The 55730-nt window shown below is 72.6% G+C and carries 55 protein-coding genes and 1 riboswitch (1 of these 56 running past the window's edge); of the genes, 25 read left to right on the forward strand and 30 right to left on the reverse strand.

Annotated features, from left to right (window positions below):
• Window positions 1-115: 115 nt before the first annotated feature.
• The gene (locus tag ABT360_RS17890; protein WP_351816717.1) at window positions 116-523 is read right to left on the reverse strand and encodes an FtsB family cell division protein; all 408 of its coding nucleotides are present in this window, start codon (window positions 521-523) and stop codon (window positions 116-118) included.
• Between the two features lie 80 nt (window positions 524-603).
• Window positions 604-1560: a 16S rRNA (cytosine(1402)-N(4))-methyltransferase RsmH gene (gene rsmH / locus ABT360_RS17895; RefSeq protein ID WP_351816720.1), complete on the reverse strand. Its 957-nt coding sequence runs from the start codon at window positions 1558-1560 to the stop codon at window positions 604-606.
• Window positions 1561-1956: 396 nt separating this feature from the next.
• Here rsmH and ABT360_RS17900 point away from each other — a divergent pair, with 396 nt between their 5' ends.
• The 4 genes from ABT360_RS17900 (at window position 1957) to ABT360_RS17915 (ending at window position 7674) form a co-directional block, all read left to right on the forward strand.
• The gene (locus tag ABT360_RS17900; RefSeq protein ID WP_351816723.1) at window positions 1957-2505 is read left to right on the forward strand and encodes a beta-class carbonic anhydrase; all 549 of its coding nucleotides are present in this window, start codon (window positions 1957-1959) and stop codon (window positions 2503-2505) included.
• 209 nt (window positions 2506-2714) lie between these two features.
• A complete protein-coding gene (locus ABT360_RS17905) occupies window positions 2715-3887 on the forward strand; it encodes an AAA family ATPase (RefSeq protein ID WP_351816726.1) in 1173 nt (390 codons plus the stop codon).
• A complete protein-coding gene (locus ABT360_RS17910; RefSeq protein WP_351816729.1) occupies window positions 3887-5254 on the forward strand; it encodes a DUF58 domain-containing protein in 1368 nt (455 codons plus the stop codon). The genes ABT360_RS17905 and ABT360_RS17910 overlap by 1 nt, the downstream gene beginning before the upstream one ends.
• Window positions 5251-7674: a transglutaminase TgpA family protein gene (locus ABT360_RS17915; RefSeq protein ID WP_351816732.1), complete on the forward strand. Its 2424-nt coding sequence runs from the start codon at window positions 5251-5253 to the stop codon at window positions 7672-7674. Before ABT360_RS17910 ends, ABT360_RS17915 begins: the two co-directional genes overlap by 4 nt.
• Before the next feature lie 614 nt (window positions 7675-8288).
• On the opposite strand, the gene ABT360_RS17920 is transcribed toward ABT360_RS17915, so the two are convergent.
• The 3 genes from ABT360_RS17920 to ABT360_RS17930 all read right to left on the reverse strand — a co-directional run bounded on the left by ABT360_RS17920 (window position 8289) and on the right by ABT360_RS17930 (window position 10261).
• Window positions 8289-8681, reverse strand: a complete 393-nt coding sequence (locus ABT360_RS17920; RefSeq protein ID WP_351816735.1) for a DUF3040 domain-containing protein — start codon at window positions 8679-8681, stop codon at window positions 8289-8291.
• A 265-nt stretch (window positions 8682-8946) separates the two neighbouring features.
• The gene (locus tag ABT360_RS17925) at window positions 8947-9705 is read right to left on the reverse strand and encodes a methyltransferase (RefSeq protein ID WP_351816738.1); all 759 of its coding nucleotides are present in this window, start codon (window positions 9703-9705) and stop codon (window positions 8947-8949) included.
• 70 nt (window positions 9706-9775) lie between these two features.
• The gene (locus tag ABT360_RS17930) at window positions 9776-10261 is read right to left on the reverse strand and encodes an SAV_6107 family HEPN domain-containing protein (RefSeq protein ID WP_351816741.1); all 486 of its coding nucleotides are present in this window, start codon (window positions 10259-10261) and stop codon (window positions 9776-9778) included.
• 290 nt (window positions 10262-10551) lie between these two features.
• Here ABT360_RS17930 and ABT360_RS17935 point away from each other — a divergent pair, with 290 nt between their 5' ends.
• The 4 genes from ABT360_RS17935 to ABT360_RS17950 all read left to right on the forward strand — a co-directional run bounded on the left by ABT360_RS17935 (window position 10552) and on the right by ABT360_RS17950 (window position 16089).
• Window positions 10552-11424 (forward strand): ATP-binding cassette domain-containing protein, encoded by an 873-nt coding sequence (locus ABT360_RS17935; protein ID WP_351816888.1) that lies wholly within the window; start codon window positions 10552-10554, stop codon window positions 11422-11424.
• Complete coding sequence (locus tag ABT360_RS17940) at window positions 11396-13489, forward strand: YhgE/Pip domain-containing protein (RefSeq protein WP_351816744.1); 2094 nt, start codon at window positions 11396-11398, stop codon at window positions 13487-13489. Before ABT360_RS17935 ends, ABT360_RS17940 begins: the two co-directional genes overlap by 29 nt.
• Window positions 13490-13500: 11 nt before the next feature.
• Complete coding sequence (locus ABT360_RS17945) at window positions 13501-14109, forward strand: TetR/AcrR family transcriptional regulator (protein ID WP_351816747.1); 609 nt, start codon at window positions 13501-13503, stop codon at window positions 14107-14109.
• A gap of 465 nt (window positions 14110-14574) precedes the next feature.
• Window positions 14575-16089 (forward strand): phytoene desaturase family protein, encoded by a 1515-nt coding sequence (locus tag ABT360_RS17950; RefSeq protein ID WP_351816750.1) that lies wholly within the window; start codon window positions 14575-14577, stop codon window positions 16087-16089.
• 33 nt (window positions 16090-16122) lie between these two features.
• Here the strand turns inward: ABT360_RS17950 and ABT360_RS17955 are convergent, their stop codons facing one another.
• The 6 genes from ABT360_RS17955 to ABT360_RS17980 all read right to left on the reverse strand — a co-directional run bounded on the left by ABT360_RS17955 (window position 16123) and on the right by ABT360_RS17980 (window position 20780).
• Window positions 16123-16914 carry a hypothetical protein gene (locus ABT360_RS17955; RefSeq protein ID WP_351816753.1) on the reverse strand — a complete coding sequence of 264 codons (792 nt, stop codon included), beginning with the start codon at window positions 16912-16914 and terminating at the stop codon, window positions 16123-16125.
• Window positions 16915-16965: 51 nt separating this feature from the next.
• Window positions 16966-17883: a methylenetetrahydrofolate reductase [NAD(P)H] gene (gene metF / locus ABT360_RS17960; RefSeq protein ID WP_351816755.1), complete on the reverse strand. Its 918-nt coding sequence runs from the start codon at window positions 17881-17883 to the stop codon at window positions 16966-16968.
• A 116-nt stretch (window positions 17884-17999) separates the two neighbouring features.
• The gene (gene thiE / locus ABT360_RS17965) at window positions 18000-18650 is read right to left on the reverse strand and encodes a thiamine phosphate synthase (RefSeq protein WP_351816758.1); all 651 of its coding nucleotides are present in this window, start codon (window positions 18648-18650) and stop codon (window positions 18000-18002) included.
• 115 nt (window positions 18651-18765) lie between these two features.
• Window positions 18766-19131 carry an Rv2175c family DNA-binding protein gene (locus ABT360_RS17970; RefSeq protein WP_351816761.1) on the reverse strand — a complete coding sequence of 122 codons (366 nt, stop codon included), beginning with the start codon at window positions 19129-19131 and terminating at the stop codon, window positions 18766-18768.
• A gap of 61 nt (window positions 19132-19192) precedes the next feature.
• Complete coding sequence (locus tag ABT360_RS17975; protein ID WP_351816891.1) at window positions 19193-20398, reverse strand: NAD(P)/FAD-dependent oxidoreductase; 1206 nt, start codon at window positions 20396-20398, stop codon at window positions 19193-19195.
• Window positions 20399-20438: 40 nt separating this feature from the next.
• Entirely contained in the window at window positions 20439-20780 is a 342-nt protein-coding gene (locus tag ABT360_RS17980) for a hypothetical protein (RefSeq protein WP_351816764.1), read from the reverse strand.
• A 50-nt stretch (window positions 20781-20830) separates the two neighbouring features.
• Window positions 20831-20944: riboswitch (TPP riboswitch) on the forward strand.
• Here ABT360_RS17980 and thiO point away from each other — a divergent pair.
• From thiO to ABT360_RS18010, 6 genes are all read left to right on the forward strand, one after another.
• On the forward strand, window positions 20942-22141 hold the full coding sequence (gene thiO / locus ABT360_RS17985; RefSeq protein WP_351816770.1) for a glycine oxidase ThiO: 1200 nt from the start codon (window positions 20942-20944) through the stop codon (window positions 22139-22141). It overlaps the preceding riboswitch by 3 nt.
• Window positions 22138-22338: a sulfur carrier protein ThiS gene (gene thiS / locus ABT360_RS17990; protein ID WP_084897055.1), complete on the forward strand. Its 201-nt coding sequence runs from the start codon at window positions 22138-22140 to the stop codon at window positions 22336-22338. Before thiO ends, thiS begins: the two co-directional genes overlap by 4 nt.
• Window positions 22339-22341: 3 nt before the next feature.
• The gene (locus ABT360_RS17995) at window positions 22342-23136 is read left to right on the forward strand and encodes a thiazole synthase (RefSeq protein ID WP_351816775.1); all 795 of its coding nucleotides are present in this window, start codon (window positions 22342-22344) and stop codon (window positions 23134-23136) included.
• Between the two features lie 99 nt (window positions 23137-23235).
• Window positions 23236-25179, forward strand: a complete 1944-nt coding sequence (gene pknB / locus ABT360_RS18000; protein ID WP_351816777.1) for a Stk1 family PASTA domain-containing Ser/Thr kinase — start codon at window positions 23236-23238, stop codon at window positions 25177-25179.
• 6 nt (window positions 25180-25185) lie between these two features.
• A complete protein-coding gene (locus tag ABT360_RS18005; RefSeq protein ID WP_351816780.1) occupies window positions 25186-26040 on the forward strand; it encodes a deoxyribonuclease IV in 855 nt (284 codons plus the stop codon).
• A 74-nt stretch (window positions 26041-26114) separates the two neighbouring features.
• A complete protein-coding gene (locus tag ABT360_RS18010; protein WP_351816783.1) occupies window positions 26115-26699 on the forward strand; it encodes a DUF4396 domain-containing protein in 585 nt (194 codons plus the stop codon).
• A 6-nt stretch (window positions 26700-26705) separates the two neighbouring features.
• Here the strand turns inward: ABT360_RS18010 and ABT360_RS18015 are convergent, their stop codons facing one another.
• Window positions 26706-27338: a sulfite oxidase-like oxidoreductase gene (locus tag ABT360_RS18015; protein WP_351816786.1), complete on the reverse strand. Its 633-nt coding sequence runs from the start codon at window positions 27336-27338 to the stop codon at window positions 26706-26708.
• Between the two features lie 156 nt (window positions 27339-27494).
• On the opposite strand from ABT360_RS18015, the gene bfr reads away from it, so the two are divergent.
• Window positions 27495-27974, forward strand: a complete 480-nt coding sequence (gene bfr, locus ABT360_RS18020; RefSeq protein ID WP_351816789.1) for a bacterioferritin — start codon at window positions 27495-27497, stop codon at window positions 27972-27974.
• 83 nt (window positions 27975-28057) lie between these two features.
• Here bfr and ABT360_RS18025 read toward each other — a convergent pair whose 3' ends face one another.
• Entirely contained in the window at window positions 28058-28324 is a 267-nt protein-coding gene (locus tag ABT360_RS18025; protein WP_351816792.1) for a (2Fe-2S)-binding protein, read from the reverse strand.
• 186 nt (window positions 28325-28510) lie between these two features.
• Window positions 28511-29863: a class II 3-deoxy-7-phosphoheptulonate synthase gene (locus ABT360_RS18030; protein ID WP_351816795.1), complete on the reverse strand. Its 1353-nt coding sequence runs from the start codon at window positions 29861-29863 to the stop codon at window positions 28511-28513.
• 103 nt (window positions 29864-29966) lie between these two features.
• Between ABT360_RS18030 and ABT360_RS18035 the strand changes: the two genes are divergently transcribed.
• The gene (locus ABT360_RS18035; RefSeq protein WP_071528813.1) at window positions 29967-30023 is read left to right on the forward strand and encodes a trp operon leader peptide; all 57 of its coding nucleotides are present in this window, start codon (window positions 29967-29969) and stop codon (window positions 30021-30023) included.
• A gap of 107 nt (window positions 30024-30130) precedes the next feature.
• The gene (locus ABT360_RS18040; protein ID WP_351816798.1) at window positions 30131-32002 is read left to right on the forward strand and encodes an anthranilate synthase family protein; all 1872 of its coding nucleotides are present in this window, start codon (window positions 30131-30133) and stop codon (window positions 32000-32002) included.
• Window positions 32003-32073: 71 nt separating this feature from the next.
• Here the strand turns inward: ABT360_RS18040 and ABT360_RS18045 are convergent, their stop codons facing one another.
• The 4 genes from ABT360_RS18045 to ABT360_RS18060 form a co-directional block, all read right to left on the reverse strand.
• Window positions 32074-33102: a 6-phosphofructokinase gene (locus ABT360_RS18045; RefSeq protein ID WP_351816801.1), complete on the reverse strand. Its 1029-nt coding sequence runs from the start codon at window positions 33100-33102 to the stop codon at window positions 32074-32076.
• A gap of 121 nt (window positions 33103-33223) precedes the next feature.
• Window positions 33224-33895: a response regulator transcription factor gene (locus ABT360_RS18050; RefSeq protein ID WP_351816803.1), complete on the reverse strand. Its 672-nt coding sequence runs from the start codon at window positions 33893-33895 to the stop codon at window positions 33224-33226.
• Window positions 33892-35106, reverse strand: coding sequence for a MacS family sensor histidine kinase (gene macS, locus ABT360_RS18055; protein ID WP_351816806.1), 1215 nt, complete (start codon window positions 35104-35106; stop codon window positions 33892-33894). Before macS ends, ABT360_RS18050 begins: the two co-directional genes overlap by 4 nt.
• 28 nt (window positions 35107-35134) lie before the next feature.
• Window positions 35135-35881: a lysophospholipid acyltransferase family protein gene (locus tag ABT360_RS18060; RefSeq protein ID WP_351816894.1), complete on the reverse strand. Its 747-nt coding sequence runs from the start codon at window positions 35879-35881 to the stop codon at window positions 35135-35137.
• 204 nt (window positions 35882-36085) lie between these two features.
• Between ABT360_RS18060 and ABT360_RS18065 the strand changes: the two genes are divergently transcribed.
• Both ABT360_RS18065 and ABT360_RS18070 read left to right on the forward strand, forming a co-directional pair.
• Entirely contained in the window at window positions 36086-36889 is an 804-nt protein-coding gene (locus ABT360_RS18065; RefSeq protein ID WP_351816809.1) for an alpha/beta hydrolase, read from the forward strand.
• Window positions 36882-37466, forward strand: a complete 585-nt coding sequence (locus tag ABT360_RS18070) for a hypothetical protein (protein WP_351816812.1) — start codon at window positions 36882-36884, stop codon at window positions 37464-37466. Before ABT360_RS18065 ends, ABT360_RS18070 begins: the two co-directional genes overlap by 8 nt.
• Window positions 37467-37483: 17 nt before the next feature.
• Here ABT360_RS18070 and ABT360_RS18075 read toward each other — a convergent pair whose 3' ends face one another.
• From ABT360_RS18075 to ABT360_RS18100, 6 genes are all read right to left on the reverse strand, one after another.
• Window positions 37484-38242, reverse strand: coding sequence for an endonuclease/exonuclease/phosphatase family protein (locus tag ABT360_RS18075; protein WP_351816815.1), 759 nt, complete (start codon window positions 38240-38242; stop codon window positions 37484-37486).
• Window positions 38243-38315: 73 nt separating this feature from the next.
• Window positions 38316-39257, reverse strand: a complete 942-nt coding sequence (locus ABT360_RS18080) for an ROK family glucokinase (RefSeq protein ID WP_351816818.1) — start codon at window positions 39255-39257, stop codon at window positions 38316-38318.
• 50 nt (window positions 39258-39307) lie between these two features.
• The gene (locus ABT360_RS18085; protein WP_351816821.1) at window positions 39308-39769 is read right to left on the reverse strand and encodes a DUF5304 domain-containing protein; all 462 of its coding nucleotides are present in this window, start codon (window positions 39767-39769) and stop codon (window positions 39308-39310) included.
• Between the two features lie 38 nt (window positions 39770-39807).
• On the reverse strand, window positions 39808-40932 hold the full coding sequence (locus ABT360_RS18090; protein WP_351816824.1) for an ArsA family ATPase: 1125 nt from the start codon (window positions 40930-40932) through the stop codon (window positions 39808-39810).
• A gap of 40 nt (window positions 40933-40972) precedes the next feature.
• The gene (locus tag ABT360_RS18095; RefSeq protein WP_351816826.1) at window positions 40973-41422 is read right to left on the reverse strand and encodes an SRPBCC family protein; all 450 of its coding nucleotides are present in this window, start codon (window positions 41420-41422) and stop codon (window positions 40973-40975) included.
• Between the two features lie 64 nt (window positions 41423-41486).
• A complete protein-coding gene (locus tag ABT360_RS18100) occupies window positions 41487-42254 on the reverse strand; it encodes a metallophosphoesterase family protein (protein ID WP_351816829.1) in 768 nt (255 codons plus the stop codon).
• Between the two features lie 257 nt (window positions 42255-42511).
• Here ABT360_RS18100 and ABT360_RS18105 point away from each other — a divergent pair, with 257 nt between their 5' ends.
• Entirely contained in the window at window positions 42512-44308 is a 1797-nt protein-coding gene (locus ABT360_RS18105; protein ID WP_351816832.1) for an AMP-dependent synthetase/ligase, read from the forward strand.
• A 366-nt stretch (window positions 44309-44674) separates the two neighbouring features.
• Here ABT360_RS18105 and ABT360_RS18110 read toward each other — a convergent pair whose 3' ends face one another.
• Window positions 44675-45817, reverse strand: a complete 1143-nt coding sequence (locus ABT360_RS18110) for a glycosyltransferase family 4 protein (RefSeq protein ID WP_351816834.1) — start codon at window positions 45815-45817, stop codon at window positions 44675-44677.
• Window positions 45818-45932: 115 nt separating this feature from the next.
• Between ABT360_RS18110 and ABT360_RS18115 the strand changes: the two genes are divergently transcribed.
• On the forward strand, window positions 45933-47225 hold the full coding sequence (locus tag ABT360_RS18115; RefSeq protein ID WP_351816837.1) for a glycosyltransferase family 87 protein: 1293 nt from the start codon (window positions 45933-45935) through the stop codon (window positions 47223-47225).
• Here the strand turns inward: ABT360_RS18115 and ABT360_RS18120 are convergent.
• The 5 genes from ABT360_RS18120 to ABT360_RS18140 form a co-directional block, all read right to left on the reverse strand.
• A complete protein-coding gene (locus tag ABT360_RS18120; RefSeq protein ID WP_351816839.1) occupies window positions 47182-48306 on the reverse strand; it encodes a hypothetical protein in 1125 nt (374 codons plus the stop codon). The two genes, ABT360_RS18115 and ABT360_RS18120, sit on opposite strands and share 44 nt — an antisense overlap.
• A 28-nt stretch (window positions 48307-48334) precedes the next feature.
• Window positions 48335-49366: a C40 family peptidase gene (locus ABT360_RS18125; RefSeq protein WP_351816842.1), complete on the reverse strand. Its 1032-nt coding sequence runs from the start codon at window positions 49364-49366 to the stop codon at window positions 48335-48337.
• Window positions 49367-49630: 264 nt separating this feature from the next.
• Window positions 49631-50656: a C40 family peptidase gene (locus ABT360_RS18130; RefSeq protein WP_351816897.1), complete on the reverse strand. Its 1026-nt coding sequence runs from the start codon at window positions 50654-50656 to the stop codon at window positions 49631-49633.
• A gap of 313 nt (window positions 50657-50969) precedes the next feature.
• Window positions 50970-52334, reverse strand: a complete 1365-nt coding sequence (locus ABT360_RS18135) for an NYN domain-containing protein (protein ID WP_351816845.1) — start codon at window positions 52332-52334, stop codon at window positions 50970-50972.
• A gap of 54 nt (window positions 52335-52388) precedes the next feature.
• Window positions 52389-52631, reverse strand: coding sequence for a hypothetical protein (locus ABT360_RS18140; RefSeq protein WP_351816848.1), 243 nt, complete (start codon window positions 52629-52631; stop codon window positions 52389-52391).
• A 151-nt stretch (window positions 52632-52782) separates the two neighbouring features.
• Between ABT360_RS18140 and ABT360_RS18145 the strand changes: the two genes are divergently transcribed.
• The 4 genes from ABT360_RS18145 to ABT360_RS18160 all read left to right on the forward strand — a co-directional run.
• A complete protein-coding gene (locus ABT360_RS18145) occupies window positions 52783-53481 on the forward strand; it encodes a rhomboid family intramembrane serine protease (RefSeq protein ID WP_351816851.1) in 699 nt (232 codons plus the stop codon).
• Window positions 53478-53759, forward strand: coding sequence for an Lrp/AsnC family transcriptional regulator (locus ABT360_RS18150; RefSeq protein WP_031069742.1), 282 nt, complete (start codon window positions 53478-53480; stop codon window positions 53757-53759). The genes ABT360_RS18145 and ABT360_RS18150 overlap by 4 nt, the downstream gene beginning before the upstream one ends.
• 224 nt (window positions 53760-53983) lie before the next feature.
• On the forward strand, window positions 53984-54388 hold the full coding sequence (locus tag ABT360_RS18155) for a small hydrophilic protein (protein WP_351816855.1): 405 nt from the start codon (window positions 53984-53986) through the stop codon (window positions 54386-54388).
• Window positions 54339-55730 carry the 5' portion of a sensor histidine kinase gene (locus ABT360_RS18160; protein WP_351816858.1) on the forward strand. It continues 69 nt past the right edge of the window, so the window shows 1392 of its 1461 coding nt (coding positions 1-1392); it begins with the start codon at window positions 54339-54341; the stop codon falls past the right edge of the window. Before ABT360_RS18155 ends, ABT360_RS18160 begins: the two co-directional genes overlap by 50 nt.

Consider the following 55730-nt stretch of genomic DNA (forward strand, 5'->3'; position numbering starts at 1 on the left):
CGGGCGGGGCGCCTGACGGGGGCGCCGGGCGGACGGGCGGCCGGGCCGCGCGGGGCGTTCCGAGCGGGCGGGGGCCGGTACGCGGCGGCGTGGGGGCTGGGCGGGGGGCACTGCGTCACCTGCCGGGCGTCGTCGGGAAGGTGGGCGGGGAGGGCTCGGCCGTCGCCTTGCCGGGTACGCCCTTGACCGTGCCGTCGGGGCTCAGGAAGGCGGGGCTGCCGCCGGGCACCATGCCCAGCTCACGGGCCCGGCGCTCCAGCGCGTCGGGGGCGGAGCGGTCGTCCACGTCCCGCTGGAGTTCCTGCTCCTCGTCGGTGAGTTCGGTGGTCCTCTTCTTGAGCTCGCTGAGCCGGAAGGAACCTTCGTTGAGGGACGAGTTGAGCAGCAGGAGGGTGATCAGACCGCCGCCCAGGAGCAGGACGACCAGCAGGACGAAGGGGGTGCGGGCCGCGGTGCTCGGCCCGGACGGCATGAGCCGTGCGAGCCGCGCCGCCCGCCCCTTCAACGGTCCCGCCTTGGTCACCCGTCCTCCCGGTTCGCCCCGCTGCCGTCCTGGTGCTCCCACGTCGCCGCACTACCCGTGCGCGCTGCCGGCCCCGCCGCTCACAGGCCGTCCTCCCTGATCCGCTCGGCGCCCCGGAGCCTGGCCGGGGCGGCGCGGCGGTTCTCGGCGACCTCTTCCTCCGTGGGCAGCTCGGCGCCGCGCGTCAGCAGCTTGAGCTTCGGCTGGTAGCGCTCGGGCACGACGGGCAGCCCCGGCGGCGCGGTACTGGTGGCGCCGGCCGCGAAGACCTGCTTGACCAGCCGGTCCTCCAGCGAGTGGTACGACAGGACGGCGATCCGGCCACCGACCGCGAGGGCCTTCACCGCAGCCGGAATGGCCCGCTCCAGGACGGTCAACTCGCCGTTGACCTCGATACGGAGGGCCTGGAAGGTCCGCTTGGCGGGGTTGCCGCCGGTCCGCTTGGCGGCCTGCGGAAGGGCGTCACGGATCAGTTCCACGAGCCGGGCGCTGTTGGTGAACGGTTCCTTCTCCCGTTCCCGGACGATCGCCCCCACGATCCGCTTGGCCTGCTTCTCCTCGCCGTACTGGCGCAGGATGCGGACCAGCTCACCGGGCGGATAGGTGTTGAGGACCTCCGCGGCGCTGATGCCGGTCGTCTGGTCCATGCGCATGTCGAGCGGGGCGTCCTGGGCGTACGCGAAGCCCCGGTCGGCCTCGTCGAGCTGCATGGAGGAGACGCCGAGGTCGAACAGGACGCCCTGGACGCGCGGCACGCCGAGCCGGTCCAGTACGCCGGGCAGCTCGTCGTACACGGCGTGGACGAGGGTCGCGCGGTCGCCGAACCCGGCGAGCCGCTCGCCGGAGAGCCGCAGCGCCTCCTTGTCCCGGTCGAGCGCGATCAGCCGGGCCTCGGGGAATCGGGTCAGCAGCGCCTCGCTGTGGCCGCCGAGACCCAGGGTGCAGTCGACGACCACCGCACCCGGCTGCCCCAGCGCGGGGGCCAGCATGTCCAGGCACCGCTGGAGCATCACCGGGACGTGTCGGGTCTCGCTCATGCGCCCTCTCAGATTCGGCGCGGCGTACGTACCGCCGGGTCCCCGCCCGCCCAGGAAGCCGCCGGCGCCGGAAAGGGGCGTCGGCCGACCGGCGAGCGGGAGGAGGCCGAGCCGTACGTAACCGCCGCACACGCGGGGGAGAAACTGCGGATTCGCTGGGATTCGCTCAATGTCTCCGTGAACTTCGCGTCACTTTAGTCCACTCCCCCGCCCGGTCAATCAACCGGGCAGCGCGTCGCGCGGGGCGGCCGGGTGAGGGGAGCGACCAGGGACGACTCACCCGGACAGTGGCCACACCGCTCCCCCCTGTGGGTTACCTCACAACCAGGCACGTTGACGTTCTTTGTCCCCCCTCACAGCGCGCCGGGGCGCCCCGTGACCATTAACGTCTTAGCCATGTCGACTTCCGCTTCCGCGCATCCCTCGCCGAGTCCGATACACGACGGCGGCACGGTCACGGACCGTCTCGTCGAGGCCAACCGGCGCTACGCCGCCGAATTCACCGACCCCGGAATGGACGCCCGCCCCGTCCAGCGGGTCGCCGTCGTCGCCTGTATGGACGCCCGGCTCGACCTGTACGCCGCCCTGGGCCTCCAGCTCGGCGACTGCCACACCATCCGCAACGCGGGCGGTGCCGTCACCGACGACGTGATCCGTTCGCTCACCATCAGCCAGCGGGCGCTCGGCACCCGAAGCGTGGTGCTGGTGCACCACACGGGCTGCGGTCTGGAGTCCCTCACCGAGGAGTTCCGGCACGAGCTGGAGCAGGAGGTCGGGCAGCGGCCGGCCTGGGCGGTGGAGGCCTTCCGCGATGTCGATCAGGACGTCCGGCAGTCCATGCAGCGGGTGCGTACGTCACCGTTCCTGCCGCACACCGACGACGTCCGGGGCTTCGTCTTCGACGTGAAGACGGGACTTCTGCGCGAGATCGACCCGGCCGTCTGACGTTTCCCGGCACCGGCCACCCACCCGGACCATGCCATCCCCGACATATCGCACGCGGTTGTCCACAGCCAAGTGACACATACGGGTAACGGCAACAAGAATGCGGGGGTGGCACCGCTCCTGAATGGTTCGGAGACGGTGTCCGTGTTTCAAGGGTGGACCGTGCCGTCAGTCGCGCACGGCCCATGGAACGGGCCGAGGAGGGCCGTGTGACGACCTATGACGATCGAGCGAGCCTCACAGATCTGACCACCACAGCGGAACGGGTCCGCCGGTCGGTGGAAGGTGTGATCGAGGGCAAGCCTGAGGTCGTACGGCTTTCGCTGACCGTGCTGCTCGCCGAGGGACACCTCCTGATCGAGGATGTCCCCGGCGTCGGCAAGACCATGCTCGCCAAGGCACTGGCGCGGTCGATCGACTGCTCCGTGCGGCGTATCCAGTTCACGCCCGACCTGCTGCCGTCGGACATCACCGGTGTCTCCATCTACGACCAGCAGCGCCGTGAGTTCGAGTTCAAGCCGGGTGCGATCTTCGCGCAGATCGTGATCGGCGACGAGATCAACCGCGCCTCGCCCAAGACCCAGTCGGCGCTGCTGGAGTCGATGGAGGAGCGCCAGGTCACCATGGACGGGCAGACGTACGAACTGCCCAGCCCCTTCATGGTGGTGGCCACGCAGAACCCGGTCGAGATGGAGGGCACCTACCCGCTGCCGGAGGCCCAGCGCGACCGTTTCATGGCCCGTGTCTCGATCGGCTACCCGAGCGCCGAGGCCGAGCTCCAGATGCTCGACGTGCACGGCGGGGTGTCGCCGCTGGACGACCTCCAGCCGGTGGCACACGCCCACGACATCGTGAAGCTGATCGACGCGGTGCGTACGGTCCATGTCTCCGAGGCGGTCCGGCGGTACGCGGTGGAGCTCGTCGCTGCCACCCGTACGCACCCGGACCTCCGGCTCGGCGCCTCGCCGCGCGCCACGCTGCACCTGCTGCGCGCCGCGAAGGCGTCCGCCGCGCTGAGCGGCCGGGACTACGCGCTGCCGGACGACGTCCAGGCGCTGGCCGTCGCCGTGCTGGCGCACCGGCTGCTGCCCACGGCCCAGGCCCAGCTGAACCGGCGCACGTCCGAGCAGGTCGTACGGGACATCCTCCAGCGCACGCCCGTGCCGACGGCGGCACCGCCCGCGGCCACGCCGCCCGGCGGCCGGATGTCCGGCTCCCCCCTGTCCGGCGGCTCTCCGCTGTCCGGCGGTCGGATGACCGGTGGCCAGGTGCCGGGCGGTCAGATGCCCGGTGGCCAGATGGGCGGCGGTCAGATGCCGGGCGGCCCCGGGGCCGGTGCCCCGCTGTACGGCCAGCAGCAGCCCGGCGTACGGCGGCTGTGATGGCGGCCGGGGGGCCCGCCGGCCAGGAGGAGAACGCGGGCGGGGTGCGGGCCGCCCTCGGCGGACTGACCACGCGCGGCCGGTCGTTCCTGGCGGCCGGCGTCGCCGCGGCGATCTGCGCTTACGTACTGGGGCAGGGAGACCTGCTGCGCGTCGGGCTGCTGCTCGCCGTCCTGCCGCTGGTCTGCGTGCTCGTGCTGTACCGCACCCGCTACCAGGTGGCCGGCAGCCGGCGGCTGTCGCCGCAGCGGGTACCGGCCGGGGCCGAGGCACGCGTGCACCTGCGGATGGAGAACGTCTCACGGCTGCCCACGGGGCTGCTGATGCTCCAGGACCACGTGCCGTACGTGCTGGGGCCGCGGCCCCGGTTCGTGCTGGACCGGGTGGAGGCGGGCGGGCGTCGGGAGGTGTCCTACCGGGTCCGCTCGGACCTGCGCGGGCGCTATCCGCTCGGGCCGCTCCAGCTGCGCCTGAGCGACCCGTTCGGGATGTGCGAGCTGGCCCGTTCGTTCAGTGCCTACGACATGCTCACGGTCATACCGCGCACCGAGCCGCTGCCGCCGGGGCGGCTGCCGGGCGAGGCATCGGGGTACGGCGAGGGGCGGCAGCGTTCGCTGGCCCTGGCCGGCGAGGACGACGTGATCCCCCGCGAGTACCGCTACGGCGACGACCTGCGGCGCGTCCACTGGCGGTCCACCGCGCGGTACGGCGAGCTGATGGTGCGCCGTGAGGAGCAGCCGCAGCGGGCCAGGTGCACGGTGCTCCTGGACACCCGTGAGGTGGCCTATCAGGGCTCCGGACCGGACTCCGCCTTCGAGTGGGCGGTGTCGGGCGCGGCCTCGGTGGTGGTGCACATGCTGGAACAGGGCTTCGCGGTGCGGCTGCTGACCGACGAGGGAAGCCCGCTGCCCGGCGACGGCTCCGACGGGTTCACCGGATCGACGCAGGACTCCGCCGACGCGGCGGGCCTGATGATGGACACCCTCGCGGTCGTCGACCACTCCGACGGGGCAGGCCTCTCGCGCGCGTACGACCTGCTGCGCGGCGGGAACGAGGGACTGCTGGTCGCCTTCATCGGCGACCTGGACGAGGAGCAGGCCGCGGTGGCCGCCCGGATGCGGCAGCGCAGCGGCGCGGCCGTCGCCTTCGTCCTGGACAGCGGTACGTGGCTGACCGGCGGCGCGGTGGCCGGGGCCGTGGAGGACAGCCTGCGGCGGCTGCGTGACGCGGGATGGACCGCGGTGGCCGTGCCGCCCGGGGCGTCGCTCGCCGAGCTGTGGCGGCACGCGGGCCGGGCCGGCGGCGCATCGGGGGCCGTCGGCAGCGGTACGAGCGGTATGACCGGGGTATCGGGGGGTTGGTCATGAGCGGTCGCGCGAGGCTGGCGCTGTGCGCCTTTGCCGCCACGCTGATGGCGGCGGGTGCGCTGCTGCCGCTGGTCGATCCGGCCACGTGGATCGTCCAGGCCGCGCTGCTGCTGGCGGTCCAGAGCGGGGCGGGCGCGCTGGTGCGGCGGTGGTCGTCGGCACGGGCGCTGACGGTGGTGGTCCAGGCCCTGGCGACTCTGGTGGCACTGACGGTCGTCTTCGCACGGGACCAGGCGTTCGCCGGGTTCCTTCCCGGGCCGGACGCCGTCCAGCGGTTCGGTGTCCTGCTGACCGCGGGCGCGGAGGACGTCGGGCAGTACGCGATCCCGGCGCCCGCGACGGACGGCATCCGGTTGATGCTGGTCGGCGGCGTGCTGCTGATCGGGCTGGCGGTCGACGCCCTCGCGGTGACGTTCCGCAGCGCCGCTCCGGCGGGGCTGCCGCTGCTCGCGCTGTACTCGGTGGCCGCCGGGCTGTCGGGCGGCGGCGCGAGCTGGCTGTGGTTCCTGCTGGCCGCCTCCGGCTACCTGGTGCTTCTGCTGGCGGAGGGCCGCGACCGGCTCTCCCAGTGGGGGCGGGTCTTCGGCGGCGCGGCGCCGTCCCGGGGCGGCCGGGGCGCGGCGGGGCCGAAGGCGTCGGGCGGGGGGCCGCTGGCCCCGGTGCGTACGGGGCGGCGGATCGGCGTGGTGGCCCTGGGCATCGCGCTGGTCGTGCCCGCCGCGCTGCCGTCGCTCAGCGGCGGGCTGCTGGGCGGCACGGGCTCCGAGGGTGGTCGCGGCGGGGGCACGATCGACGCGGTCAACCCGCTGGTGTCCCTCCAGAACAACCTGAACCAGCCCGAGGACCGCGAGGTGCTGCGCTACAGCACCAACGCGGAGGAGACCTCCGGACTGTATCTGCGCCTGACCTCGCTCGACGATTTCGACGGCGCGTCCTGGAAGCTCGCCGAGCGTCCGCTCAGCGACGTGCCCGAGCGGCTTCCGCAACCGGCCGGGCTGAGCGGGAACGTCAGTACGTCGGAGATCACGACCACTATCTCGGCGTCCGGCACCTACGAGCAGACGTGGCTGCCGCTGCCCTATCCGGCGTCCCGGGTGGAGACCGACGGCCGCTGGCGGTACGAACCGCTCGGACGCACGCTCGTCGGCGACAAGGGCCAGACCACCAAGGGCGTGCAGTACTCGGTGAGCAGCCTGGTCGTGAACCCGACCCGGCAGCAGCTGGCCGGCGCGCCTGCCGCCCCGGAGTCCGTGGCGCGCGAGTACACCAAGGTGCCCGCGACTCTGCCGCCGGACGTGAGGTCGACGGCTCTGCGGGTGACCAAGGACGCGACGAACAACTACGAGCGGGCCGTCAAGCTCCAGGACTGGTTCGCGGTGGAAGGCGGGTTCCGCTACGACACCGAGGTGTCGTCCGGTACGGGTGCCACGGCGATCTCGCAGTTCCTGAGGGACAAGGAAGGGTTCTGCATCCACTTCTCCTTCGCGATGGCGGCGATGGCCCGCACGCTGGAGATTCCTGCACGGGTCGCGGTCGGTTTCACCCCCGGCGCCCCCCAGTCGGCCCGCACCATGTCGGTCGGCATACGTGACGCTCACGCCTGGCCGGAGCTGTACTTCGAGGGCGTGGGGTGGACCCGCTTCGAGCCCACGCCGACGCGCGGCTCGGTGCCCGAGTACACCCGGCCGGAGGCGCCGACGGGCCTGCCGAGCACTCCGGCGCAGCCCGAGGAGAGCGCCGCCGCGGTGCCGTCCGCGCGGCCTTCCGCCCAGGACAGCTGCCCGCCGCAGGCGCGGCGGCTGGGTGAGTGCGGCGACACCGAGGAGCCGGGCGCCGTCACGCCGGCCGATTCGGGCCCGCCGCTGACCACGGTCCTGCTCGTCGCCGCGGGGGTGGCTGCCGTGGTGCTGATACCGCTGCTGCCGCTGCTGTGGCGGGTACGGGTACGGGCCCGTCGCCTGGGCGCCGCAGGGCGCGGTGCCGAGGAAGTGGCCGCCCGGACACTGGCGGCCTGGGAGGAGGTCATCGACACGGCCTGGGACTACGGCATCCCGCCGGACGAGTCGCAGACGCCGCGCAAGACGGCCGTGCGGCTCATCCTGCTGGGCAAGCTGGAGGGCGCGCCCGCCGAGGCGGTGCACCGGGTGGCCGGTGCGGTGGAGCAGGTGCTCTACGCCCCGTGGCCGCGCCCGGTGGCCGGGCTGGCCGAGGACGCCGCACGGATCCGTGAGGGCCTGGCCGCCGGGGCCGGCCGCGCCGCCCGGCTGCGCGCGCTGCTGGCTCCGCGCTCGACCGTCCGGGTGGTGTGGGCGTGCTCGGACCGGTGGGCAGCGGTCACCACCCGGTGGGCCGACCGGCGCCGGCGCCTGGTGACCCACTGGTCCTCCGTGCTCCGCCGCCCCTCCCGCCAGCGCGGCTGAGCCGCCCGGAGCGCCCTCGGGCGCCCCCCCCCCGCGCAGCGGACAAGGCCCCGGCCCACCAGCCGGGGCCTTGTCCGTTCCGCGACCCGGCACCGCATCGCACCGCACCGCACCGGCAACCACCTGAGCGGCCACCGCCTCGCGCAGCCGCCGCTTCGGCTGCTACCGGTGCGGCGGCCGGGCGACGGCCCGCGGCAGGGATGACACATGACGCGGTGGACCTCACGGGCGGCCGGACGAGGACCGCGGCGGGATACGGGTGCCGGACCGGGAGCGCGGCGCGAGTGGCCGGGCATAGGGCTCCCCCGGATACGGGCGCCGAACCCGGAGGGCGTCGCGAGCCGCCGGGCATCGGCCTCGGCCGGATACGGGCGCCGGAACCGGAGCGCGGCGCGAGTGGCCGGGCATCGGCCTCGGCGGGCGGGCGGTGGCTGCGGGAACCACGGGTGGGGTGACCACGGGCGCGGGCCGGACTCGCACGGTCGGGCGGGCGCGGTCAGGGTGCTGGTGGGGCCTGTGTGGGCCGCTTACGGGTGCGGGTGAGGGGCGACCGCCCGGAAGCGGTCGCCCCTCACCCGTACCTCACGCTGTGGCGTGGCCTCGCGGCCGTGCGTTCAGTGTCCCTGCTCGTCGCGGCGGCGCTGCCACCGCTGCTCGATCCGATCCATCATCGATCGGCGCTGCCGGGGGTGTCGGCCGTGGGCCGTGCCTCCCTCGGCCTGCTGCTCGCCCGGTTTGGGCGCCTTACGCCATCCGGTGACCGCGAGGACCGCACAGCCGAGCATGACGAGGAATCCCACCACGCTGATCCAGATCTGCTGGGCGACCATTCCGGCCATGAGGAGCGCGATACCCACCAGGAAGCCTGCGACCGCCTGGTAGACCCGTCGCCGGGTGTGTGTACGCAGCCCGCTTCCCTCGAGCGCTGTCGCGAACTTGGGATCTTCGGCGTACAGCGCTCGCTCCATCTGCTCGAGCATTCGCTGCTCGTGCTCCGAGAGCGGCACGGAGTCCTCCTCGTCGTCGGTCGCTGGGGGCGACCGGTATGCGGCCCTTTCAGGATAGGCAGGGATTCGCCCCCGTGAAACCCGCCCTCTGTGCCTTTCACCGATCGGACCGCCATGCCGGTTCGGGTGGTGAGGCGTTGATTCCCCGTCCTCCGATCCGTCATGCCGGATGGTGTCCCTCGATCATACGGGGATCCGGACGCGAGCGGGGGGCCTGTGGCGTACTCCATCTGCGGCTGCGCCGCTGATCAGCCCGCTGGTCGGATCAGCCGCGCTTTTCGCCCAGGACGTGCAGTTGGGTGGCGACCGACCGGAACGCGGGAAGCTCGGCTGCGGCCGCCTCCAACTTGAGGAGCGCGTCCAGGGCACCGGGCTCGGTGTCGACCAGGACTCCGGGGACGAGGTCGGCGAAGACCCGCACGCCGTGCACGGCGCCGACCTCGACACCGGCCGACTCGACGGCCTCGGTCAGCTGCTCGGCCGTGAAGCGCCGCGGCACCGGGTCGCCTTCTCCCCAGCGGCCGGCCGGGTCGGTCAGCGCGCGGCGGGCCTCGGTGAAGTGCCCGGCGAGCGCCCGCGCGAGTACGGCGCCGCCGAGCCCGGCCGCGAGCAGGCTGAGCGTACCGGAGGGCCGCAGGGCCTCCACGGCGCGGCGCACGCCTTCCGCGGGGTCGTCCACGTACTCCAGGACGCCGTGGCACAGCACCGCGTCGTAGCCGCCGCGCTCGACGACGTCGAACAGGCCGTGGATGTCGCCCTGGACGCCGCGCACCCGGTCGGCGACCCCGGCTTCGGCGGCGCGGCGCTCCAGTGCGAAGAGCGCGTTGGGGCTTGGGTCGACGACGGTGACCCGGTGGCCGAGCCGGGCGACGGGCACGGCGAAGTTTCCGCTGCCGCCGCCGGTGTCGAGGACGTCCAGACCGTCCTTGCCGGTCGCCTTGACCCGGCGGTCGAGGGCCTCCTCGAGAACGTCCCACACCACGGCGGTACGAAGGGAGGCGCGGGGGCGCTGCGGGTCCGACACGGCAGTTGACTCCTCGGTGACGGTTACGAACGCTTCCCACCCTATGGCCTGACGGGCCGTGCCCGGTCACTCAGTTCCGCTGGTCGGCATCCGCCTTCCGGGCCCTGGGCTGCGGCAGCACGGGCTGCGGTACCAACAGCCGCTCCACCAGGCCCAGGAACATGGTCACGTCCCGGATCAGGTCGTCCGCGTCCCGGCTGCCGGCCGCGCCCTCTATGCCCGCTTCCGCGCGCGCCCTGCGGGAGGCCCCGGAGGCGAACAGGGCGCTCCACTCGGTCAGCTCGGGCGCTATCTCCGGAAGCACCTCCCAGGCGCTGCGGATCTGTTGCCGCTTGCGCGGAGTGTTCTCGGGGCGGCCGCGGACGGCGAGCACGGCGGCCGCGGTACGGAGGGCGGCGAGGTGGGCGGTGCCGTACCGCTCGTTGGGGGTCTCGAGGGCCCTCGCCTCTTCCAGGCCCGCGCGTGCCTGGTCGAGCAGGTCGAGGGCGGCGGGCGGCGCCGAGGCGCGACGCAGCACGGGGTGGACGTCGCTCGCCGCCGCGTGGGAACCGGCCATGACGAACCTCCTGTCGTCGTGTCACGGCACTACGGCCGTATGCCCTCATGGTGCAAGCCACCACTGACAATCCCGCCCGACCTGGCCTTTTGCCTCGATCGAAGGTTCGGAGTAAGTTTTTGCACTGACCGGTCAGTTCAAAGAAATGGGGGCTCGTGGACAGCCAGGACGACGACCTGGAAATCCCGGACGAGCGGGAAGCGGATGCCGGGGCGGGCAAGACCGAGAGCCGCACCGAGGACGAGCGGCGCGAACAGCGGCCGGACGACCACCGGCCGCGCGGTGCCGCCGTGGTCGCGAAGGGGTTCGGGCTGAAGGGTCCCCGCGGCTGGGCCTTCCGCGGCGTGACGGTGGACGCCGCGCCCGGCGCGCTGGTGACGATCGAGGGGCCGTCCGGCTCAGGCCGCACCTGCCTGCTGCTGGCGCTCACCGGCCGGATGCGCGCGACCGAGGGAGGGGCGGACGTCGGCGGGCTGCCGCTGCCGCGCAAGATGGCCGCCGTACGACGGATCAGCGCGCTCGGCCCGGTGCCCGGCGTCAGCGACCTCGACCCCGCGCTGACCGTCGCCGAGCACTTGCGCGAGCGCGCCCTGCTCCAGCGCCGGTTCGACGGCTCGCCGCTCGCCCTGCTGCGCCCGCGCGCCGAGCGTGCCGCCGCCTCCCGCGCGCGCGTCGAGGCCGCCCTGGAAGCCGCCGGCCTGGACCTGGCCGCCCTGCCGAAGGCGGAGCGCACCTCCGTGCGGGACCTGGAGCGGCTGGAGGCCCTGCGCCTGTCGATCGCCCTGGCGCTGATCGGCGAGCCGCGCCTGCTGGCGGTCGACGACACGGACCTGAAGCTCTCCGGCGCCGACCGCGCCGAGGCCTGGTCGCTGCTGCGGTCCATCGCCGACGGCGGCACGACCGTCCTCGCGGTGTGCAGCGAGGGACCCGGCGGCACGACCACCATCCGCACCGGCGGCACGGACAGCACCGGCGCGGACCAGCCCGACGAGACCGGGACCGCGACCGCGACCGGGACCGCGACCGCCACCGCGACCGGGACCGGGACCGCGACCAGGACCGACGAGTCCGACTCCGACAGGACCGGCGAGACCGAAACCACGTCCAGGACCGAGACCGAGAAGGGGGCGGCCGATGCGCTCGCCGAAACTGGCCGCGCTTGAGCTGAAGCGGTTCGGCAGGGGGAGGCTGCCACGCGTCGCACTCGTGGCGATCCTGCTGCTGCCGCTGCTGTACGGCGCCCTGTACCTGTGGTCCTTCTGGGACCCGTACGGCAAGCTCGAGAAGCTTCCGGTCGCGCTCGTCAACGAGGACAAGGGCGCGACCGCGGACGGCAAGAAGATCACCGCCGGTGACGACATCACCAAGAACCTGCGCGAGAGCAAGGTCTTCGAGTGGCACGAGGTGAGCGACGCGGAGGCCCGCGAGGGCGTCGAGAACGGTACGTACTACCTGTCGCTGACCATGCCCGGCGACTTCAGTGAGCGGATCGCGTCCAACTCCGGCGACGCGCCCGAGACCGGCGCCCTTCAGGTGCGCACCAACGACGCCAACAACTACATCGTGGGGCAGATTTCGCGGACCGTGTTCGCCGAGGTCCGCACCGCCGCGTCGACGAAGTCCTCCCGGTCGTTCCTCGACAAGATCTTCATCAAGTTCTCCGACCTCCACGACGCCACCGAGAAGGCGGCCAAGGGAGCCGACGAGCTCAAGAGCGGGGCGGCGAAGGCCAAGAAGGGCTCCAAGGACCTCTCCGACGGCCTCACCGACGCCAAGAAGGGCAGCGGCGAGCTGGCCGGCGGCCTGAAGAAGCTGGACACCGGCGCGGCCAACCTGGAAAGGGGCGCCCGGGACGTCGCCAACGGCACCCAGGTGCTCGCCGACAAGGTCAATGCCGTGGCCGCCGACGTACGTCCGTACCTCAAGGACAACGGCAAGAAGATCGGCGACTCCGCCCGGCTGGTCTCCGACTTCTCGCAGGGCATGCGCAACAGCCTGGACCTCATCGTGAAGAGCGGGCCCACGCTGAGGGCGGGCGCGCACGTGGCCGCCGACGAGCTCGCCACCATCCACAAGGAGGAGTGCGAGGACAAGCCCCTGCCCGACGCCAAGCTGTGCCCGAAGATGCAGAGGGCGAAGGTCGCGTCCGCCGACGTGGCGAAGATCGCCGATGACCTCGGCGTACTGGCCGAGGACAGCAACGGCGACCTGAAGAAGCTGGACGCGCAGCTGAAGGACCTGCAGACCAAGGCCGACGCCCTCGCCAAGCGGGCGCCGAACCTCGACACGGACCTCGCCTACGCCGTGAGCAAGATCAACGAGCTGAACACCGGCGCCCACAAGGTCGCCACCGGCGCGGACACCCTGCACACCGGTCTGACCACCGCCAAGTCGGGGTCCACCGAGCTCGACAGCGGAGTCGGCCGGCTCAAGAAGGGTGCCGGCGAGCTCGACACCGGCCTGTACAAGCTGGCCGACGGCTCCACCGAGCTGGCCACCGGCCTCAACGACGGTGTCGACAAGATCCCCGACTACGACAAGGAAGCCCGCGACCGCCGCACCGAGGTGATGGCCGACCCGGTCAAGCTCGCCTCCCAGTCGCTGCACAAGGCGCCCAACTACGGCACCGGGTTCGCCCCCTACTTCATCCCGCTCTCCCTCTGGGTGGGCGCCATGGTGGCGTACATGCTCATCCAGCCGCTCAACCGCCGCGCCCTCGCCGCCGGTGCCTCCGCGGGGCGCATCGCGATGGCCGGCTGGCTGCCGGTGGCCACGATCGGCGTGCTCCAGGTGGCCGCCCTGATGTCCGTCCTGCACTGGGCGCCGGGTATGGGCCTGGAGATGGCACGCCCCGCCGGGACGGTGGCGTTCCTGGTTCTGGTCACCTGCTGCTTCGCGGCGATCATCCAGTGGCTCAACGCCCGCTTCGGCGCCGCCGGACGGATCCTCGTCCTGGCCCTGCTGATGCTCCAGCTGACCTCGGCCGGTGGCACGTACCCCGTACAGACCAGCCCGGGCTTCTTCAACGCGATCCATCCCTTCCTGCCGATGACGTACGTCGTCGAGGCACTGCGCCGGCTCATCACGGGCGGCGGCCTGGGGCCGGTCTGGCAGGGCTGCGCCGTGCTGGCCGCCTTCACCCTCGGCGCACTCGCCCTGACGGCCGTCTCCGCGCGACGCAAGCAGGTGTGGACCCTGGATCGCCTGCACCCGGAGCTGAGCCTGTGAGAATCGACGCCATGGACACCCAGAGCAGCAGACGGCAGGCCACCCGCGCCAAGCTCTACGAGGCCGCCGTGACCCTCATCGCCGAGCAGGGCTTCTCGGCGACGACCGTGGACGAGATCGCCGAGCGCGCCGGGGTGGCCAAGGGCACGGTCTATTACAACTTCAAGAGCAAGACCGAGCTCTTCGAGGAACTGCTGCGGCACGGCGTCGGGCTGCTCACCGCGTCCCTCCGGGCCGCCGCCGACGAGACGGCCGAGCGCGGCGGGACCAGGGTCGAGGCGCTGGACGCGATGATCCGCGCGGGGCTGGTCTTCATCGACCGCTACCCGGCCTTCACGCAGCTGTACGTGGCCGAGCTGTGGCGCACCAACCGCGCATGGCAGTCGACCCTCCTGGTGGTACGTCAGGAGGCGGTCGCGGTCGTCGAGACGGTGCTGCGCGAGGGCGTGGCGGGTGGTGAGCTCAGCGACGAGATCGACATCCCGCTGACGGCGGCGGCGCTGGTGGGGATGGTGCTGGTGGCGGCGCTGGACTGGCAGGCGTTCCAGCGTGAGCGCTCCATCGACGACGTCCACGCCGCTCTGTCCCGGCTGCTGCACGGGCGCGTCAGCGGCCGGTAGGCAGGGACGGCGAGCAGGGGCTCGGCACATCACGATGGCCCCGTAGAAGACCCGTACAACCAAGGAAGCCCCGTACACGAAGAAGCCGGTCCGGTGAGGCTCGATCCCCCCGAGCCTCACCGGACCGGCGTCATTCCCCCGTGTCCCCCGTGCGTTCCCCCGTGCGTCCCCCCGGATGGGAGAGCCCTGACCCCCGTGTGTCCCCCGTCGGTCCCCGGGCTCTCCGTTGTGCACCCCCGTTCCGTCAGGTGCGCAGTGCCGGTTCCGCCGCCCCGTGCCGGCGGTGCCGGCCCCGCGCCCCTTCCGTGGTCTCCACTCTTCCTTCCGGGCCGGTCCCGGCCCATCCGCGTACCTACTCATCTCGCTCCCTAGGTACGGGTACTCAGGGGTCCGTGCCGGTGCCCACGCGCGCGTGCGTCCGCCCGCCCGGAGAGCGTGTCAGTGGCGCCGGATAAGGTCCCTGGCATGGCACGGATTGTGGTGATCGGCGCGGGGATGGGCGCCATGGCGGCGGCGGCGCGGCTGGCGGTGGCGGGCCACCGGGTGACGGTGTACGAGCGCGGCGGGACGTACGGCGGCGCGGTGGGCCGGTTCGAGCGCGACGGCTTCGCCTTCGACACCGGACCGGGGCTGCTGCACCTGCCCGCCGTGTACCGGGACCTGTTCGTCAAGACGGGCAAGGAGCCGCTGGAGCGGTGCGTCGAGCTGACCCAGGTCGACCCGGCGAGCCGCCATGTCTTCGCCGACGGCACGGCGGTGTCGCTGCCGAACGCCTCACGGGCCGGAATCGTCTCCGCGCTGGACGCGGCGCTCGGCACGGGCGCGGGGACGCGGTGGGGCGAGTTCCTGACCCGCGCGCGGGACGCCTGGGACCGCTCGCGCAGGCCGCTGCTGGAGGAGCCCCTGCCGGCCGATGTGAAGCCGTTCGCGCGTGACCCGTACCCGGCGCTGAAGACGGGCCTGCTCCGCCGTCCCGCGGCCACGCTCGCCGAGGTGGGGCGGCGCGAGCTGCGCGACCCGCGGCTGGCCGCCCTGCTGGAGAGCCACGCCCTGGCGTACGGCTTCGACCCGGCGACCGCCCCCGCCGCGGCCGCGGTGCTGCCGTACATGGAGCAGACCTTCGGCAGCTGGTACGTGGCGGGCGGCATCCGGGCGCTGGCTGACGCCGTGTACGAGCGGTGCCTGGAGCGGAAGGTGGAGTTCGTCTTCGGCACGTCGGTGGCCGACGTGCTGGTGAAGGACGGGCGGGCGGTGGGCGTCGAGCTGGACGACGGGGAGCCGGTCGAGGCGGACCACGTGGTCGCGGGTGCCCCGCTGCCCGCGCTGTACCGGGACGAGGTCCTGGCCTGGGAGAGCACGGACGAGTGGCCGCGCCACCAGCAGGCGGTGCGGACGGGCAGGGTCACCGTGTGCCTGGCGCTGCGGGGCGCGCGGGAGGCGGGCGCCGTGCACCGGACGGTGGTCCACTCCGCCGACCGGGAGGACGAGCTGGACGCCCTTGCGCGGGGGCGGCTGTGCGACCGGCCGACCGTCGTGGTGCTGCGCCCCGACGACGAGCGGCTGCGCCCGGACGGGGACCACGAGTCGGTGACGGTCACCGCGACCGTGGCGGCCGGTGGGGCGTGGCCGTCGGACAGCCTGTGGGGCACCGACCAGGGGGCGGCTGCGGACGCGTTCGCCGACCGGATGGTCGAGGCCGCGGCGGCCGCCGTGCCCGGTCTGCGGGAGCGGCTGCTGTGGCGGGAGGTCCGCACCCCGGCCGACACGTTCCGCGAGACGGGAGTCTTCCAGGTGCCCGGCCCCGCGCTGGCCGGTGCGCGCGGCTCACTGCTGCCCGCCGCGAACCCGGCGCCCCTGGGCGGGCTGTATTTCGCCGGGGGCTGGGCGCACCCGGGCGGCGGACTCGCGCACGCCGGGATGTCGGGGGCCCTGGTGGCCGGGCTGATCGTGGAGGGCGCGGACTTCCGCGGTTCTCAGTAGCGGACCGGGGGGATCGGTAACGCGCCTCGCTGCTCAGTAGCGGTACTGGTCGCCCTGGCCCTGGTCGTAGCCGTACGGCGGCTGCTGCGGGGCCTGGTGCTCCCCGTCGCGCTGCTGCGGCACCCATACGCCGCCGGGCGGGGTTTCCATGCCGTACTGGGGGGCGTAGGGGTCGGCGTACTGCTGCTGGCCGCCATAGCCGCTGTTGTCGTACGGCGCGGTGCCGATGTACGGGTCGGAGTACGCGGCGTAGGTCTGCTCCCCGACGGTTCCGTAGTCGTACGTCGTCGCCGTGGCGTAGGTGCCCTGCTGGTCGTACCCGGTGGCGGCATAGGTGCCGAAGCCGCTGTCGTAGGACGCCGCCTGGACGGTCGGGGCGGGCTCGTTGTAGACGCCGTACTGCCCGGTCTCGTCCGGCAGCGGCTCCGGGGCGTAGACCGCGGTCGTCTCGGCGGCCGTGGGCTCCTGCTCCCGCTGCTCGTACTCGAGGTCCGAGACCTCCAGGGTCGGACCGGCGGCGGCCGCGCCCCCCGCCGCGGCACCGGACCTGCGGCGGCGGCTGGCACCGGGGCGGCCGCCGATCGCCCATCCCGTGGAGAAACCACGCCGGAAGGAGAGCGTGACGTACGTCTGGCCGACCGCGAAGGCGATCGCGCCCGCCGCGATCATGGGGACGGACGACAGCAGCACACCGAGGACCACGCCCAGGAACCCGGCGAAGGCGAGCAGCCGCCAGCGCAGCCGGGCCTTGTACTGCAGGAGCACTTCCCCGAGCAGCCACAACGCGACAACACCGAACGCGATGTAGAGGACCGTCCAGCCCATGCCCGCCCCTCTCGTACGGCCCCCGCCCCGGGACGAGGCGGGTACGGCCGGTCAGGACTGCTTGTGCAGTCCGAGATTCTCGTAGATCTCGAGCGTTGCCGTGGAGTTGTTGAGCGTGATGAAGTGCAATCCGGGGACACCCTCGGAGAGCAGCCGCGCGCAGAACTCCGTCGCGTACTCGATGCCAATGGAGCGTACAGCGGCCGGATCGTCCTTGACGGCGAGGATCCGCTCTTTCAGCTCGGGCGGGAAGTGGGCGTTGCTGAGCTGAGCGAACCGGTCGATCTGCTTGACGCTGGTGACCGGCATGATCTCGGGGATGATCGGGGTCTCGCAGCCCTTGGCAGCGACCCGGTCGCGCAGTCGCAGATAGTCCTCCGGGCGGAAGAACATCTGGGTGATCGCGTAGTCCGCGCCCGCCCGGCACTTGTCCACGAAGTGCCGGATGTCGGTGTCCCAGTCGGTGGAGCGCGGGTGCATCTCGGGGAAGGCCGCGACGCCGACGCAGAAGTCGCCGGACTCCTTGATGAGCCGGACCAGGTCGGCGGCGTACCGCACGCCCTGGGGGTGCGGGACCCACTCGCCCATCGGGTCGCCGGGCGGGTCGCCCCGGACGGCGAGGATGTTCCTGATGTCGGCGTCGGCGTACTGGCCGATCATGTTGCGCAGTTCGGCGATGGTGTGGTCGACGGCGGTGAGGTGCGCGACCGGGGTGAGCGTGGTGTCGGCGGCGATCTCCTGGGTGGCCTTGACCGTCCCGGCCCTCGTCGAGCCGCCGGCTCCGTACGTCACGGAGACGAAGCTGGGAGCCACCGCCTCGACCCGGCGCAGCGCGTTCCAGAGGTTCCGCTCGCCCTTCTCGGTTTTGGGCGCCCAGAACTCGAAGGAGTACGTCGTCTTGCCGGTCGCGAGCAGATCGCGCACCGTTCGTGCGCGATCTGTCCTGGTGGAAGGTGTGCCAAGGGCCATACGGGCAGGTTAGCCACGGGTCGGGCGTCACCCAACCAGAGCAGGGTTATTTGTCGCTTTTGCCAGGTTGTTGTCCAGCCCTTGGACACTCGTGGACAGCTGGACCGTACGCGCGGCTACGCGGAGCGCTCGCGGACCCGCTTCGCGAGCGCCGCCGTGGCCGCCGCCGGGTCGTCGGCCTCGGTGATCGCCCGGACGACGACGATCCTGCGGGCGCCGGCGTCCAGCACCTCGTCCAGATTGCCCGCGTCGATGCCGCCGATCGCGAACCACGGCCGCTCCTGCTCCAGCGACGCGGCGTACCGCACGAGGTCCAGCCCGGGCGCGTACCGACCCGGCTTGGTGGGCGTGGGCCAGCACGGGCCGGTGCAGAAGTAGTCCACGCCCGGCTCGGCGACCGCCGCGTCCACCTCCGCCTCCGCGTGCGTGGAGCGGCCCGTCAGCACCTCGTCGCCGAGGATGGCGCGGGCGGCGGGGACGGGCAGGTCGCCCTGCCCGAGGTGCAGCACGTCGGAGCCGATGGCGTGCGCCACGTCGGCCCGGTCGTTCACCGCCAGCAGCACGCCGTGCCTGCGGCAGGCGTCGGCGAACACCGCCAGGTGCTCCAGCTCCTCGCCGGCCTCCATGCCCTTGTCGCGCAGCTGCACGATGTCCACGCCGGACGCGAGCACCGCGTCGAGGAACTCGGGCAGGTCACCCTGCCGCTTGCGGGCGTCCGTGCAGAGGTAGAGCCGGGCGTCGGCCAGTTTGGCGCGTGCGGTGGACATGAGGTTCCCCCCGTTGGTGCGGCGGTGTGCGGGCACGGGAGGGCTCCCCCCCTGCCCGCACACCGCCTGGTGTCGGTGTTCCGCCCGGCGTACCCCGCCGGGGCTTACCAGGACGTCAGACGGCGAGCGCCTGGGCGCGGCGCTTCACCTCCGTGCCGCGATTCTCGCTGAGCGCCTGCGCGGGCGTGCCCGGCAGGGTCGGGTCGGGGGTGAAGAGCCACTCCAGCATCTCTTCGTCGGTGAAGCCGTCGTCCTTCAGGAGCGTCAGGGTCCCGGAGAGACCCTTCACCACCTTGCCGTCCTTGATGAAGGCGGCAGGCACCTGGAGCGTCCGGTTCTCACCACGGCGCACGGCGATCAGCTGGCCTTCCTTGACCAGCTGCCGCACGCGCGTCACCTCGACATCGAGCATTTCCGCGATGTCGGGCAGGTGGAGCCAGGCGGGGACGAGAGCATCGATCTTTGCGTCAATCTCGGTCACGGGACTAGCGTGCCATCCCGCACTGACAGTCGGTAGCCGGGCTGGGCCGGACCAGCCCCCGCTACCCCCGGGCGGCCGACTTGAGGGGGACGGACGGGTCCGCGGCGAGCGCCGCATCGAGCGGCGTGCCCGCCTCGATGAGCTTGCGCCCCTGGGCCAGGTCCCGCGGGCGGCCCACCGCCAGCAGCGCCACCAGGGCGCCCCGGCGCAGCCACACCACCGACCACGCCGCGCCGGCCGGGTCGCCCCGCCACACCATCGTGTCGGCGGCCGCGTGATGGCCCGCGTACTGCACGAACCGCCCGAACTGCTCGGACCAGAAGTAAGGCACCGGGTCGTACGGCCGCGGGGCCTCGCCGACGACGGCGGCGGCCACCGTGCGCGGGCCCTGGAGGGCGTTGTCCCAGTGGTGCACCAGCAGCCGCTCGCCGTAGCGGGCGGAGGGGAAGGAGGCGCAGTCGCCCACGGCGTACACATCGGGCACGGACGTGCGCAGATGGTCGTCGGCGACGATCGCTCCCTCCGGGCCGAGCGCGACTCCGGAGCCGGCCAGCCAGCCGGTCGCGGGCCGGGCCCCGATGCCGACGACCACGGCCCCGGCGGGCAGCAGGCGCCCGTCCTCCAGGGCGACCTCGCCCGGTTCGACGTGCCCCACGCGCGCGTGCGTCAGGAGTTTGGCGCCGCTCTCCTCGTACCACTCCCCCATCGGGACGGCGACCTCGGCGGGCAGCGCCCCGGCGAACGGCCGGCCGGCGGCCTCGACGACGGTGACCGCGCAGCCTGCCTCCCGGGCTGCCGTCGTGAACTCGGCGCCGATCCATCCCGCGCCGACGACCACCACGTCGTGCTTCTCCGCCAGGACGGGGCGCAGCCGCTCGGCGTCGTCGAGGGTGCGCAGCAGATGGACCCCGCGGACGCCCTCGGAGCCGGGCAGCGCGATGGGCCGGGCGCCGGTGGCGACGACCAGGACGTCGTACGGGACCGGCCCGGCCTCGGTGTCCACCTCGCGCGCGCCGGGTCGGAGGGCGGTCACTTCGACGCCCAGGCGCAAGGCGATGCCGAGCGCCTCGAAGTCCACGTCGAAGGCCGATCCCTCGGCCGTGCCCAGGAGCACCGCCTTCGACAACGGGGGCCTGTCGTACGGCTGGTGCGGTTCGGCCCCGATCAGCTGCACGGGACCGGTGAAGCCCTGCTCGCGCAGCGCCACGGCCGTCTGCACACCCGCCATCCCGGCGCCCACGATGACGACGCGCCGCTCTGCTTCCATCCGCTCGTTCACCCGCCCACCTTATGCAGCTGACCAAACGTCAGGAAGGGAGCTGCTCCACCACACTGGTACCGCTGCCCTCCTGGGACTCCCATTCCCAGGCCTCCTCCAGCCGGACGCGCCCGTCGTCCAGTTCCACGACCGTGGAGACGCAGTGCCCGGACGCCGTCCGGCCGTCGCGCTTCAGCTGGACGTACCGGAAGTCGAGGCGGTCCCCCTCACGGGTCCCGACGAGGTGGCCGCGCACCACGTCACCGCCCGCGTACTCGGCCCAGACCCGGCCGTCCTCCTCGTGGTACGTGAACCGCGTCGCCGTGCCGACCTGACCGGGCGCCTGGTCCGCCACGGGAGCGAGGACCAGTCCGTCGAGCGACCGCGCCACGGTGAAGCTCCCTTACTGCGGGTTGCGGGGTGGGGTTAGTCTGGCCACCGTAGAGCACTCGCGGGAGCCCGGACGCACTGGGCTGAGAGGGAGGCTGGGACGGCCTCCGACCGTACGAACCTGATCCGGGTCATGCCGGCGAAGGGAGGGGCTGGACGCCCATGCATCCACGTACGTCAGACGTCCTCGTCATCGGGGGCGGAATCATCGGCCTGGTCACGGCCTGGCGGGCGGCGCAGCGCGGTCTGCGGGTCGCCGTCGTCGACCCCGAACCGGGCGGCGGGGCCGCGCAGGTCGCGGCGGGCATGCTCGCCGCGGTCACCGAGCTCCACTACGGCGAGGAGACGCTCCTCGGGCTCAATCTGGAGTCGGCGCGCCGCTACCCGGACTTCGTCGCCGAACTCCAGGACGCGGCCGGAGGCGTGGCCGGCGGCGTGGACGTCGGCTACCGCGCGTGCGGCACGCTGGCCGTCGCCCTGGACGCCGACGACCGCGCCCACCTGCGCGAGCTGCACGCGCTGCAGGAGCGCTCCGGCCTGGACTCGCAGTGGCTGACCGGCCGTGAATGCCGCCGCCTGGAGCCCATGCTGGCGCCCGGCGTGCGCGGCGGGCTGCGGGTGGACGGCGACCACCAGGTCGATCCGCGACGGCTGGCGGCCGCCCTGGTGGCCGCGTGCGAGCGGTCGGGGGTGGTCGTCCACCGCGCCTGGGCGAAGCGGCTGGTGGTGGCGCGGGGCCGGGCGACGGGGGTGCTCCTGAAGGACGGCACGGAACTCGCCGCCGACCAGGTGGTGCTGGCCGCGGGCAGCCTGAGCGGGCGGCTCGGCGGCGTACCGGACGAGGTGCTGCCGCCGGTGCGGCCGGTCAAGGGGCAGGTGCTGCGGCTGTCGGTGCCCCGCGCGTACGCGCCCTTCCTGAGCCGTACGGTCCGGGCGGTCGTGCGGGGCAGCCAGGTGTACCTGGTGCCGCGCGAGAACGGCGAGCTGGTCGTCGGGGCGACGAGCGAGGAGCTCGGCTGGGACACCACGGTCACGGCGGGCGGGGTGTACGAGCTGCTGCGCGACGCGCACGAGCTGGTGCCCGGCATCACCGAGCTGCCCCTGACCGAGACCCGCGCGGGGCTGCGGCCCGGCTCCCCCGACAACGCGCCGCTGCTGGGCCCCACCGCGCTGCCCGGTCTGCACCTGGCGACGGGCCACTACCGCAACGGGGTGCTGCTGACCCCCGTCACCGGGGACGTGATGGCCACCGCGCTCACCACCGGGGAGCTCCCCGAGGAGGCCCGCGCCTTCGCCCCCGCCCGTTTCGGGACGGCGTCCCCGTCCCCCTCCCCGTCCCTCTCCCCGGCAGGAGTGTCATGAACGTCTCCGTCAACGGCGAGGCCCGTCGCCTCGCCGGTCCCACCACCCTCGACGCCCTGGTCGCCACCCTCACATCGGCTCCCTCCGGGGTCGCCGCCGCCGTCAACGAGACGGTCGTCCCGCGCAGCCAGTGGTCCGGGACCCTCCTCGACGAGGGCGACCGCGTCGAGGTCCTCACCGCGGTCCAGGGGGGCTGAACCATGGCCGACGACCGTCTCACCCTCGCCGGGACCACGTTCGACTCCCGGCTGATCATGGGTACGGGCGGGGCGCCCAGCCTCGACGTGCTGGAACGATCCCTGGAGGCCAGCGGCACGGAGCTGACGACCGTGGCGATGCGCCGCCTCGACCCGACCGTGCAGGGCTCCGTCCTGTCCGTCCTCGACAAGCTCGGCATCCGGGTCCTGCCGAACACGGCGGGCTGCTTCACCGCGGGCGAGGCCGTGCTGACGGCCCGCCTCGCGCGGGAGGCGCTCGGTACGGACTGGATCAAGCTGGAGGTCGTCGCGGACGAGCGGACGCTGCTGCCCGACCCGATCGAGCTGCTCGACGCCGCCGAGACGCTGGTCGACGACGGCTTCACGGTCCTCCCGTACACGAACGACGACCCCGTGCTGGCCCGCAAGCTGGAGGACGTCGGCTGCGCCGCGATCATGCCGCTGGGCTCGCCCATCGGGTCCGGCCTCGGCATTCGCAACCCGCACAACTTCCAGCTGATCGTGGAGCACGCGCGCGTGCCGGTGATCCTGGACGCGGGCGCGGGTACGGCGTCCGACGCGGCGCTGGCGATGGAGCTGGGATGCGCGGCGGTGATGCTGGCGTCGGCGGTGACCCGGGCGCAGGAGCCCGTCCTGATGGCCGAGGCGATGCGGCACGCGGTGGAGGCGGGGCGCCTCGCGTACCGGGCGGGGCGGATCCCGCGCCGGCACTTCGCGGAGGCCTCGTCCCCGGTGGAGGGCCGGGCGGCGCTGGATCCGGAGCGGCCGGCGTTCTGAGCTGGCCGGGGGCCGCCGGGTGTCACAGGTCGGCTGCAGTACGGGCCGGGCAGGGGCGGGGCGGTGGGGGTGTCGGTGCGGGCTCGTAGACTCGTGCGGGTGGATACGACCCTGCACGACCCCCTCGTCGGCCAGCTGCTCGACGGCCGCTACCGGGTCGACGCGCGCATCGCCGTCGGTGGCATGGCCACGGTCTACCGGGCCGTCGACACCCGGCTCGACCGGGTGCTCGCCCTGAAGGTGATGCACCCCGCCCTCGCGACCGACGCGACGTTCGTGGAGCGGTTCATCCGCGAGGCCAAGTCCGTGGCCCGGCTCTCGCACCCCAATGTGGTCGGCGTGTTCGACCAGGGCGCCGAGGGGGCGTACGTCTACCTGGCGATGGAGTACGTCGCCGGGTGCACCCTCCGCGACGTACTGCGCGAGCGCGGGGCGCTCCAGCCCCGGGCGGCGCTGGACATCCTGGAGCCGGTGCTCGCCGCGCTGGGCGCCGCGCACCGGGCCGGGTTCGTGCACCGGGACATGAAGCCCGAGAACGTCCTGATAGGGGACGACGGCAGGGTCAAGGTCGCCGACTTCGGGCTGGTCCGGGCCGTCGGCGCGGCCACCAGCACCACCGGTTCCGTCCTCGGCACCGTGTCGTATCTGGCGCCCGAGCAGATCGAGCACGGCACCGCCGACACCCGCGCGGACGTGTACGCCTGCGGCGTCGTCCTGTACGAGATGCTCACCGGCGCCAAGCCCCACGCGGGCGACACGCCCGCCCAGGTCCTCTACCAGCACCTGAACGCCGACGTCCCGCCCCCCTCCGCCGCCGTCCCCGGCCTCGCGGTCGAACTGGACGAGCTGGTGGCGAGCGCCACCGCCCGCAATCCCGACGTGCGCCCGCACGACGCGGTGGCGCTCCTCGCCCAGGCCCGCGAGGCCCGCGCGGCGCTCGGCGACGACCAGCTCGACCTCGTCCCGCCACAGGCCGGCCCCCGCGCCGACGGCACAGACCACTCCGGTGGCGGCCCCGAGGACCCCACCAGTGTGCTCGCGCGGGCCCTGCCCGGCGAGGACGACGGCGTCCGGCGCACCAGCCGGCTGACCATGCCCCCGCAGCCCGGCCCCGAGCCGGAGCCCCGGCGCCCCGTGCGCGGCCCCCTCCTCCACGCCCGTCGCGGTGTGATCGCCGCCATCGTCGCCGTGCTGCTCGTCCTCGGCGTCGGCGGGGGCGTCTGGTACATCAACTCGGGACAGTTCACCCAGGTCCCCACCGTGCTCGGACAGACCCAGGCCGAGGCGGAGAAGCGGCTCGCCGACGCCGGGCTCGACGTCAAGGACGTCAAGCGGGACTACAGCAGCGCCTACAAGCGGGGCACCGTGATGGCCGCCGACCCCGCTCCCGGCGAGCGCATCCGCGGCAACGGCTCCGTGACCCTCACCCTCTCGCGCGGCCCGAAGATCGTGAAGGTCCCCAACCTCAAGGGCCTGCCGCTCGGCGACGCCAAGCGTGAGCTCACCAAGGCAGGTCTCGCCCCCGGCAAGGTCACCAAGGCCTTCAGCCAGGAGTTCGAGCGAGGGACCGTGATCAGCACCGACCCGGGGGCGGGCACCGAGCGCAACCCCGACTCCGCGGTCGCCCTGGTCGTCAGCAAGGGCGCCCCCGTCGACGTACCGGACGTCACCGGTGACACCGTCGACGACGCCACCCGTACGCTGGAGGACGCCGGGCTCACCGTGAAGGTCGCCTCCGCACGGGTCCACTCCGCCGAGGAGGCGGGCACGGTGGCCGCCCAGTCCCTCTCCCAGGGCAGCGAGGCCGCGAAGGGCGACACGATCACGCTGACCGTCTCCAAGGGCCCCCGCATGGCCGACGTTCCCGATGTCACCGGCAAGAGCGTCGACGACGCCCAGCGGGAGCTGGAAGGCGCCGGCTTCAAGGTGAAGGTCGAGAAGAACTTCCCCTTCCTCGGGGACACCGTGGACAGCCAGTCCGTCAGCGGCGGTGACCAGGCCCCCGAGGGCAGCACCATCACCATCAAGACCAAGGGACTGTAGAGAGACATGGGCAACCCCGTCGGCGGCCATGTTCCCGTGGCCGGCGGCCTCGCCAAGACCGGCCTCACCTACGCCCGTGAGATCGGTGCCGAAGCCGTCCAGGTCTTCGTCGCCAATCCGCGCGGCTGGGCCACACCCGCCGGAAACCCGGTCCAGGACGAGCTGTTCCGCGACGAATGCGCCGCCGAGGGCATACCCGCGTACGTCCACGCCCCCTACCTGATCAACTTCGGCTCCCACACCGAGGCGACCGTCGAGTTCTCCGTGGCGTCCCTGCGCCACTCGCTGCGCCGCGCCCGTGACATCGGCGCCCTCGGCGTGGTGGTGCACACCGGTTCGGCGACCGGGGGCCGCCCCCGCGAGCAGGCCCTCGCCCAGGTGCGCACGCACATGCTGCCGCTGCTGGACGAACTCGACCACGACGACGACCCGTACCTGCTGCTGGAGTCGACGGCCGGACAGGGCGCCTCGCTCTGTTCCCGGACCTGGGACTTCGGCCCGTACTTCGAGGCACTCGACGCCCACCCGAAGCTGGGCATCTGCCTGGACACCTGCCACATCTTCGCGGCCGGGCACGACCTGACCGGGGAGCACGGCGTACGGCAGACGCTGGACCTGCTGGTCGACACGGTCGGCGAGGGCCGGCTGAAGCTGATCCACGCCAACGACTCCAAGGACGTCGTGGGCGCCCACAAGGACCGTCACGCGAACATCGGCGCGGGTCACATCGGCGAGGATCCCTTCCGCGAGCTGATGCGGCACCCGGCGGCCTCCGGCGTCCCACTGGTCATCGAAACGCCCGGCGGAAAGGAAGGACACGCGGCCGACATCGAGCGGCTGAAGAAACTCCGGAGCAGTTGAGGAATACCCCCCGGGGGTATACGGTTCCTACTGAGGGCAGGAACCGATACCGCCATACGACTTTGGGGGCTCTCATGCAGCACGACAGCCGCACCCAGCACGGCGAGCAACACCAGCACGCCGAGTACCCACAGGACGGCGGGTACGCAGCCCACCACGCCCCGCACCAGGAACACCAAGAGCACCAGGACCACCACGGGCACCACCAGCACGGCGGCACCGACAAGGTCAGCTGGCCCATGGCCGCCCGGGCCACCCTCCACTGCCTCACCGGCTGTGCCATCGGCGAGGTCCTCGGCCTGGTCATCGGTACGAGCCTGGGCTGGGGCACCGTGCCCACCATGGCGCTCGCCATCGCCCTGGCCTTCTTCTTCGGTTACGCGTTCACCCTGCGCGGCGTCCTCAAGGCGGGCGTCGACTTCAGGACCGCCTTCCGAGTGGCCCTGGCCGCCGACACGCTGTCCATCGCCGTCATGGAGCTGATCGACAACGGTGTGCTCGCACTCTGGCCCGGCGCCATGGACGCGCACCTCACCGACGGGTTCTTCTGGGGCGTCCTCGCCTTCGCGCTCTTCGCCGCCTTCATCGTCACCACACCCGTCAACAGGTGGATGATCGGCCGCGGCAAGGGGCACGCGGTGGTGCACGCATACCACTGAGGGGTATCAGAGCTCCGGGCCGTCCCCCGGCTCCTCCTGGTAGGAGTACCGCTGCTCCGTCCACGGATCGCCGATGTTGTGATAGCCGCGCTCCTCCCAGAAGCCCCGGCGGTCGGCGGTCATGTACTCCACACCGCGGACCCACTTGGGGCCCTTCCAGGCGTACAGGTGCGGCACGATGAGCCGCAACGGGAACCCGTGCTCGGCGGTGAGCAGCTCACCGTCCTTGTGCGTGGCGAAAATCGTTCGGTCCGAGGAGAAGTCGGAGAGCCGCATGTTGGCGCTGAATCCGTACTCGGCCCACACCATCACATGGGTGACATGGGCGGCCGGCGGTGCGAGTTCCAGGATGGTACGGGCGGGAACCCCGCCCCATTCGGCCCCGAGCATGCTGTATTTCGTCACGCAGTGCAGATCGGCCACGACCGTCGAGAACGGCAGCGCCGAGAACTGCTCGTGGTTCCAGCAGTGCTTGTCGCCGCCCGCCGTGGCGCCGAAGACCCTGAACTCCCAGCGGTCCGGCTTGAACTTGGGGACCGGCCCGTAGTGGGTGACCGGCCAGCCGCGCTGAAGTCGCTGTCCCGGTGGAAGCTCGGACTCTCCTGCTGCCCGGTGTTCCCCGCTCCCTGGCTGACCCATGACTCAATGGTGACAGACCGGGAAGGGTGGTCATGACCGGGGATGAGGTGGATTGGGGCAACTCCTACTAAGCATGCACTTACTGGACGCTCCCCTCCAGCGGTGCGAGGATGCGCGGCATCTGCCCCGTTCACACGCGCGGAAGGAGCCTCTGCGATGCAGGGCGACCCCGAGGTCATCGAGTTCCTCAACGAGCAGCTCACGGCCGAGCTGACGGCGATCAACCAGTACTTCCTGCACGCGAAGATGCAGGAGAACTTCGGGTGGACGAAGCTCGCCAAATACACCCGTGCGGAGTCCTTCGACGAGATGAAGCACGCCGAGGTCCTGACCGACCGGATCCTCTTCCTCGACGGCCTGCCGAACTACCAGCGGCTGTTCCACGTCCGCGTGGGCCAGACCGTCACGGAGATGTTCCAGGCGGACCGGCAGGTCGAGGTCGAGGCGATCGACCGGCTCAAGCGCGGGATCGAGGTCATGCGCAACAAGGGCGACATCACCTCCGCGAACATCTTCGAGTCGATCCTGGCCGACGAGGAGCACCACATCGACTATCTCGACACGCAGCTGGAACTGGTCGACAAACTCGGCGAGGCGCTCTACATCGCCCAGCTGATCGAGCAGCCGGACAGCTGAGCCGCTCCCGCGGGCCTCACACCGCTCGCGCCGATCCCGAGCCACTCGTCCACGTCGCGCCCGGTGTCACGCCGCCTCCCGCGTCACGCGGCTTCGGGCAGCTCCGCGACGCCCACGGCTTCCAGGGTCTCGGTGGCCGCGAGGGCAGGCTTGCCCTGGTCCACCAGCTCGCGCCGGGGGCAGTTCCCACGGCCGAGGATCGCCTGGATGCGGCGTACACAGGATCCGCAGTCCGTGCCGGCCTTGCAGGCCGACGCGATCTGTCGGGGCGTGCAGGCACCGGCGTCCGCGTGTTCCTTGACCTGCTTCTCGGTGACACCGAAGCACGAGCAGACGTACACGCGGTTCACCTCCCTGCGGGGATCGACGGGATCGACAACTGGGGACCCCGCCCTTGATCGGTGAGGCTAACCTAACCTTACCCGTCGCACAGGGCGCGCAAAAGCCCGGCAAACACCGATGGGGCGCGGATCACATGGATCCGCGCCCCATCGGCACGTCAAGGCTGCATTCAGCCAAGATCAACGATCACCGGGTCACTGGTCGCGGTACATCTCCGCCACCAGGAACGCCAGGTCCAGCGACTGGCTGCGGTTGAGCCGCGGGTCGCAGGCCGTCTCGTAGCGCTGGTGCAGGTCGTCGACGAAGATCTCGTGACCGCCGCCCACGCACTCGGTGACGTCGTCACCGGTCAGCTCCACGTGGATGCCGCCCGGGTGCGTACCGAGCTCCTTGTGGACCTCGAAGAAGCCCTTGACCTCGTCGAGCACGTCGTCGAAACGGCGCGTCTTGTGGCCGGAGGCGGCCTCGAAGGTGTTGCCGTGCATCGGGTCGGTCACCCACGCCACGGTGGCACCGGAGGCGGTGACCTTCTCGACCAGCTCGGGGAGCTTGTCGCGGACCTTGTCGGCGCCCATGCGGACGATGAAGGTCAGCCGGCCCGGCTCCCGCTCGGGGTCGAGGCGGTCGACGTAGGTCAGCGCCTCGTCGACCGTGGTCGTCGGGCCGAGCTTGATGCCGATCGGGTTGCGGATCCTCGACGCGAACTCGATGTGCGCCCCGTCCAGCTGACGGGTCCGCTCACCGATCCAGACCATGTGGCCCGACGTGTCGTACAGCTGTCCGGTCCGGGAGTCGACGCGGGTGAGCGCCGACTCGTAGTCCAGCAGCAGCGCCTCGTGGGAGGCGTAGAACTCGACCGTGCGGAACTCGGCCGGGTCGGTGCCGCAGGCCTTCATGAAGTTCAGCGCGTTGTCGATCTCCCGCGCCAGCTGCTCGTAGCGCTGCCCCGACGGCGAGGACTTCACGAAGTCCTGGTTCCAGGCGTGCACCTGGCGCAGGTCGGCGTAGCCGCCGGTGGTGAAGGCGCGCACCAGGTTGAGCGTCGAGGCGGACGCCTGGTACATGCGCTTGAGCCGCTCCGGGTCCGGGATGCGCGCCTCTTCGGTGAAGGCGAAGCCGTTGACGGAGTCGCCCCGGTACGTCGGCAGCGTCACGCCGTCGCGGGTCTCGGTCGGCTTGGAGCGCGGCTTGGAGTACTGCCCCGCGATCCGCCCCACCTTCACGACCGGGACGGACGCGGCGTACGTCAGCACGGCGCCCATCTGGAGCAGGGTCTTGAGCTTGTTACGGATGTGGTCGGCCGATACGCCGTCGAAGGCCTCGGCGCAGTCGCCGCCCTGGAGCAGGAACGCCTCGCCCCTGGCGACGGCTCCCATCCGGGCGCGCAGCTGGTCGCACTCGCCCGCGAAGACGAGCGGCGGATACGACTCGAGGTCCGCGATCACATCGCGCAGAGCCTCGGCATCGGGGTACTCGGGCTGCTGCGCCGCGGGAAGGTCTCGCCAGGTGTTGCCACCGGTTGCGGTGGGCTTAGCGTTCACGGTCACGTGCACAACCTTACGGGGTGTTCCCATTCGTCCATCTGGGTGCTCACCTGATGAGACAAGGAATCTTGAGGCTTTCGGCGATTCCTGGGGTAGGGTGCGGCTCATGTTCGCGCACTCGACCCAGAACTGGTGGTGGACCGCTCATCCGGCGGCCCACTGACTGCGCGTACACGTAAGACACGCGAAGGCCGCCCGAGGGGCGGCCTTCTTCCGTTTCCGGGGCCGTTCCTCTCCACCCGAATCCATTTCGACTGGAAGGAACACCCCGTGGACCTCTCCCGGCTGCTCGACGACTCCTGCCCGCCCTTCGCCCTGCTGCGCCGCCGCACCCCCGGCCGCGACCACGACACCGTCGAGGTACTGATCGGCGAAGTGCACGAGGCGGAGCGCCTGGCCGACATCCCCGTCGGAGACCGGCCCTCCCTCGCCCTGGTGCCGTTCCGGCAGCTGCGGGAGCGGGGTTTCGACGTGCGGGACGACGGCACGCCGCTGTCCGTGCTGGTCGCGGACGAGACGTACGAGATGCCGCTCGCCGCGGCGCTGGAGCAGCTCCCGGCGCACGACGTGACGGTCGAGGACGGCGCGTTCGACGTGTCCGACGAGGAGTACGCCACGGCCGTGCGCCGCGTCCTCGAGGACGAGATCGGGCGCGGCGAGGGGGCGAACTTCGTCATCCGCCGCACCTACACCGGCCGGGTCCCCGGGTTCGGGCGACGGGACGCGCTGGCGCTGTTCCGGCGGCTGCTGGCCGGGGAGCGGGGCGCGTACTGGACGTTCGTCGTGCACACCGGGGAGCGCACCCTCGTCGGGGCGAGCCCGGAGGTGCACGTCCGGATGTCGGGAGGGACGGTCGTGATGAACCCGATCAGCGGCACGTACCGCTATCCCGCCGGCGAGCCGACGCCCGAGGACCTGCTGCGCTTCCTCGCCGACCGCAAGGAGACCGACGAGCTCTCCATGGTCGTGGACGAGGAGCTGAAGATGATGTGCACGGTCGGCGACATGGGCGGGGTGGTGATCGGGCCGAGACTCAAGGAGATGGCACACCTCGCGCACACCGAGTACGAGCTGCGGGGCCGCTCCTCGCTGGACGTACGGGAGGTGCTGCGCGAGACGATGTTCGCGGCGACGGTCACCGGCTCGCCGGTCCAGAACGCCTGCCGGGTCATCGAGCGCCATGAGAGCGGCGGCCGCGGCTACTACGCGGGGGCGCTGGCGCTGCTCGGCACGGACCCGGGCGGGGCGCAGACCCTGGACTCGCCGATCCTTATCCGTACCGCCGACATCTCGGCCGCCGGTGAGCTGCGCGTCCCGGTCGGCGCCACGCTGGTGCGGCACTCCGACCCGGCCGGCGAGGTCGCCGAGACGCACGCCAAGGCGGCGGGTGTCCTGACGGCGCTGGGGGTACGCCCCGGGCGGCCGCGCGACGAGTCGGTACGGCCCCGGCTGGCCGACGATCCGCGGGTGCGGGCGGCGCTGGACGCGCGCCGGGCGGACCTGGCGCCGTTCTGGCTGAAGATGCAGGCCCCGGTGGCCGAGCTGACCGGGCACGCCCTGGTGGTCGACGCCGAGGACACGTTCACCGCGATGCTCGCGCATCTGCTCCGCTCCTCGGGCCTGACGGTCACGGTCCGCCGGTTCGACGAGCCGGGGCTGCGGGAGGCGGCGCTCGCGCACGAGGGCCCGGTGGTGCTGGGCCCCGGCCCGGGCGACCCCGGTGACCCGGCCGACCCGAAGATGCGCTCCCTGCGGGCGCTGGCCGCCGCGCTCGTACGCGGCCACCGCCACGGGCTGCTGGGCGTGTGCCTCGGCCACGAGCTGATCGCCGCCGGGCTGGGCCTGCCGATCGTGCGGAAGACGGTGCCGTTCCAGGGTGCGCAGGTGCGGATCGATCTCTTCGGTACGGAGGAGACGGTCGGGTTCTACAACAGCTTCACGGCCCGGTGCGACGAGGAGGCGGCCACGGGGCTTGCGGGGCGCGGCATCGAGGTGAGCCGTGACCCGGTGACCGGCGAGGTGCACGCGCTGCGTGGGCCGGGGTTCGCCGGGGTGCAGTTCCACCCCGAGTCGGTGCTGACGCTGCGGGGCGCGTCGGTCGTCCGGGAGCTGGTGCGGGCGCTGGACGCCAGCCGGCGGTGAACGCGTCGGGCCGGGGCCGGTGAGCCGTGGGCCGGGAGCCGCGCGCACCGGCCCACGGCCCGGGGACGTGCTCAGCCGAAGAACACACCGACCTCCGCGTACAGCTTCGGGTCCACCGTCTTCAGCCGCGCGGTCGCCTCGCCGATCGGTACGCGGACGATGTCCGTGCCGCGCAGGGCGACCATCGTGCCGAAGTCGCCGTCCCGGACCGCGTCGATCGCGTGCAGCCCGAACCGGGTGGCCAGCCAGCGGTCGAAGGCGCTCGGGGTGCCGCCGCGCTGGACATGGCCGAGGACGGTGGTGCGGGCCTCCTTGCCGGTGCGCTTCTCGATCTCCTTGGCGAGCCACTCGCCGACACCGGACAGGCGGACATGCCCGAAGGAATCCAGCGTCCGGTCCTTGAGGACCATGTCGCCGTCCCTGGGCACGGCGCCTTCGGCGACCACGACGATCGGCGCGTACGACGCCCGGAAGCGGGACGTCACCCAGGCGCACACCTGCTCCACGTCGAAGCGCTGCTCGGGGATGAGGATGACGTTGGCGCCGCCCGCGAGGCCGGAGTGCAGGGCGATCCAGCCGGCGTGACGGCCCATCACCTCGACGACGAGGACGCGCATATGGGACTCGGCGGTGGTGTGGAGGCGGTCGATGGCCTCCGTCGCGATACCGACGGCCGTGTCGAAGCCGAAGGTGTAGTCGGTGGCGGACAGGTCGTTGTCGATGGTCTTCGGTACGCCGACACAAGGGATGCCGTACTCGCCGCACAGGCGCGCGGCGACGCCCAGGGTGTCCTCGCCGCCGATCGTGATCAGGGCTCCCACGTCGTGCTTGGCGAGGGTGTCCTTGATGCGGCGGACGCCGTCCTCCGCAGTGAGGGGGTTGGTGCGCGAGGAACCGAGGATGGTCCCGCCGCGCGGAAGGATGCCCCGCACGGCGGGGATGTCGAGGCGTACGATGTCGCCTTCCAGGGGGCCGCGCCAGCCGTCCCGGAAGCCGGTGAAGGCGTAGCCGTACTCCTGGACGCCCTTGCGGACGATGGCGCGGATGACCGCGTTGAGACCGGGGCAGTCGCCGCCGCCGGTCAGTACTCCGACCCGCATGGATACTTCCCTTCGCCGTCGTGGAGCGATGGAGATGTACGCCGGTCACGCTAGTGGTGACCTGCGTCACTCCGGGACGGTACGAACGGTGAAATCCGGGCGGGCGTAGGAGAGTTACGCGTCAGGCGTCGTCGAGGCCGCGTTCTATCGCGTACCGCACCAGCTCGACCCGGTTGTGGAGCTGGAGCTTGCCCAGGGTGTTCTGGACGTGGTTCTGCACGGTGCGGTGCGAGATGACCAGGCGCTCGGCGATCTGCTTGTAGCTCAGGCCCTTGGCGACCAGCCGCAGCACCTCCGTCTCGCGGTCGGTGAGCTGCGGGGCCTTGGGCTCGTCCGCGCCGGTGGCGGGCAGGGGCTCGGAGGCCAGGCGGCGGTACTCGCCGAGGACCAGGCCGGCCAGGCCCGGCGTGAAGACCGGGTCACCGGCGGCCGTCCGGCGCACGGCGTCGAGCAGCTCGGCCGTGCTGGCCGACTTCAGCAGGTACCCGGTCGCGCCGGACTTCACCGCCTCCAGTACGTCGGCATGCTCACCACTCGCGGACAGCACCAGCACCCGCAGGGCGGGGTTGGCGCCGACGAGCTCCTTGCAGACCTGGACACCGGGCTTGGCCGGCAGGTTCAGGTCGAGGACCAGCACGTCGGGGCCGGCCGCCAGGGCCCGGCGGACGGCCTGCTCACCGTCACCGGCCGTGGCGACCACGTCGAACCCGGCCTCCGCCAGGTCACGGGCGACCGCGTCCCGCCACATGGGGTGGTCGTCGACCACCATCACCTTGATCGACTGCTCGCTCATTTCCCTGCCTTCCCCCGCACGGCCCTTGCCTTCGGGACCTTCAGTTCCACTTCTGTGCCCTGCCCCGGCACCGAGATCAGCTCGGCGGTGCCGCCCAGGTCCCGGAGCCGGCCCCGGATGGACTGCGCGACGCCGAGCCGTCCCTCGCCCTCCGCCTGCGCGAGCCGCCCCTCCGGGATGCCCGGCCCGTCGTCCCGTACCGTCACGATCACCTCGTCCGGCCAGTCCTCGACCAGGATCCACGCGCGGGCGGCGTCGCCCGCGTGTCTGCGGACATTGTCCAGGGCGGCACCGACAGCGGCCGCCAGCTCCTTCGCCGGAGCGGGCGCCAGCAGTACCGGAGCGCCCGGTTCCGAGAAGGTGACCCGGGCCCCCGCGTGCCGGGCGAGGAGCGTGCGCAGGTCGGCCGGGCCGTCGTCGTCCGGCTCGTCCACCTCGCGGACGACGGCACCCAGCGACTCGTCCTCCGACACGTGCGAGGTACGGGTCAGGCCGCCCGCGACCAGGGTGCGCAGCGCGACCTCCTGCTCGCCGGCCATCCGGCCGAGTTCGGCGGCCTCGCCGCCGAGGGCGGTGCCCCGGCGCTGGACCATGGCCAGCACCTGGAGGACGGAGTCGTGGATGTCGCGGGCCAGCCGCTCCCGCTCACGGGTGGCCGCCTCGATCTCCAGGGCCCGCGCCAGGGTCCGCTCGGAGGCGCGGGCGACCTCGACGACGTAACCGATCGCTATGGAGGCGACCCACACCAGCAGCACATTGTGCAGGGTGTCCCTGCTGGGGTCGCCGCGCTCCACGATGTTGGCGACGGCGACCAGGGAGGAGGCGAACGCGGCCCACCGCCAGCCGCCCTTGATGGCGTAGGCGAGGACCGAACCGGCCGTCCAGATGCTCGGCAGCGTCGGCCCGTCGAACGTCTGGGCGTGCACGTCGGCGACCGGGGTGAGCAGGATCCCGGTGAGGGCGACGGTCAGATCGGCGACCAGGAACCGCTTGGTGCAGCTGGCCGCTCCGGCCACCTTGGGGAGCGTGGCCAGGGTCCAGACGGACATCACGGCGAGGAACGCGACGGCCACCCAGGGGCGCTCGAACTTGTCCCGGGTGAACACGAACAGGAGCACCGCGTACGCCATGGTGAGGACGCGGTACGCGGTCAGTGCCCGCCACAGCGGCTGCTCCACGGACATGCGGACGACACGCTCGCGCTTGGCCAACTTCCCCACCCCTGGACGAACGGCGCGATTACGCGCCGGACTGATCCCGCTCGGCCTTCGCCGCTTCCTTCGCCGCTTCCTTGGCCGCTTCCTTGGCGGCCTTCTCCGCGTCGGCGATCTGCCGCTTGGCCGCCGTCGCGTAGATGTCGACGTACTCCTGGCCGGAGAGCTTCATGATCTCGTACATCACCTCGTCGGTGACCGAGCGAAGGATGAAGCGGTCGCCGTCCATGCCCTGGTAGCGGCTGAAGTCCAGCGGCTTGCCGATCCGGATCCCCGGGCGCATCAGCTTGGGGATGACCTTGCCGGGCGGCTGGATCTTCTCGGTGTCGATCATGGCGACGGGGATCACCGGCGCGCCGGTGGCCAGCGCCACGCGCGCGAGACCACCCGGCTTGCCCCGGTACAGGCGGCCGTCAGGCGAACGGGTGCCCTCCGGGTAGATGCCGAAGAGCTCACCGCGCTCGATGACATCGATGCCGCTCTTGATCGCGGCCTCACCCGCGCCGCGCGCGCCCGACCGGTCCACGGGCAGCTGGCCGACGCCCTTGAAGAACGCGGCGGTGAGCTTGCCCTTCACGCCGGGCGAGGTGAAGTACTCCGCCTTCGCGATGAAGGTCACCTTGCGGTCCAGGACCGCCGGCAGGAAGAAGGAGTCCGAGAAGGAGAGGTGGTTGCTCGCGAGGATCGCCGGCCCCTCGGCGGGAATGTTCTCGAGGCCCTCCACCCAGGGCCTGAAGGCAAGCTTCAGCGACCCTCCGATGGAGAACTTCATTGCGCCGTAGATCAACTCGAATGCCTCCTGTGTTCCGTCGATCAGACCTTAACCCGACTGGTGCCCCCGCTCCCGCCCACGGCCGCGCCCGGGCCGTCCGCGGCCGTGCGGGGGCGGCGACGGATCTGGTCGGTGTCAGCCCGGTCGCGTACGGTGAACTACACCTTCCCGAGACCCATCGAACCCCCCGAACAGGAGACCCCGGTGCCGGTCCTCCCTGGAGCCGAGCCGTACCGCCACGAGGGCGGAGAGGTCGGCGTGCTGCTCTGTCACGGCTTCACCGGTTCGCCGCAGTCGCTGCGGCCCTGGGCCGAATATCTGGCCGAGCGCGGCCTCACCGTGTCACTGCCGCTGCTTCCCGGGCACGGCACGCGCTGGCAGGACATGCAGGTCACCGGCTGGCAGGACTGGTACGCCGAGGTGGACCGCGAGCTGCGCGCCCTGCGGGAGCGGTGCCGTGACGTCTTCGTCTTCGGCCTCTCCATGGGCGGGGCGCTGTCGCTGCGGCTGGCCGCCAAGCACGGCGAGGCGGTGCGGGGCCTCGTCCTGGTGAACCCGGCGAACAAGGTGCACGGGCTCGCCGCCCACGCGCTGCCCGTCGTGCGCCACCTCGTCCCGTCGCAGCCCGGCATCGTGAGCGACATCGCCAAGGAGGGCGTGACGGAGCTCGGCTACGACCGGGTGCCGCTGCACGCGGCCCACTCGCTGCGCCGGTTCTTCCGGGTGGTGGACGCGGAGCTCCCGCAGGTCACGCAGCCGGTGGTACTGCTGCACAGCCCGCAGGACCATGTCGTGCCGCCCGCCGACTCGGCGCGGATCCTCAGCCGGATCTCGTCCACGGACGTCAAGGAGATCCTGCTGGAACAGAGCTACCACGTGGCGACGTTGGACCACGACGCGGAGCGCATTTTCGAGGAGAGTTACGCGTTCGTCGGCCGGCTCGCTCCGAGCGGCACGATGGGGTCCCCCATGCCGGAGGCCCGGGGAGGGAGCACGACCGGTGGCTGAGCAGCACGACTCGGACAAGAGAGACGAGCAGCCGTTCGACGAGGAGGCGGCCTGGGCGGCGATCGTCGCCGGCTACGGCGAGGAACCGGCGGATCCTCCCCCTGGCTTCGCCGAGGGGACCCCCGGCGCCAAGCCGTTCAAGTCGATCGAGGACCTGGCCCTGCCGGACGACGACGTCAACGACGTCCCGGAGAACCCGTCGGCGGACCCGGTGAAGCCGGACAAGCCGCTCGGCAGCTCCGTGGTGTTCGCCCCCGGCGTCGGCACCGGAGGCCCACGCGACTACGAGGTCGCCGAGGCGAAGGACGACGACCTCGACGAGACCGACGAGGGCCACTTCGTACCGCCGGAGCCGCCGCCGCTGCCGGAGGCCGACGCGACCGCCAAGTTCGCCTGGCTCGGGGTCATCGGCGGTCCGGTGCTGATGCTGCTCGCCGTGATACTCCGGTGGGACATGACCTGGTGGCTCACCACCGTGTGCATCGGCGGCTTCCTGGGCGGTTTCGCCACTCTGGTGGGCCGGATGCGGACCGGCGACGACGAGGACGACGACCCGGGCCGCGGGGCGGTCGTCTGACGTCCCCGGCGCCCGGGTCAGCCGGCCGGCACCCTGACCGCGGCCAGCACCGGCAGATGGTCCGTGGCCGCCCGCAGATCGGCCTCGTCGAGGCCCGGCAGGTCCTGTGGGCGGGGGACGCCGCAGCCCAGCACCTCGATCCCCTTGGTGGCGAAGATCGCGTCGATGCGCTGATGCGGGTCACCGGGGGGCGAGGTGTACTCACCGCCCCAGGGGCGCGCGGCCCAGCAGTCCTGAAGCTCGGCCGCCAGCCGCTGGAACGAGCGTCCGTCCGGCCGCTCGTTGATGTCGCCGGCCGCGATCGCGTGCGGCACGTCGAGGGCGGCCAGCCGGTCGAGGAGCATCCCGGCCTGGTCGTGCCGCTCCCGGGCCTGAAGGCTCAGATGGCAGCTGAGCAGGCCCAGCCGGGCGCCCCCGATCCGTACGACCGCGGTCGCGAAGCCCCGCCGGTGCAGCCCGGGGGTCAGCGGCAGCAGCACGTCCTCCGTGCGCTCGACGGTCGCCCGCAGCGAGCACAGCAGGAGCGGCCCGGACGCGGTCGCGCCACCGCTCAGCACCAGCAGCTCGCTCTTCGCGGCCAGCCGGGCGGCGTGCTTGCGCCAGCGGAAGAAGCGCGGCGCCTCCTGCACGAGGACGAGGTCCGGCGCGCAGGCCCGGATCACGCGCGCCAGCGCGTCCTCGTCGTCCCGCATGGAGCGGATGTTGTAGCTGAGCACCCGGACCACGGCGGAACCGTCCGGCTCTGTGCGCGAGTTGGGCAGCTCGGTGATCGGCATACGAGCACGATATGACGGTGCCCGCCGCATCCGGGCGAGGACGCGACGGGCACCGTCGTACGAGCGGGGTGACTCAGCCCTGGCGCGCCAGGTCGGCGGCGCCGACGAGTCCGGCCTCGCCGCCCAGCTGGGCGGCGAGCACCTGGGCGTGGGGCCGCCACTGGGCGCCGATCAGCCAGCGCCGGAACGACTTGCGGATCGGGTCGAGGACCAGCTCGCCCTCGTCCGAGACGCCACCGCCCACGATGAACGCGGACGGGTCGAACAGCGAGGCCAGGTCGGCCAGGCCCGCGCCGGCCCAGCGGGCCAGCTCGCGGAAGGAGTCGACGGCGACGGGGCAGCCCTGGCGGGCGGCCTGCGAGATGTGCTTGCCCTCGATGCCCGCGGGGGTGCCGTCACCGAGACCCAACAGGATCGTGGCGTTCTCCGGGGTGGCGTTGGCACGCTGCTTGGCGTACCGCACGAGGGCGCGCCCCGACGCGTACTGCTCCCAGCAGCCCTGGCTGCCGCACCCGCACAGCAGCCCGTCCGGGACGACCCGGATGTGGCCGAACTCGGCGGCCACGCCGAAGCGGCCGCGGCGCAGCTTGTTGCCGATGATGATGCCGCCGCCGAGGCCGGTGCCGAGGGTGATGCAGATGACGTCCTCGTGGCCCTTGCCCGCACCGAACTTGTACTCGCCCCAGGCCGCGGCGTTCGCGTCGTTCTCCACGACCACCGGGAGGCCGACGCGCTGCTCGACCTTGTCCTTCAGCGGCTCGTGCCGCCAGTGGATGTTCGGCGCGAAGAGGACCGTGGCGCGCTTGTCGTCGACGTACCCGGCGGCACCGATGCCGACCGCCTCCACGTCGTGACCCTTGCCGGCCTCGGAGACGGCCGCGCAGATCGCGTCGACGATGCCTTCGGCGGTCGGCGGGGTGGGCACCTTGTGGGTGTCGAGGATCGTGCCCTCTTCGTCGACCACTCCGGCCGCGATCTTCGTGCCGCCGATGTCGACGCCGATGGTGAGTCCCATGTGTCCCTCAGTTTTCGGTCGAGCCCCGCTACGGCCAACCGTACCCGGTGTCAGTCGAGGTCGATGTGCTCGGTCGTCCCCGGACCGTCCTCGTCCCTCTTCCCGCCGGGCTTCCCGCCCGGCCCGGGAGCGTCCGGCCCGCGGGTCCAACGGCGTTCCTGGCCCTCGACGGCGGAGCGGTAGGCGGCCAGCAGTTCGTTCCCCGCGGCCGCGAGGTGGTCGAAGACCTGCGGGTTGCGCTCGATGACCGGCTCGACGGCGGCCTTCGCCTGGCTGACGAACTGCTGTACGGCGTCCTGGGCGCCCATGCCGAGCAGCGGGGTGCGCAGCGAGGCGACCTTGTCGGCGACCGCGTCGACGAGCTTGCGCAGCTCCTCGGCGGCGGTGCCGGGCGGCGGGCCCTCGGTGCCCCGGCGGCGGGCCCTCTCGGCGGCCAGGTCCTCGGCGCAGGCCTTCGCCCAGGCGTCGGCGTCCCAGGCCTCGGCGTCGGGATGCTGGGTGGCGTCGCTCATGGCGTACTCCTGCGGCAGCGTGGGTGATACTCCCGACGTTACCGCGTGCGGGGCCACAATTCCGGGTCGGGTGCGAAGCGGACGCTCAGCGCCCCGTCGGCGAGGGCCGCCCCGGAGACGGTGCAGCGGCGCAGCGCGGACGGCAGGGGGACGGCGCGGCGGAACGGCCCGGTCGTCAGGACGAGTTCGTCGCCGCGGCGGACGAGGCCGAGATCCGACTTGGTGGCGCCGGGCAGGGGGATGCGCCAGACCAGCACGCCGTCGGTCTCCCGCCGGTCCTCCACGGTCCAGTCGGGCGCCGCGGCCGGCGGGGCGGCGGGCGGCTCCAGCAGCGCCAGGTCGTCGGCCGTGCGGGGGTCGCGCCCGAGGTGCGGCAGCTCGTGCGTCTCCCCCAGGGCCTTGAGGTGCGCCTGCTGCTGGGCGGCGAGGCCCGACAGCCAGGGGTCGGGGGATTCGGTGGGCAGCATCCGGTTGGCGACGACCGGCTCCACGGCGAGGCGGTGCAGGGCCAGCCCCGCGTGGGCGGTGCGCAGGGCGTCGGCGGTGGCCGGGCCGGGTTCGGCGACCAGCCGGACGGTGGTCGCCGGGTCCTCGATCATGGCCTGGACGGCGGCGAGTTCGGCGTCCCGGCGGGCGGCGGTCTCGTACAGCCACTCGGCGGGCATCGGTACGCCGGCGAGCTGGGCGAGCATCGGCCGCAGCGCGCGGGCGGCCTGCCGCTCGGGGGGCAGGAGGCGGCGCAGGTAGCGGCGCAGTTGCTCGGGCAGGGCCAGTACGGCGACGGCGTCGGGGACGGGCGGCAGGTCGACGACGACGAGGTCCCAGTCGCCGAGGGCGGCCTCCCGGAGGGCGCTCAGCAGCGCGAACCGGTCGCTGCCGGGCAGCTCGGTGAGCTCCTCGTCGGCGAGCGGGGTGGCGCCGAGCAGCCCGAGGGCGGGGGCGGCGCGCTCCTGGAGGGCGAGGATCTCGGCGCGGAAGTGGGCGCCGGAGTCGATACGGCGCACGACCGGTCGGTCGCCGCCGTCGAACCACTCGTCCGGTACCACCCGGTCACCGGTGAGGAACAGGACCCGCTGCCCCCGCCGGGCCCCGCCCAGGGCGGTCGCGGCGGCAACGGTCGTACGCCCGGCGCCGCCTGGGCCCGTGACGAGGATGGTTCGCATGGAGCCCCACGCTACCCGGGCCGGGGCGCGGGCCGCGGGGTCAGGCCCTGGAGCTGGACTCGACGCGCTTCTTCAGCCCGGCCAGGGCGCGGTCGATGATGACCTTCTCGGCCTTGCGCTTGATCATGCCCAGCATCGGGATCTTGACGTCCACCGTCAGCTGGTAGGTCACCTCGGTACGGGCGCCGCCGTCCAGCGGCCTGAGGCGGTAGGAGCCGTCCAGGGCGCGGAGCATCTGGGACTTGACCAGTGTCCAGCTGACCTCGTTGTCGCCGGTCCAGGTGTACGCCAGGGTGTGGTCGTCCTTGATCGCGCCGGCGTCGAGCAGCAGGCGGACCTTCTCGGCGCGGCCGGCGGCGTCCTTCTCCAGGACCTCCGCCTCCTTCACCTCGCCCGTCCACTCCGGGTAGCGCGCGAAGTCGGCGATCACTCCCATGACGTCGGCCGGTGCCGCCTCGATCTCAATGCTCGAGCTGGTGTGTTCCGCCATCGCCGTGGCTCCTCCAGTGCGGTACCGGGTCTCTGTGGGGTGAAGGCTATCGCGTGGGCGGGCCTCACCATTCCAGGGCCCATGGCCTTCCGGTCGCCGCGAAATGTCCCACGTTCACGCACTCGGTCGCCCCCACCCTCATCCGCTGCGCCAGCGGTTGGTGGACGTGGCCGAAGAGCGCGTACCGGGGCCGGGTGCGGCGGATCGCGTCGAGCAGGGCCCGGCTGCCGCGTTCGAAGCGGCGCGCGACGGTGTCGTACGTCAGCTCCGGCACCTCCGGCGGGATGTGGGAGCACAGCACGTCCACCTCGCCGAGGGCCTCGACCTTGGCCGCGTACTCCTCGTCGGAGATCTCGTAGGGCGTGCGCATCGGGGTGCGCAGGCCGCCGCCCACGAAGCCGAAGACACGGCCGCCGAGCTCGATGCGCTGCCCGTCCAGGACGGTGGTGCCGGGAGCGGCGTACTCGTGCCAGAGGGCGGGGATGTCGACGTTCCCGTACGTGGCGTACGTCGGCGTCGGGAAGGCGGCGAACATCGCGGCGTACTGGCGCCGCACGGCCGCCTCGATGGCCGTTTCGCGGTCCATGTCCAGTTCGGCCCACAGGCGGCGGCCGAACTCCCGGGCCTCGTCGAACCGGCGGGCGGTGCGCAGTTCGACGATCCGGTCGGCGTTCTCGACCCCGAAGAGGTCCGGGAAGATCCCCCGCGCATGATCGTGATAGTCCAGGAAGAGCACCAGGTCACCAAGGCATATCAGGGCGTCGGCGCCCTCCCCCGCCGTGGCCAGACCCTCGGCGTTCCCGTGCACGTCACTGACCACATGGACTCGCATGAGAACCCACTTTAGGGGGTCGGACCTGCGGTTACTTCCGAGTCATCGCCGACGTGGACTACTGTGCGTCAAGTACACCCAAGTACGTGTGACGCAGCGAACATCTGGCCAGCGCCCCTATCCGGAACCGAGTACTGGTGGGTAACGTCCGGGCAGTCCAGTCGTGCTCACCCCCACCGAGCACCTGCCCGATCTTGGACCGCAACCGGTGCATCACACAGAGCCGTGGCGCCGGCGCCCGATGAGGAGCAGCAGTTTTGCGCGAGTTCAGCCTTCCGGCCCTGTACGAGGTCCCCACGGACGGCAACCTGACGGATCTCATCCGCCGCAATGCCGCTCAGCACCCAGATGTCGCCGTGATGGGCCGCAAGGTGGCCGGCGCGTGGACGGATGTCACCGCCACCCAGTTCCTCGCCGAGGTGCGCGCTGCTGCCAAGGGACTGATCGCCCGGGGCGTACGCCCCGGTGACCGGGTCGGCCTGATCTCCCGCACCCGCTACGAGTGGGTCCAGCTGGACTTCGCGATCTGGAGCGCCGGCGCGGTGACGGTGCCGGTGTACGAGACCAGTTCCGCCGAGCAGGTCCAGTGGATCCTGGGCGACTCGGGCGCGGTCGCGGTGATCGTGGAGACCGAGGCGCACGCGGCGGCTGTGGACTCCGTACGCGAGAACCTGCCGGCGCTGCGGCACGTGTGGCGCCTGGACGAGGACGCCATCGGCGAGCTGACGGCCGCCGGGGCCGACGTGTCGGACGAGGCCGTCGACGAGGCCACCTCCAGCGCCAAGGCCGACGACATCGCGACGATCGTCTACACCTCGGGCACCACGGGCCGCCCCAAGGGCTGCGTCCTGACGCACCGGAACTTCTTCGCCGAGTGCGGCAACGTCGTGGAACGGCTCAAACCGCTGTTCCGCACGGGCGAGTGCTCGGCGCTGCTCTTCCTGCCGGCCGCGCACGTCTTCGGACGGCTCATCGAGGTGGGCTCCGTCCTGGCGCCGATCCGCCTCGGCTGCGTCCCGGACATCAAGGAACTCACCGACGAGCTCGCCGCCTTCAAGCCGACGCTGATCCTGGGCGTCCCGCGCGTCTTCGAGAAGGTCTACAACTCGGCGCGCGCCAAGGCGCAGGCGGAGGGCAAGGGCAAGATCTTCGACAAGGCCGCGCAGACGGCGATCGAGTACAGCCGCGCCACGTCCACCCCCGAGGGCCCCTCGCTGGGCCTGAAGCTGAAGCACTTCGTCTTCGACAAGCTGGTCTACAGCAAGCTCCGCACGGTCCTGGGCGGGCGCTGCCAGGCCGCCGTCTCGGGCGGTGCGCCGCTGGGCGAGCGCCTCGGGCACTTCTACCGGGGCATCGGCCTCACGGTCCTGGAGGGCTACGGCCTGACGGAGACCTGCGCGGCGACCGCGTTCAACCCGTACGACCGCCCCAAGATCGGCACCGTGGGGCAGCCGCTGCCGGGCTCGGTGGTCCGCATCGCCGACGACGGCGAGGTGCTCATCCACGGCGAGCACGTCTTCTCGGGCTACTGGCAGAACGAGTCGGCGACCGCCGAGGCGCTGGCCGACGGCTGGTTCCACACCGGTGACATCGGCACGCTGGACGAGGACGGCTACCTGGCCATCACGGGCCGGAAGAAGGAGATCCTGGTCACCGCGGGCGGCAAGAACGTCGCTCCCGCGGTGATCGAGGACCGCATCCGCGGCCACGCGCTGGTCGCGGAGTGCATGGTGGTGGGCGACGGCCGCCCGTTCGTGGGCGCGTTGGTCACCATCGACGAGGAGTTCCTCGGCCGCTGGGCCGCCGAGCACGGCAAGCCGGCCGGTTCGACGGCGGCGTCGCTGCGCGAGGACCCGGACCTGCTGGCGGAGGTGCAGCGGGCCGTGGACGACGGCAACGCGGCGGTCTCCAAGGCGGAATCGGTGCGGAAGTTCCGCGTTCTCACCTCCCAGTTCACGGAGGAGGCCGGTCACATCACGCCGTCGCTGAAGCTCAAGCGCAATGTGGTGGCGAAGGACTTCGCGGACGAGATCGAAGCCATCTACCGCGCCTGATCCTCCGCGCTCCTACCGGTGTACGTGGGGGCTGACGCCCCCACACCCCCTGGGCGGCAGCTTCGCGCCGGTCGGCAACGGCCGGGGTGGGGCCGTGCAGGGTCGTCCCCGCAGAGGTTGGCGGCTTCAGTGGGGCTCCCGATCCGACGTACCCCAGGCCGCCGGCCTCGAGGAGACGAGCCCGGAGGGCCCCGCCCCCACCCACCGGGAGCAGACCTCCCGCACCACAACGCACCGGCCCGCACCGCCGGCGCAGCGCCCCCACCGCCGGCGCACCGGCCCGCACCAGTTCGGCATCCGCCACATCAGCGCAGCGCCCTCACCGCCAGTGCGGCACCCCCAACCCCAGCGCGCGCCCGCGCACCGTCAGAGCAGGTGCTTCAGCTTCTCCGCCAACAAATCCCAGCGCCACTTCTCCTCGACCCACGCCCGGCCCCGCTCGCCCATCCTCCGCCGCAGCTCCGGGTCCTCCAGCAGGGTGACGATCCGGTCGGCGGACTCCGCCGGGGACTCACCCCGCACCACCCACCCCGTCTCCCCGTCGAGGACGGCGTCCGGCGCGCCGCCGGAGTCGCCCGCGACGACCGGGAGGCCGGTCGCGGAGGCCTCCAGATACACGATGCCGAGGCCCTCGACGTCCAGCCCGCCCCGCCGCGTACGGCAGGGCATCGCGAAGACGTCACCGGCCCCGTAGTGGGCGGGGAGCTCTTCCCACGGCACCGCGCCGGTGAACCGCACCGATCCGGCCACGCCGGTCTCCCCGGCGAGGCGGCGCAGGTCGTTCTCGTACGGGCCGCCCCCGACGATCAGGAGCACCGCGTCGGGCACCCGCGCGAGCACCCGGGGCATCGCCCTGATCAGCGTGTCCTGGCCCTTGCGCGGCACCAGCCGCGACACGCACACGACGACCGGCCGGTCCGCCAGGCCCAGCCGTGCCCGTACCGCGTCGCCGCCCGAGCCGGGGTGGAACGTCTTCTCGTCGACCCCCGGCGGCAGCTGGACCATCCGCCCGGCCGCCCCGGGCGTCAGCGCCGCCGCGATGCGTGAGCGCGTGTACTCGCCGAGGTACGTGATCGTGTCCGTACCCTCGCCGATCCGCCGCAGCAGCTGCCGTGACCCCGGCAGCTGCGCCCACCCGGCCTCGTGCCCGTGCGTCGTCGCGACCAGCCGCTTCGCGCCGGCCCGGCGCAGCGCCGGGGCCATCAGCCCGAGCGGGGCCGCCGCCCCGAACCACACCGACTCGCAGCCGTGCTCGCGCAGCAGCCCGACCGCCCGCCCGGTCACACGTGGCGTGGGCAACAGCATCGTCGTCCGGTCCCGGACAACCTTGAACGGCTGCTCGGCGTCGAACAAGGCGGTTGCCTCGGCACCCTCCGGGCCGCGCTTCCACGTGGAGGCGTAGACAACGATCCGTTCAGGATCGAGTCTGAGCGCCATGTTGTGCAGAAACGCCTGAATCCCGCCGGGTCTGGGCGGAAAGTCGTTGGTTACGATCAAGGTCTTGTGCATCGCATGCCGACAGTACCCAACGGCGCCGCTCCACCGCTCACGCACAGTCCCGCCCGGCACCACGACCCGCACTCGACCCGACCCCAGACCACCCACCCACCCGGACGAGGTTTGCATGAAGGGCCCCAGCGGCACCCGGCTCCCCCTGGCAGTCGTCGGCATATGGCTTGTGACCAGGACGCTGCTGCTGCTCTGCGTCTTCAAGGTGTTCGTCCTGCCCGGGCCCGACGTCACGAGTGACGTCTCGGTGATCTACCAGGGCTGGTACGACGTGCTGCGCACCGGCACCTACCCACTGGACGACGTCACCTGGCAGTACCCGCCGGCCGCCGCGCTCGCCATCCTCTCCCCCGGCCTGCTGCCCGGCCTGGAGTACGCCTCCGCCTTCTTCCTCCTGGTTCTCGCCTGCGACGCGCTGGTCTTCGGCCTGCTGCTGTACGCGGGGCGGCGTCCCGGGAAGTGCCTGTCGGGCGCCTGGGTGTGGGTCGCGGGCGTGCCGCTGCTCGGCCCGACCGCGTACGCGCGCTACGACCTGATGGTCACCGCCGTCGCGGTCGCCGCGCTGCTCGCCGGGGTGCGGCACCCGCGCGTGCTGGGCGCGCTGGCGGGCTTCGGCGCGCTGCTGAAGGTCTGGCCGGTGCTGCTGCTCGCGGGCACCCGGCGCGGCCGTGTCACCCGCCGCTCCTGGACGGCCGCCGTGGTCACGGGGGCGGCGGTGCTGCTGGCCTGCACGGCGGCGATGCCGGGGGCGCTGGCGTTCCTCACCTTCCAGCGCGACCGGGGCACCGAGGTGGAGTCGCTGGGCTCGCTGGTCTTCCACGTGGCGCGGAACTTCGGCTGGGAGGGCCAGGTGCTGCTGAACTACGGCTCCGTCGAGTTCCTCGGCCCGTACGTGCCGGTGGTCTCCAGCGCCGCGCTCGCGCTGACGGTGGCGGCGTTCGGCTGGCTGCTGGTGTGGCGGCTGCGGGCCCGCGCGTTCGGCTCGACGACGCTTCCCGACGCGGCGTTCGCGGCCGTGCTGCTGTTCACCACCACGAGCCGGGTGATCAGCCCCCAGTACCTGATCTGGCTGGTCGGGCTGGCGGCGGTGTGCCTGGTCTTCCGGGCCAGCCGGATGACCCGGGCGGCGAAGATGGTGCTGGTGGCGACGGGCGTGACGATGCTGGAGTTCCCGATCTGGTTCACGCACGTCGTGCACAGCGACCTGTGGGGCATCGTGCTGCTGACGGTACGCAACGGGCTCCTCGTCGCCGCCACGCTCACCGCGTGCCGGGAGCTGTGGCGCCAGACGGTCACCGAGCCGCGCCTGCGCCAGGAGCATGCGACGGTGCCGGCACAGACCGCCGAGCCGCGCCGGCAGGACGTCACCCCAGCCGCTCCCGCAGGTGACCCCGCCACTGTGCGGTGAACGCCTCCGGGGTCGTCGCCAGCACCTCGCCCAGGGCGCGCTCCGCTCCGCGCGCCCCTGCCGCCCGGTAGAGGGCCCGCAGCTTCGCCTCGCCCCACCGGTCGGCGATCAGCTCGCAGGCGAGCCAGCCGCCCTCGTAGGCGCGGGCCAGGGCCTCCGCGTCGGCCGCGAAGGAGAAGTCGCCGTCCGCCGGCAGGGCGACCGGGGTGCGGCCCGCGCGGACGGCGTCCCGCAGCTCGGGCGCCGCCTGGGCGGGTGCGCGGGACGTGCCGCGGTAGGCGACCCAGTCGGCGAAGCCCTCGGAGAGCCACAGCGGCGTGTCGGCGGAGGTGTGCGCCCGGGTGGCCACGTGGGTCGTCTCGTGGGCGAGCACGAAGCGCTGCCCGAACTCGCCGAGCACCGCGTACGCCTCGGGGTTGACGATCACCCGGTCCGCCGGGCCGTCCGGCCCGCCGCCCACCCGGCCCGTCGTGACCGCCGCGATCCCCCGGTACCCCGCCGCCGGCTCCCCCAGCAGCGCGCCCATCTCCTTCAGCGAGGCCGGCACGAACACCACCACGCGCCGCGACCACAGCCCCTCGGGCCAGGCGGCCGACACCGCGGGCACCGCCCGGTCCGCGGCCGCCGCGACGGAGCGCAGCCGCGCCGCGTCCTGCCCGACGCCCAGGACCAGGCTCTTCTTCCCCCGTACGACGTCGACGTCGCCCTGCTCCCAGAGCTGCTGGGCGGCGCCCCGCGCGGGCCGGTCGGACGTCACGGTCCAGCGCCCGTCCCGGCGCGCGAGCTTCAGCGCCCGTTCGCCGGTGACGACGCCGCTGTCGTACCCGGCGAGGCGGTAGCGCAGTTCGGCCCGCGCGGTGGCCCGGTCGTCGCCGTCCCGCCGGACGTCCGTCACCCGGTACGACCAGGATCCGAGCGGCACATCGGCCAGGTCGCCGGCCCGTACCGCCGCTGCCCGCCGGTCGGCCGCCGCCTGGAAAGCGGCCGTGTCGGGCGCGGGCGACGGCGCGGGAGCCGCACACCCGCCGATGAGCAGGAGCAGGCCGAGCACCGCCCCTGCCGCACGCCTCCGGACCCGCATCCTCCCGATCCTAGGGCCGCTGCCGCCGTCAGACCCGCGTGACCGCCGAGACGGGCATCATGCCCACCGGGTCGTAGCGCACGGGCGCGCCGGGGTAGGGGGCGTGCACCACCTGGCCGTTGCCCATGTACATCCCGACATGGCTGGCGTCGTCCCGGTACGTCACCAGGTCTCCGGGGCGCGCCTCGGACAGCGGGACGTGCCGTCCGGCGTTGCGCTGGGCCTGCGAGGTGCGCGGGAGGCCGACGCCCGCCTGTGCGTACGACCACTGCATCAGACCCGAGCAGTCGAATCCGGAGGGGCCGTTGGCGCCCCACACGTACGGCTTGCCGACGGCGGAGCGGGCGGCGGCCACCGCGGCGGCCGCCCGGCCCGACACGGCCTCGCCACCGAGCGGGGGCAGTTCGTCGCGGCCGGAGCGGGAGGCCCGGTCGAAGTCGTCGCGCTCGCCGGACGGGAGGGAGTTGAGCAGTGCCCGCGCCTCGGCGAGCTTGCGCTCGACCGTGCGCTTGTGGAGGGCCACGGCGGCCCGGCTGCGCTCCAGTTCGGCGAGCATCCGGCCGGCTTCGGCGCGCTGCTGCGCCAGATCGCGCTGGGCGCGCCGGAGTTCGGTCAGGGCGCTCGCCTGCCGCTCGCTGATCCGGTCGAGGGCCGCGGCCTTGTCGAGGTAGCTGTCGGGGTCCTCGGAGAGCAGCAGCGCGAGTGCCGGGTCCATGCCGCCCGAGCGGTACTGGGCGCCCGCCACGACGCCCAGCGCGCCGCGCATCCGGTTGATCCGCTCCTGGCCGCGCGCCACGCTCTCCTGCACCTGGGACACCTGCTCGCGGAGCGCGTCGGCGCGCTCGTCCGCCTTGTTGAAGCCCTCGGTGGCCTTCTCCGCCTCCTCGTAGAGCCGGTCGACCTTGGCGCGCGTGGTCTCCGCCGGGGTGCCGGGGTCGGCGCTCGCCGGGGCGGTGCCGAACGCGGCGGCGGTGGCCGCCGCGGCGGAGAGGACAGTGACCTTCGCGCTCCGGGAGAACCCCGAGGACGACGAGGACGAGGATCGGCGATGGGACGCCACGTACCGCGCTCCCTTCCGCTGACGTACGGCTGTGCGGTCTGTTGCAGGCTGTTGCGCGCCAGACAGTAGCCGGGCGACTACCCGGCGGCCAGCGACCGTACGGGCGTCGAACAACGGCGCCCCGCCCGAGACCACAAGGTCACCGGCGGGGCGGGGCGTCAGCTTGGAGGGCGGTAAACCACCCGATCGGGGGCGCGGTTCGGGCGCGTCAGACGCGCACGCGCGACACAGACGGGTACGCGCGAAGGTTGCGTACGCGCAACGTCAGATGCGTACGCCGAACTGGAAGTCGCCGAGCCATTCCATCGACTCGTAGCGGACGAAGGTGCCGGGCTTCGGGGCGTGCAGCACCTGGCCGTTGCCCGCGTACAGGCCCACGTGCGCGAGGTTGTTGAAGAAGACCAGGTCGCCGGGCTTGAGCTGGCTGCGGCCGATCTTCACACCGTCGTTGTGCTGGGTGAAGGTGGTGCGGGTGATGCTCACGCCGGCCTGGCGGTACGCCCACTGGGTCAGGCCCGAGCAGTCGTAGGCGTTGGGGCCCTCCGCGCCGGAGATGTACGGCTTGCCGACCTGGGTGTCGGCGGCGGCGAGGGCGGCGGCGCCGCGCTGGGAGGCGGGGACCTCGTTGCCGAGTTCGACGCGCTCGCCGGCCTCGCGGCTGGCGCGCTGCTCCTCCTCCTGCATCTTCGCCCGCTCTTCGGCGGTCAGGGTGTTGAGCAGCTTCTGTGCCTCGGCGAGTTTGCCCTGGTACGACTTCTTCTTCTCGGCGAGCGTCTTGCGTACGTCCTCGAGGCCGGCGAGCTTCGTGGTGGCCTCGGCGCGCTGCTGCGCCAGGGTGCGCTGCTTGGCCTGGATGGTCTCCAGGGCCTCGGCCTGCTTGGCGCTGATGGCGTCGACGGCGGACGCCTTGTCGAGGTAGCTGTCCGGGTCGGAGGAGAGCAGGAGCTGGAGGGAGGGGTCCATGCCGCCGGAGCGGTACTGGGCGGTGGCCACCGAACCGAGGCTGTTGCGCAGCTCGTTGAGCTCCTGCTGGCCGCGCGCGACCTTGTCCTGGAGGGCGTCGACCTCCTTCTGGAGCTTGCCGCGCTGCTCGTCGGCGAGGTTGTACTGCTCGGTGGCGGCCTCGGCCTCGTGGTGGAGCTTGTCGACCTTGGCCTTGACCTCGCTCTTGCTCGGCTTGGGATCTGCCTGAGCAGCCTGGGAGGACAGGGCGACGGCAGCGGCGGCGGTCGCAGTGAGCACGGTCACACGGGCGCGGCTGGGCTGCTTGGGACGACGGTGGGACGCCACGGAGGCGAGCTCCTTCTTCCTCATGCTGCCGCCTGCCGGGCTCAGGGGTCGGGGCCCCGGCTCCGCGCGTCATGTCCGGCTCCCCCGCGAAACAGGCCGAACTGCACGGAATTAGGCGGTTCCTCCGCTGTCACTCCCGATGAGTGATCACCTGCGCGGAGGTTCGTGGCCAGACCCTAGTGACCATCTTGTGATCAGTTCAAATCCTCATGCGAAAAATCTCGCTCAGGAGCCACATTCTTTACACGCAGCCCACGGTGAGTCATGGGCACTTGACGGTACGTTTCCCGAAATCGGGCATTGGGCCCACGGGTTACGAGACGCGCGAAAGCCGCTTCAGCAACAAGGCGGACGCGACGGGCCGCGCGCCGGACTTCGCGACGCCGTCGGCGACTTCCCGGTCGGTGGAGACCACGACGACGGGTCGGCCCGGCGGCTCCGCCCGTACCAGCTGGCGGATCAGCTCGTCCGCCGTCACGCCCGGCTTGGAGAACAGCACCCGCACCCCGCGCGGCGGGGCGAGCAGCACCGGGGCGGCCAGTTCCGCGCCGTCGAAGACACAGGTGACCTCGGCTCCCGTGCGGGCGGCGAGCGCCGACAGGCCACCGAGCAGCCGCAGCCGCTGCTTCTCCAGCGGCATGGTCGGATAGCCGGTCTTGGTGACGTTGTAGCCGTCCACGACCAAATGCGCCTGAGGCAGCGCCAGCAGCTGGTCCAGCAACGCCGGGTCCGTCTCGGACAGGGCACGGGCCGCGATGTCCTTGGGCGACATCCGGCCCGGCTCCACCGCGTCCACGGTGTCGGCGGGGTGCACGGAGACGGGCGGCAGGGCAAGCTCGCGGCGCAGCCCCTGGGCGGACTCCAGGACGGTGTCCAGCAGCAGCCGCAGCCGCATGTCCTCCACGGAGCGGCCCTCGCGGGCTGCCCGGCGGCTCGCCTCCAGCGCGGCCTCCGCCTCACTCAGGCGGGCCTTGAGGCGGCGCGTCTCGCTCTCCGCGGCGGAGACCTGGGCGGCCGCCTCGGCGCGGACGGTGTCGATGTCGGCCTGGCTGCGGCGAAGGGCGGCCTCGCCGCGCTTCACGTCGCTCTGGGCGCTGCGCAGCTTGCGCTGAAGCGATTCCGCTTCCTTGCGCGCCACGTCCAGTTCCGTGCGCAGCCGCTCGGTCTCGGCCTTCGTGTGCGCGCGGGCCTCGGCCAGCTCGGCACGCAACCGCTCCAGCTCCCGCCGGCCGGCCTCGTCGGCGCGTTCGGCGTCGGCCCGCTGGGCCTCCTCGCCGGCGGCGGCGACCAGCTTGACCCAGCCGGCCGGGCGCAGCACATAGGCCGCCGCGGCGACGTCCACGGGGTCGGCGGCGGCCGGGGGCGAGCCGGACTCGACCGCGCGGGCCAGCTCGGGCTGGCCGTCCTTGAGGCGCTCGCCGATCCGCTGCCGGAACAGCGGGTCGCCCTCCAGGGCGGCCGCCATCGCGTTGCCGGCGAACTTGGCCCGCCGGGACGGGGTGAACCTGGCGTACTGCCGCAGCTGAGCGGGCAGTTCCGCGACCGTCAGGCCGCCGAAGGCGTCCGAGACGAGCGCGACGACGCGGCGCCGCACCCCCTCCGGCAGCGGGCGGTCGAGCGCCTCCGCGGCGTCACCGGCCGCACCGGCCGGCTCAGCGCCGCTGTCGGGCTGCTCCACGATTCGTCACCCCACTACCCGTCCGTCCAGGCCCGCCGGGCCGCTCCCGGTCCCTCAGGAAGCGGAGCCCGGCCTGTCCACCAGCTCGATCTGGTCCACCGCGTTGCACCAGCGGCAGCGGACCGACTCGATGGTCTCACTGACCACCTCGCGCTCCTCCACCGTGGGCTCACCCGCGAGGTCCAGATGGACGTACTCCACGACCTTGGACGACCGTGTGACGTCGAAGCGCGTCAGATTGCCGCAGAGCGTGCAGCGCCAGCGGGTCGTCGCGGTCGGCAGGGGAACCGTCGTCATCGTTCCGTCCTCTTCCATGGTGCCGGGTGCGGGAGCCGCGGTGCGCCGTCGAACTGCGGGTGTACGTCCCGTAACCCTACGGCCTCGCGGGTACCCCTGTACGCGGCGAGGCACCCTGTCCCGCTCCCTCCGTTTACGTCATGATCTGTCCATGATCGCTTGGCGCGGACCGACCGTGACGTACGCCGTGATCGGCGCCTGTTTCCTGATCTTCCTGTTCAGTCCGGTGTCCGGTCTGAACCCGTCGTACGGCACGGGCGACGCGCTCCTCGCCGCCCAGAGCTCGTACTTCCGCCGCTGGGGCATCGTCCCCACCGAGCTGCTGAGCGGCTCCGCGCACGCGCTGCTCACGCCGATGACCGCCCTGTTCGTCAGCGGCAGTTGGCTGCACCTGCTCGGCAACATGCTCTTCCTCTACGTCTTCGGGGCGATGACGGAGGAGCGGATGGGGCACCTGGAGTACGCCCTGTTCTACGCCGGTTCCGGCTGCCTCGCCCTCCTCGGGTACGCGGCGGCCCACGCGGACTCGGACCAGACCCTGGTGGGGGCGTCGGGGGCGATCTCGGGGGTGCTGGGCGCCTTCCTCCACCTCTTCCCGCGGGCGCGGGTCACCAGCCTCTTCCCGTTCCTCTTCTTCCTGCCGCTGCGGTTCCCCGCCTGGATCGTGCTGATCTTCTGGTTCGTCCTGCAGTGGCTGGCCGCCCGCGGCGCGGACAGCGGCCCGGGCGTGGCCTACCTGGCGCACGTGGTGGGCTTCTGCCTGGGCTTCCTCTACGCGTGGGTGCGGTTCGGCCGGGGGGCTAGAGTGAAGGCCCACCCAGCGGCCACCGAGGGAGAAGGACAGCCGTGATCACCGCGATCGTGCTCATCAAGACCAGCGTGGACCGCATCCCCGAGATCGCCGAGTCGATCGCCGCGCTGGACAGCGTCAGCGAGGTCTTCTCCGTCACGGGTACGTACGACCTCATCGCGATGGTCCGCGTGGCCAAGCACGACGACCTGGCGGACGTCATCCCCGGCCGGATCAGCAAGATCCCGGGCGTCGAGGCGACGGACACGCACGTGGCGTTCCGTACGTACTCCCAGCACGACCTCGAGGCGGCGTTCGCGATCGGCCTCGACGCGTAACACCTCCCGGTGGGCCGCGTTCCGCGGCGGGCCACGCCCGGTCGCCCGCACCCGGCCGGGCATCACCCGGACGAATGACGTCTGGTACGGAGGCGCACGGGGCGCCGGGGCACCGGGGCGTCGACGGTGCCGTCGGGGCCGCGTGAGGGAACCCGTGCCGTTTATGAAGGAGCCTTCATCCGGCGCTCATTCAGGCGTGGCCGGCCCGCGCCCAGGATGGGGGCATGGCCTTCACCCATCGCATGGTGACGCTCGCCGCGGTCGTCGCCATCCCGCTCGGCATCGCCGCGACCAGCTACACGCTGACCGATACGTCCGAGGCGCCCAAGGTGCCGCCCGAGGTGGAGCTGGGCACGACCACCCCCCGCCCGGCCGGGAGCACGGGGCCGAGCAGGACACCGGGGCCGAGCAGGACACCGGAGGCCGTGACGACGCCGGCACCCACCGGGTCGCCCACGGCCGTGCCCGTACCCAGTGCGACGACGCGCAGCGGCACGCCGGGCGGCACTCCCCCGGCGCGGACCACGCCCACCGACAGCGTCGTGCCGGGGCCGCCGGCCACCGCGGGGGACGACGACGATGACGACCTCGGTCACGACCTCGGTGACGACTTCGGTGACGACAGCTGACCGCCGCGTCTCCGCCCGCGTACGGATCCTGCTCTGGCTGTTGCTGGTGATGGCCGTGGCACTGGTCGCGGTCGCGATGACGACCCGGTCCATCCTGCTGCGCGACGTCGACCACCGGATCAGCCAGCTGCTCACGCAGGAGACCCGCGAGTTCGCCAACTTCGTCGACCAGGGCGTGGACCCCGAAACCGGCGCCGCGTTCACCGAGCCGCGCCGGCTGCTGGAGGTGTTCCTCCAGCGCCAGTACTCCGACCCGGACGAGGAGCTCCTGGGCCTGACCCGAGGCGCCGGCGGTGTCCCGGCCGTGCTGCGGCAGCCCCGCGACACCACCGGCGCCGCCCTGCACCGCGACCGCGACGCGCTCGCCCGGATCTTCGCCTCCCCCGCCCGCTCCGGCACCCTGGACCGCCCGCAGGGCGAGGTGCGGTGGGCCAAGGTGCCCATCATCCCGGCGGGGAACGCCGCGCCGGGGGCGTTCGTCGTGGCGTTCCACGCCGACCACGAGCAGGCCATCGCCGCCGAGGCGTTCCGCACCCAGCTCGCCATCTCCGGGGTCGCCCTGCTGATGACGACCGGCATCGGCTGGGCCGTCGCGGGCCGCATCCTCGCCCCCGTACGCCTGGTCCGCCGGGCCGCCGCACAGCTCACCGAGCAGGACCTGACCCGGCGCATCCCGGTCCAGGGCCGCGACGACATCGCGTTGCTCGCCGAGACGTTCAACGCCATGCTGGACCGGCTGGAGCGGGCGTTCGCGGCGCAGCGCCAGTTCGTGGACGACGCCGGGCACGAACTGCGGACACCCATCACGATCGTCCGCGGCCACCTGGAGCTGATGGGCGACGACCCGGCCGAGCAGGCGGAGACGATCCGGCTGGTCACCGACGAGCTCGACCGGATGAGCCGGATCGTCGAGGACCTGCTCCTCCTCGCCAAGGCCGAGCGCCCCGACTTCGTCACGCCCGAGCCGGTCCAGCTGGGCGAGCTGACCGCCGACGTGTTCGTGAAGGCGCGGGCCCTGGGCGAGCGCGAGTGGGTCCTGGACGGGGTCGCCGACCGGGAGGCCGAGCTGGACCCGCAGCGCATCACCCAGGCGATGGTCCAGCTGGCGCAGAACGCCGTCCAGCACACCGTCCCCGGCCAGCGGATAGGGATCGGCTCGCGCGAGGTCGACGGCCGGATCGAGCTGTACGTCGCCGACACCGGGCCCGGGGTGCAGGCCGAGGACGCCGCCGTGATCTTCGAACGGTTCCGGCGCGGTACGGACCGCCGCGGCACCCGCGCGGGCGGCGGCGCCGGGCTCGGGCTGTCCATCGTGAAGGCCATCGCCGAGGGCCACCGCGGC

The sequence above is a fragment of the Streptomyces sp. NPDC000229 genome (assembly GCF_040300825.1).
Lineage (GTDB): Bacteria > Actinomycetota > Actinomycetes > Streptomycetales > Streptomycetaceae > Streptomyces.

Excerpts from the sequence above, each read along its gene's own strand:
- thiE (WP_351816758.1), bottom strand. The coding sequence starts at position 18,650 with ATGTCCACCGCACGCGCCAAACTGGCCGACGCCCGGCTCTACCTCTGC.
- thiS (WP_084897055.1), top strand. The coding sequence starts at position 22,138 with ATGAACGTCTCCGTCAACGGCGAGGCCCGTCGCCTCGCCGGTCCCACC.
- ABT360_RS17945 (WP_351816747.1), top strand. The coding sequence starts at position 13,501 with ATGGACACCCAGAGCAGCAGACGGCAGGCCACCCGCGCCAAGCTCTAC.
- ABT360_RS17915 (WP_351816732.1), top strand. The coding sequence starts at position 5,251 with ATGAGCGGTCGCGCGAGGCTGGCGCTGTGCGCCTTTGCCGCCACGCTG.
- ABT360_RS18120 (WP_351816839.1), bottom strand. The coding sequence starts at position 48,306 with ATGCGGGTCCGGAGGCGTGCGGCAGGGGCGGTGCTCGGCCTGCTCCTG.
- ABT360_RS17975 (WP_351816891.1), bottom strand. The coding sequence starts at position 20,398 with ATGGAAGCAGAGCGGCGCGTCGTCATCGTGGGCGCCGGGATGGCGGGT.
- rsmH (WP_351816720.1), bottom strand. The coding sequence starts at position 1,560 with ATGAGCGAGACCCGACACGTCCCGGTGATGCTCCAGCGGTGCCTGGAC.
- ABT360_RS18085 (WP_351816821.1), bottom strand. The coding sequence starts at position 39,769 with ATGAGCGACGCCACCCAGCATCCCGACGCCGAGGCCTGGGACGCCGAC.
- ABT360_RS18060 (WP_351816894.1), bottom strand. The coding sequence starts at position 35,881 with ATGAAGTTCTCCATCGGAGGGTCGCTGAAGCTTGCCTTCAGGCCCTGG.
- metF (WP_351816755.1), bottom strand. The coding sequence starts at position 17,883 with ATGGCCCTTGGCACACCTTCCACCAGGACAGATCGCGCACGAACGGTG.
- ABT360_RS18015 (WP_351816786.1), bottom strand. The coding sequence starts at position 27,338 with ATGGGTCAGCCAGGGAGCGGGGAACACCGGGCAGCAGGAGAGTCCGAG.
- ABT360_RS17930 (WP_351816741.1), bottom strand. The coding sequence starts at position 10,261 with ATGGCCGGTTCCCACGCGGCGGCGAGCGACGTCCACCCCGTGCTGCGT.
- ABT360_RS17955 (WP_351816753.1), bottom strand. The coding sequence starts at position 16,914 with ATGGGCTGGACGGTCCTCTACATCGCGTTCGGTGTTGTCGCGTTGTGG.
- ABT360_RS18075 (WP_351816815.1), bottom strand. The coding sequence starts at position 38,242 with ATGCCGATCACCGAGCTGCCCAACTCGCGCACAGAGCCGGACGGTTCC.
- ABT360_RS18115 (WP_351816837.1), top strand. The coding sequence starts at position 45,933 with ATGAAGGGCCCCAGCGGCACCCGGCTCCCCCTGGCAGTCGTCGGCATA.
- ABT360_RS18005 (WP_351816780.1), top strand. The coding sequence starts at position 25,186 with ATGGGCAACCCCGTCGGCGGCCATGTTCCCGTGGCCGGCGGCCTCGCC.
- ABT360_RS18110 (WP_351816834.1), bottom strand. The coding sequence starts at position 45,817 with ATGCACAAGACCTTGATCGTAACCAACGACTTTCCGCCCAGACCCGGC.
- ABT360_RS17950 (WP_351816750.1), top strand. The coding sequence starts at position 14,575 with ATGGCACGGATTGTGGTGATCGGCGCGGGGATGGGCGCCATGGCGGCG.
- bfr (WP_351816789.1), top strand. The coding sequence starts at position 27,495 with ATGCAGGGCGACCCCGAGGTCATCGAGTTCCTCAACGAGCAGCTCACG.
- ABT360_RS18050 (WP_351816803.1), bottom strand. The coding sequence starts at position 33,895 with ATGAGCGAGCAGTCGATCAAGGTGATGGTGGTCGACGACCACCCCATG.
- ABT360_RS18080 (WP_351816818.1), bottom strand. The coding sequence starts at position 39,257 with ATGGGACTCACCATCGGCGTCGACATCGGCGGCACGAAGATCGCGGCC.
- ABT360_RS18100 (WP_351816829.1), bottom strand. The coding sequence starts at position 42,254 with ATGCGAGTCCATGTGGTCAGTGACGTGCACGGGAACGCCGAGGGTCTG.
- ABT360_RS17940 (WP_351816744.1), top strand. The coding sequence starts at position 11,396 with ATGCGCTCGCCGAAACTGGCCGCGCTTGAGCTGAAGCGGTTCGGCAGG.
- ABT360_RS18095 (WP_351816826.1), bottom strand. The coding sequence starts at position 41,422 with ATGGCGGAACACACCAGCTCGAGCATTGAGATCGAGGCGGCACCGGCC.
- ABT360_RS18145 (WP_351816851.1), top strand. The coding sequence starts at position 52,783 with ATGATCGCTTGGCGCGGACCGACCGTGACGTACGCCGTGATCGGCGCC.
- ABT360_RS17910 (WP_351816729.1), top strand. The coding sequence starts at position 3,887 with ATGGCGGCCGGGGGGCCCGCCGGCCAGGAGGAGAACGCGGGCGGGGTG.
- ABT360_RS17995 (WP_351816775.1), top strand. The coding sequence starts at position 22,342 with ATGGCCGACGACCGTCTCACCCTCGCCGGGACCACGTTCGACTCCCGG.
- ABT360_RS17900 (WP_351816723.1), top strand. The coding sequence starts at position 1,957 with ATGTCGACTTCCGCTTCCGCGCATCCCTCGCCGAGTCCGATACACGAC.
- thiO (WP_351816770.1), top strand. The coding sequence starts at position 20,942 with ATGCATCCACGTACGTCAGACGTCCTCGTCATCGGGGGCGGAATCATC.
- ABT360_RS18155 (WP_351816855.1), top strand. The coding sequence starts at position 53,984 with ATGGCCTTCACCCATCGCATGGTGACGCTCGCCGCGGTCGTCGCCATC.
- ABT360_RS18090 (WP_351816824.1), bottom strand. The coding sequence starts at position 40,932 with ATGCGAACCATCCTCGTCACGGGCCCAGGCGGCGCCGGGCGTACGACC.
- ABT360_RS18140 (WP_351816848.1), bottom strand. The coding sequence starts at position 52,631 with ATGACGACGGTTCCCCTGCCGACCGCGACGACCCGCTGGCGCTGCACG.
- ABT360_RS18010 (WP_351816783.1), top strand. The coding sequence starts at position 26,115 with ATGCAGCACGACAGCCGCACCCAGCACGGCGAGCAACACCAGCACGCC.
- ABT360_RS18045 (WP_351816801.1), bottom strand. The coding sequence starts at position 33,102 with ATGCGGGTCGGAGTACTGACCGGCGGCGGCGACTGCCCCGGTCTCAAC.